General features: G+C 71.1%; 54 protein-coding genes (2 of these 54 only partly in view). 27 read left to right on the plus strand and 27 right to left on the minus strand.

The window, feature by feature from the left end; all coding sequences use genetic code 11:
* Window positions 1–1,197, plus strand: the 3' portion of a protein-coding gene (locus AB0J66_RS22195; protein ID WP_364663514.1) for an NADP-dependent isocitrate dehydrogenase. It extends 18 nt beyond the left edge of the window; the window shows 1,197 of its 1,215 coding nt (coding positions 19–1,215); the start codon falls outside the window, past its left edge; its stop codon occupies window positions 1,195–1,197.
* Window positions 1,198–1,553: 356 nt separating this feature from the next.
* Here the strand turns inward: AB0J66_RS22195 and galT are convergent, their stop codons facing one another.
* The 4 genes from galT to AB0J66_RS22215 all read right to left on the minus strand — a co-directional run bounded on the left by galT (window position 1,554) and on the right by AB0J66_RS22215 (window position 5,377).
* Window positions 1,554–2,645, minus strand: a complete 1,092-nt coding sequence (gene galT, locus AB0J66_RS22200) for a galactose-1-phosphate uridylyltransferase (protein ID WP_364663517.1) — start codon at window positions 2,643–2,645, stop codon at window positions 1,554–1,556.
* A complete protein-coding gene (locus AB0J66_RS22205; RefSeq protein WP_364663520.1) occupies window positions 2,642–3,418 on the minus strand; it encodes a DeoR/GlpR family DNA-binding transcription regulator in 777 nt (258 codons plus the stop codon). The genes galT and AB0J66_RS22205 overlap by 4 nt, the downstream gene beginning before the upstream one ends.
* Before the next feature lie 115 nt (window positions 3,419–3,533).
* Window positions 3,534–4,448 (minus strand): glycosyltransferase family A protein, encoded by a 915-nt coding sequence (locus AB0J66_RS22210; RefSeq protein ID WP_364663523.1) that lies wholly within the window; start codon window positions 4,446–4,448, stop codon window positions 3,534–3,536.
* Entirely contained in the window at window positions 4,445–5,377 is a 933-nt protein-coding gene (locus tag AB0J66_RS22215) for a sulfotransferase (RefSeq protein WP_364663525.1), read from the minus strand. Before AB0J66_RS22215 ends, AB0J66_RS22210 begins: the two co-directional genes overlap by 4 nt.
* A 62-nt stretch (window positions 5,378–5,439) precedes the next feature.
* On the opposite strand from AB0J66_RS22215, the gene AB0J66_RS22220 reads away from it, so the two are divergent.
* A complete protein-coding gene (locus AB0J66_RS22220) occupies window positions 5,440–6,297 on the plus strand; it encodes a WecB/TagA/CpsF family glycosyltransferase (protein ID WP_364663528.1) in 858 nt (285 codons plus the stop codon).
* A gap of 29 nt (window positions 6,298–6,326) precedes the next feature.
* The gene (locus AB0J66_RS22225) at window positions 6,327–6,692 is read left to right on the plus strand and encodes a glyoxalase (protein WP_364663530.1); all 366 of its coding nucleotides are present in this window, start codon (window positions 6,327–6,329) and stop codon (window positions 6,690–6,692) included.
* On the opposite strand, the gene AB0J66_RS22230 is transcribed toward AB0J66_RS22225, so the two are convergent.
* The 8 genes from AB0J66_RS22230 to cysC form a co-directional block, all read right to left on the minus strand.
* Window positions 6,682–7,599, minus strand: a complete 918-nt coding sequence (locus tag AB0J66_RS22230; protein ID WP_364663533.1) for a glycosyl hydrolase — start codon at window positions 7,597–7,599, stop codon at window positions 6,682–6,684. The genes AB0J66_RS22225 and AB0J66_RS22230 overlap by 11 nt on opposite strands.
* A 97-nt stretch (window positions 7,600–7,696) precedes the next feature.
* Entirely contained in the window at window positions 7,697–8,431 is a 735-nt protein-coding gene (locus AB0J66_RS22235; protein ID WP_364663536.1) for a methyltransferase domain-containing protein, read from the minus strand.
* Complete coding sequence (locus tag AB0J66_RS22240) at window positions 8,428–10,008, minus strand: MATE family efflux transporter (RefSeq protein WP_364663538.1); 1,581 nt, start codon at window positions 10,006–10,008, stop codon at window positions 8,428–8,430. The genes AB0J66_RS22235 and AB0J66_RS22240 overlap by 4 nt, the downstream gene beginning before the upstream one ends.
* Window positions 9,969–10,850: a sulfotransferase gene (locus AB0J66_RS22245; protein WP_364663541.1), complete on the minus strand. Its 882-nt coding sequence runs from the start codon at window positions 10,848–10,850 to the stop codon at window positions 9,969–9,971. The genes AB0J66_RS22240 and AB0J66_RS22245 overlap by 40 nt, the downstream gene beginning before the upstream one ends.
* A 1-nt stretch (window position 10,851) precedes the next feature.
* Window positions 10,852–12,081, minus strand: a complete 1,230-nt coding sequence (locus AB0J66_RS22250; protein ID WP_364663544.1) for a hypothetical protein — start codon at window positions 12,079–12,081, stop codon at window positions 10,852–10,854.
* Window positions 12,078–13,454 (minus strand): hypothetical protein, encoded by a 1,377-nt coding sequence (locus tag AB0J66_RS22255; protein WP_364663546.1) that lies wholly within the window; start codon window positions 13,452–13,454, stop codon window positions 12,078–12,080. The genes AB0J66_RS22250 and AB0J66_RS22255 overlap by 4 nt, the downstream gene beginning before the upstream one ends.
* A complete protein-coding gene (locus tag AB0J66_RS22260; RefSeq protein WP_364663549.1) occupies window positions 13,451–15,196 on the minus strand; it encodes a GNVR domain-containing protein in 1,746 nt (581 codons plus the stop codon). Before AB0J66_RS22260 ends, AB0J66_RS22255 begins: the two co-directional genes overlap by 4 nt.
* A 102-nt stretch (window positions 15,197–15,298) precedes the next feature.
* Window positions 15,299–16,804 carry an adenylyl-sulfate kinase gene (cysC, locus tag AB0J66_RS22265; protein ID WP_364663940.1) on the minus strand — a complete coding sequence of 502 codons (1,506 nt, stop codon included), beginning with the start codon at window positions 16,802–16,804 and terminating at the stop codon, window positions 15,299–15,301.
* A gap of 146 nt (window positions 16,805–16,950) precedes the next feature.
* Here cysC and AB0J66_RS22270 point away from each other — a divergent pair, with 146 nt between their 5' ends.
* The 11 genes from AB0J66_RS22270 to AB0J66_RS22320 all read left to right on the plus strand — a co-directional run bounded on the left by AB0J66_RS22270 (window position 16,951) and on the right by AB0J66_RS22320 (window position 25,824).
* On the plus strand, window positions 16,951–18,279 hold the full coding sequence (locus AB0J66_RS22270) for a glycosyl hydrolase (RefSeq protein ID WP_364663551.1): 1,329 nt from the start codon (window positions 16,951–16,953) through the stop codon (window positions 18,277–18,279).
* A 10-nt stretch (window positions 18,280–18,289) separates the two neighbouring features.
* Entirely contained in the window at window positions 18,290–19,147 is an 858-nt protein-coding gene (locus AB0J66_RS22275) for a hypothetical protein (protein ID WP_364663553.1), read from the plus strand.
* Window positions 19,148–19,223: 76 nt separating this feature from the next.
* A complete protein-coding gene (locus tag AB0J66_RS22280; RefSeq protein WP_364663556.1) occupies window positions 19,224–19,547 on the plus strand; it encodes a YciI family protein in 324 nt (107 codons plus the stop codon).
* A gap of 5 nt (window positions 19,548–19,552) precedes the next feature.
* Window positions 19,553–20,815, plus strand: coding sequence for an RNA polymerase sigma factor (locus AB0J66_RS22285; RefSeq protein ID WP_364663943.1), 1,263 nt, complete (start codon window positions 19,553–19,555; stop codon window positions 20,813–20,815).
* Between the two features lie 35 nt (window positions 20,816–20,850).
* Window positions 20,851–21,450 carry a winged helix-turn-helix domain-containing protein gene (locus AB0J66_RS22290; protein ID WP_364663559.1) on the plus strand — a complete coding sequence of 200 codons (600 nt, stop codon included), beginning with the start codon at window positions 20,851–20,853 and terminating at the stop codon, window positions 21,448–21,450.
* A gap of 35 nt (window positions 21,451–21,485) precedes the next feature.
* A complete protein-coding gene (locus tag AB0J66_RS22295) occupies window positions 21,486–21,698 on the plus strand; it encodes a hypothetical protein (protein ID WP_364663561.1) in 213 nt (70 codons plus the stop codon).
* 80 nt (window positions 21,699–21,778) lie between these two features.
* Entirely contained in the window at window positions 21,779–22,693 is a 915-nt protein-coding gene (locus tag AB0J66_RS22300; RefSeq protein WP_364663564.1) for an ABC transporter ATP-binding protein, read from the plus strand.
* Window positions 22,686–23,552 (plus strand): ABC transporter permease, encoded by an 867-nt coding sequence (locus tag AB0J66_RS22305; protein ID WP_364663566.1) that lies wholly within the window; start codon window positions 22,686–22,688, stop codon window positions 23,550–23,552. The genes AB0J66_RS22300 and AB0J66_RS22305 overlap by 8 nt, the downstream gene beginning before the upstream one ends.
* On the plus strand, window positions 23,549–24,460 hold the full coding sequence (locus AB0J66_RS22310; protein ID WP_364663569.1) for an ABC transporter ATP-binding protein: 912 nt from the start codon (window positions 23,549–23,551) through the stop codon (window positions 24,458–24,460). Before AB0J66_RS22305 ends, AB0J66_RS22310 begins: the two co-directional genes overlap by 4 nt.
* A complete protein-coding gene (locus AB0J66_RS22315; RefSeq protein WP_364663571.1) occupies window positions 24,460–25,170 on the plus strand; it encodes an ABC transporter permease in 711 nt (236 codons plus the stop codon). Before AB0J66_RS22310 ends, AB0J66_RS22315 begins: the two co-directional genes overlap by 1 nt.
* A 111-nt stretch (window positions 25,171–25,281) precedes the next feature.
* The gene (locus AB0J66_RS22320) at window positions 25,282–25,824 is read left to right on the plus strand and encodes a DUF4352 domain-containing protein (protein WP_364663574.1); all 543 of its coding nucleotides are present in this window, start codon (window positions 25,282–25,284) and stop codon (window positions 25,822–25,824) included.
* Here AB0J66_RS22320 and AB0J66_RS22325 read toward each other — a convergent pair.
* Complete coding sequence (locus AB0J66_RS22325; RefSeq protein WP_364663577.1) at window positions 25,817–27,997, minus strand: MMPL family transporter; 2,181 nt, start codon at window positions 27,995–27,997, stop codon at window positions 25,817–25,819. The two genes, AB0J66_RS22320 and AB0J66_RS22325, sit on opposite strands and share 8 nt — an antisense overlap.
* 178 nt (window positions 27,998–28,175) lie before the next feature.
* Here AB0J66_RS22325 and AB0J66_RS22330 point away from each other — a divergent pair, with 178 nt between their 5' ends.
* Window positions 28,176–29,339 (plus strand): histidine kinase, encoded by a 1,164-nt coding sequence (locus AB0J66_RS22330; RefSeq protein WP_364663580.1) that lies wholly within the window; start codon window positions 28,176–28,178, stop codon window positions 29,337–29,339.
* Window positions 29,314–29,991 (plus strand): response regulator transcription factor, encoded by a 678-nt coding sequence (locus AB0J66_RS22335; protein WP_364663583.1) that lies wholly within the window; start codon window positions 29,314–29,316, stop codon window positions 29,989–29,991. The genes AB0J66_RS22330 and AB0J66_RS22335 overlap by 26 nt, the downstream gene beginning before the upstream one ends.
* Here AB0J66_RS22335 and AB0J66_RS22340 read toward each other — a convergent pair.
* A complete protein-coding gene (locus tag AB0J66_RS22340; protein ID WP_364663585.1) occupies window positions 29,988–31,670 on the minus strand; it encodes an MOSC and FAD-binding oxidoreductase domain-containing protein in 1,683 nt (560 codons plus the stop codon). The genes AB0J66_RS22335 and AB0J66_RS22340 overlap by 4 nt on opposite strands.
* Window positions 31,671–31,998: 328 nt before the next feature.
* Here AB0J66_RS22340 and AB0J66_RS22345 point away from each other — a divergent pair, with 328 nt between their 5' ends.
* Together AB0J66_RS22345 and AB0J66_RS22350 are read left to right on the plus strand one after the other, a co-directional pair.
* On the plus strand, window positions 31,999–32,514 hold the full coding sequence (locus tag AB0J66_RS22345) for a sigma-70 family RNA polymerase sigma factor (protein ID WP_364663588.1): 516 nt from the start codon (window positions 31,999–32,001) through the stop codon (window positions 32,512–32,514).
* Window positions 32,511–32,708, plus strand: a complete 198-nt coding sequence (locus AB0J66_RS22350) for a hypothetical protein (RefSeq protein ID WP_364663591.1) — start codon at window positions 32,511–32,513, stop codon at window positions 32,706–32,708. Before AB0J66_RS22345 ends, AB0J66_RS22350 begins: the two co-directional genes overlap by 4 nt.
* Before the next feature lie 474 nt (window positions 32,709–33,182).
* Here AB0J66_RS22350 and AB0J66_RS22355 read toward each other — a convergent pair whose 3' ends face one another.
* The 4 genes from AB0J66_RS22355 to AB0J66_RS22370 all read right to left on the minus strand — a co-directional run bounded on the left by AB0J66_RS22355 (window position 33,183) and on the right by AB0J66_RS22370 (window position 34,752).
* Entirely contained in the window at window positions 33,183–33,332 is a 150-nt protein-coding gene (locus AB0J66_RS22355) for a hypothetical protein (protein WP_364663593.1), read from the minus strand.
* Window positions 33,333–33,652: 320 nt separating this feature from the next.
* Window positions 33,653–33,859, minus strand: a complete 207-nt coding sequence (locus AB0J66_RS22360; RefSeq protein ID WP_364663596.1) for a hypothetical protein — start codon at window positions 33,857–33,859, stop codon at window positions 33,653–33,655.
* A 78-nt stretch (window positions 33,860–33,937) separates the two neighbouring features.
* The gene (locus AB0J66_RS22365; RefSeq protein WP_364663599.1) at window positions 33,938–34,333 is read right to left on the minus strand and encodes a hypothetical protein; all 396 of its coding nucleotides are present in this window, start codon (window positions 34,331–34,333) and stop codon (window positions 33,938–33,940) included.
* Between the two features lie 77 nt (window positions 34,334–34,410).
* The gene (locus AB0J66_RS22370; protein ID WP_364663601.1) at window positions 34,411–34,752 is read right to left on the minus strand and encodes a hypothetical protein; all 342 of its coding nucleotides are present in this window, start codon (window positions 34,750–34,752) and stop codon (window positions 34,411–34,413) included.
* Between the two features lie 72 nt (window positions 34,753–34,824).
* Here AB0J66_RS22370 and AB0J66_RS22375 point away from each other — a divergent pair, with 72 nt between their 5' ends.
* A complete protein-coding gene (locus tag AB0J66_RS22375) occupies window positions 34,825–34,995 on the plus strand; it encodes a hypothetical protein (protein WP_364663603.1) in 171 nt (56 codons plus the stop codon).
* 93 nt (window positions 34,996–35,088) lie between these two features.
* Here the strand turns inward: AB0J66_RS22375 and AB0J66_RS22380 are convergent, their stop codons facing one another.
* The 6 genes from AB0J66_RS22380 to AB0J66_RS22405 all read right to left on the minus strand — a co-directional run bounded on the left by AB0J66_RS22380 (window position 35,089) and on the right by AB0J66_RS22405 (window position 43,555).
* Complete coding sequence (locus AB0J66_RS22380; RefSeq protein WP_364663605.1) at window positions 35,089–35,454, minus strand: hypothetical protein; 366 nt, start codon at window positions 35,452–35,454, stop codon at window positions 35,089–35,091.
* 4 nt (window positions 35,455–35,458) lie between these two features.
* A complete protein-coding gene (locus AB0J66_RS22385; RefSeq protein WP_364663607.1) occupies window positions 35,459–36,196 on the minus strand; it encodes a GntR family transcriptional regulator in 738 nt (245 codons plus the stop codon).
* Window positions 36,193–37,374 carry an MFS transporter gene (locus AB0J66_RS22390; RefSeq protein WP_364663609.1) on the minus strand — a complete coding sequence of 394 codons (1,182 nt, stop codon included), beginning with the start codon at window positions 37,372–37,374 and terminating at the stop codon, window positions 36,193–36,195. The genes AB0J66_RS22385 and AB0J66_RS22390 overlap by 4 nt, the downstream gene beginning before the upstream one ends.
* Window positions 37,375–37,451: 77 nt before the next feature.
* Window positions 37,452–38,789 carry a cellulase family glycosylhydrolase gene (locus AB0J66_RS22395; protein WP_364663611.1) on the minus strand — a complete coding sequence of 446 codons (1,338 nt, stop codon included), beginning with the start codon at window positions 38,787–38,789 and terminating at the stop codon, window positions 37,452–37,454.
* A gap of 117 nt (window positions 38,790–38,906) precedes the next feature.
* Entirely contained in the window at window positions 38,907–41,702 is a 2,796-nt protein-coding gene (gene ppc, locus AB0J66_RS22400) for a phosphoenolpyruvate carboxylase (protein ID WP_364663613.1), read from the minus strand.
* A gap of 113 nt (window positions 41,703–41,815) precedes the next feature.
* Window positions 41,816–43,555: an enoyl-CoA hydratase-related protein gene (locus tag AB0J66_RS22405; RefSeq protein WP_364663616.1), complete on the minus strand. Its 1,740-nt coding sequence runs from the start codon at window positions 43,553–43,555 to the stop codon at window positions 41,816–41,818.
* A gap of 164 nt (window positions 43,556–43,719) precedes the next feature.
* On the opposite strand from AB0J66_RS22405, the gene mfd reads away from it, so the two are divergent.
* From mfd to AB0J66_RS22435, 6 genes are all read left to right on the plus strand, one after another.
* Entirely contained in the window at window positions 43,720–47,319 is a 3,600-nt protein-coding gene (mfd, locus tag AB0J66_RS22410) for a transcription-repair coupling factor (RefSeq protein WP_364663619.1), read from the plus strand.
* Window positions 47,320–47,399: 80 nt separating this feature from the next.
* The gene (locus tag AB0J66_RS22415) at window positions 47,400–48,098 is read left to right on the plus strand and encodes a hypothetical protein (protein WP_364663621.1); all 699 of its coding nucleotides are present in this window, start codon (window positions 47,400–47,402) and stop codon (window positions 48,096–48,098) included.
* A gap of 20 nt (window positions 48,099–48,118) precedes the next feature.
* Window positions 48,119–49,264 (plus strand): MazG family protein, encoded by a 1,146-nt coding sequence (locus AB0J66_RS22420; RefSeq protein ID WP_364663624.1) that lies wholly within the window; start codon window positions 48,119–48,121, stop codon window positions 49,262–49,264.
* A 36-nt stretch (window positions 49,265–49,300) separates the two neighbouring features.
* Window positions 49,301–50,917 (plus strand): DUF885 domain-containing protein, encoded by a 1,617-nt coding sequence (locus tag AB0J66_RS22425; protein ID WP_364663626.1) that lies wholly within the window; start codon window positions 49,301–49,303, stop codon window positions 50,915–50,917.
* A 153-nt stretch (window positions 50,918–51,070) separates the two neighbouring features.
* Window positions 51,071–52,339, plus strand: coding sequence for an RICIN domain-containing protein (locus tag AB0J66_RS22430; RefSeq protein WP_364663629.1), 1,269 nt, complete (start codon window positions 51,071–51,073; stop codon window positions 52,337–52,339).
* Window positions 52,340–52,443: 104 nt separating this feature from the next.
* Window positions 52,444–53,598 (plus strand): serine hydrolase domain-containing protein, encoded by a 1,155-nt coding sequence (locus tag AB0J66_RS22435; RefSeq protein ID WP_364663631.1) that lies wholly within the window; start codon window positions 52,444–52,446, stop codon window positions 53,596–53,598.
* Between the two features lie 68 nt (window positions 53,599–53,666).
* Here the strand turns inward: AB0J66_RS22435 and AB0J66_RS22440 are convergent, their stop codons facing one another.
* The 3 genes from AB0J66_RS22440 to AB0J66_RS22450 all read right to left on the minus strand — a co-directional run bounded on the left by AB0J66_RS22440 (window position 53,667) and on the right by AB0J66_RS22450 (window position 55,325).
* Entirely contained in the window at window positions 53,667–53,849 is a 183-nt protein-coding gene (locus tag AB0J66_RS22440) for a hypothetical protein (RefSeq protein WP_364663634.1), read from the minus strand.
* A 163-nt stretch (window positions 53,850–54,012) separates the two neighbouring features.
* Window positions 54,013–54,660 (minus strand): hypothetical protein, encoded by a 648-nt coding sequence (locus AB0J66_RS22445; protein WP_364663636.1) that lies wholly within the window; start codon window positions 54,658–54,660, stop codon window positions 54,013–54,015.
* A gap of 38 nt (window positions 54,661–54,698) precedes the next feature.
* Window positions 54,699–55,325 (minus strand): PilZ domain-containing protein, encoded by a 627-nt coding sequence (locus AB0J66_RS22450; protein ID WP_364663639.1) that lies wholly within the window; start codon window positions 55,323–55,325, stop codon window positions 54,699–54,701.
* Window positions 55,326–55,480: 155 nt separating this feature from the next.
* Here AB0J66_RS22450 and eno point away from each other — a divergent pair, with 155 nt between their 5' ends.
* Together eno and AB0J66_RS22460 are read left to right on the plus strand one after the other, a co-directional pair.
* Entirely contained in the window at window positions 55,481–56,764 is a 1,284-nt protein-coding gene (eno, locus tag AB0J66_RS22455; protein ID WP_364663641.1) for a phosphopyruvate hydratase, read from the plus strand.
* Between the two features lie 147 nt (window positions 56,765–56,911).
* Window positions 56,912–56,987 carry the 5' end (the start) of a septum formation initiator family protein gene (locus AB0J66_RS22460; protein ID WP_364663644.1) on the plus strand. 410 nt of this gene lie beyond the right edge of the window, so only the first 76 of its 486 coding nucleotides appear in the window; the start codon lies at window positions 56,912–56,914; the stop codon falls past the right edge of the window.

A 56,987-nucleotide genomic window follows, 5' to 3' on the forward strand; every position in this document is an offset into this window, starting at 1 on the left:
ACAAACCCGGTGGTGGAGCTCGACGGCGACGAGATGACCCGGATCATCTGGAAGCAGATTCGTGAGCAGCTGATCCTGCCCTACCTCGATGTCCCCCTCGAGTACTACGACCTGTCGATCCAGTACCGCGACGAGACCGACGACCAGGTGACCATCGACGCGGCCAACGCCATCAAGCAGCACGGCGTCGGCGTCAAGTGCGCGACGATCACCCCGGACGAGGCCCGCGTCGAGGAGTTCGGCCTCAAGAAGATGTGGCGGTCGCCGAACGGCACCATCCGCAACATCCTCGGTGGCGTCGTCTTCCGCGAGCCCATCATCATGCAGAACGTGCCGCGGCTGGTGCCGGGCTGGACCAAGCCGATCATCATCGGCCGGCACGCCCACGGCGACCAGTACAAGGCGACCGACTTCGTGGTGCCCAGCGCCGGCAAGCTGACCGTCACGTTCACCCCCGAGGACGGCTCGGCGCCGATGGAGTTCCACGTCGCCGACTACCCCGGTGGCGGCGTCGCGATGGCGATGTACAACTACGACGAGTCGATCCGCGACTTCGCGCGCGCCTCGTTCCGCTATGGCCTGGCCCGCAACTACCCGGTCTACCTGTCGACCAAGAACACGATCCTCAAGGCGTACGACGGCCGTTTCAAGGACCTCTTCGCGGAGATCTTCGAGACCGAGTTCGCCGACCAGTTCAAGGCGGCCGGGCTGACCTACGAGCACCGGCTGATCGACGACATGGTCGCGGCCGCGCTCAAGTGGGAGGGCGGCTACGTCTGGGCCTGCAAGAACTACGACGGTGACGTGCAGTCGGACACGGTGGCCCAGGGCTTCGGCTCGCTCGGCCTGATGACCTCCGTGCTGATGACCCCGGACGGCAAGACCGTCGAGGCCGAGGCCGCCCACGGCACGGTCACCCGGCACTACCGTCAGTGGCAGAAGGGCGAGAAGACCTCGACCAACCCGATCGCCTCGATCTTCGCCTGGACCGGCGGCCTCAAGCACCGCGGCCTGCTGGACGGGACCCCGGCGGTCACCGAGTTCGCCCAGACGCTCGAGAAGGTCTGCGTCGAGACCGTCGAGGGTGGACAGATGACGAAGGACCTGGCGCTGCTCATCTCGAAGGACGCGCCGTGGCTCTCGACCGACGAGTTCATGAACGCGCTCGACGAGAACCTGGCTCGTAAGCTCGCCTGATCCCCGCACCTCACAAGGCCGCCGGCACGAGCCGGCGGCCTTGTGACGTATTGCATGTTCAGGTCCGTAACTCGTGGTTACGGACCTCGTTTTTCATGCAGAACGGATGGGCCACGCGACGTCGAGGGGTCGCCCACCGATCCGGCTGCCTTGTCCCGGGCGCCGATCGGTTCTCTCGCAGCTGTCGTGGCCGAGTAGGCGCGGCCTGCCGTCCCTTCCCAGCGGGGGCCTCTCTGTCCCGGGGCCCCCGCCCTCTGCTTCATGGCCTCGCTCCGCTCGGCGGGCGTTGCGCCCCAAGAGGTCGGCGTCCTCGACACCGACGGGCGCACCGCGACTTGGGTTGCGCTCAAGAAGAGTCAGGCGGCGTCGCGGAGCAGCCGGGCGGCTTTCTCGGGGACGATGTCGTTGACGAAGTAGCCCATGGCCGACTCGGAGCCGGCCAGGAACTTCAGCTTGTCGGCGGCGCGCCGGATGCTGAACAGCTGCAGGTGCAGATAACCCAGCTCGCGGCCCTCACCCACGACGGCCTGGTGCCAGGCCGAGATGTACGGCATCGGCTTGGCGAACAAACCGTCGAAGCGCTTCAGCATGTCCAGGTAGAGCGGGCCGAACGCGTCCCGCTCGGCGTCGGACAGGGCCGGGATGTCGGCGACCTTGCGGTGCGGAGCGATCTGCACCTCGAACGGCCAGCGGGCCGCGGCCGGCACGAAAGCGGTCCAGTGCTCGTTGGCCCCGACCACCCGGGTGCCCTGCGCCCGCTCGGCGGCGAGCACGTCGCTGTAGAGATCGTTTCCCGTGCGGGAGAGATGCCGGGCGGCGGCCGCCAGCATCAGCTTCGTGCGCGGCGGCACCGTCGGGTACGCGTAGATCTGCCCGTGCGGGTGGTGCAGCGTCACGCCGATCTCGACGCCGCGGTTCTCGAACGGGAAGACCTGGGCCACGCCCGGCATCGCCGAGATCTCGGCCGTGCGGTCGGCCAGCACGTCGACCACCGTGCGGACCCGGGCCGGGCTGAGCGAGCCGAAGTAGCTGTTGTGGTCGCTGGTGAAGCACACGACCTCACAGCGGCCGACCCCCGGGCGTACCGGCACCATGGGGTTGATCTCGGAGACCTCGTCCGGCGTGACCCGGTCGCTGAACGACGGGAACTGGTTCTCGAAGGTGACGACGTCGTAGTCGGGGGCCGGGATCTCGCTGGCGAAGCTCGGGTTGGTCGGGCACAGCGGGCACGCGTCGCTCGGCGGCAGGAAGGTGCGGGTCTGGCGGTGGGCGGCGACCGCGACCCACTCGTCGATCAGCGGGTCGTAGCGCAGCTGCGAGGTGGGCGGCGGCGGGGGAAGGGTGCGGGTGTCCTCGTGCTCGGCCCGGTGCGACCCGTCCTGCTCGTTGAAGTAGATCAGCTCACGGCCGTCGGAGAGACGGATCGCCGTGCGGGTCTTCAAGGTCACTGACCACTCACCACCACAAGTTCTTCAACTGTCTCGCTCAGCAATGCCCGGGCCTGCTCGTCCAGCCCGTCGTCGGTGATCAGCACGTCGGCCCGCTCCAGGGGGACGATCGAGCTGATGCCGACCGTGCCCCACTTGGTGTGGTCGGCCAGCACGACGAGCCGCTCGGCCGCCTCGACCAGGGCCCGGTTGACGTCGGCCTCCATCAGGTTCGGCGTCGTGTAACCGGCCCGCTCGCTCATCCCGTGCACGCCCAGGAAGAGCATGTCGAGGTGGAGGGTGCCGATGGCGGCGACCGCGACCGGGCCGACGAGGGCGTCCGACGGGGTGCGGGTGCCGCCGGTCAGGACGACCGTCTGGTCGGGGCGGCCGGCCCGGTAGAAGACGTCGGCGACCGGGATCGAATTGGTGACGACGGTCAGCGAGGGCACGTCGACGAGGCGCTGGGCCAGCTCGGCGGTGGTGGTGCCGGCCGAGAGGGCGATGGCGTCGCCGGGGGAGACCATCGAGGCGGCGCGCATGGCCATGGCCGACTTCTCGGCGCGCTGGCGGACGCTCTTGGCGGCGAAACCGGGCTCGTGCGCGGAGCCCGGGCTGACCGTGGTCGCGCCGCCGTGTACCTTCGCCAGCAGGCCGCGATCGGCCAGCGACTCCAGGTCACGACGGATCGTCATGTCGGAGACGCCGTACTCGGCGGCGAGCTCGCTGACCCGTACGCCGCCGGCGGCGCGGACCCGGTCGAGGATCGCGGCCTGGCGTTGCTGGGCCAGCATCAGAGGATCCGAACTAATTCGAACACGCCCGAACACTACCTTGTGAGCGGGCGTGGCCGAAAGAGGCCGCCTTCAGTTCGTCCGAGGGCGGCGGTGGGGTGGTTGGACGGGGAGACTAGATACCTCGGCCGCGCTTATGCAGAGCGCTGAGAACGTTCTCAACCTTGACCGCTCCGGTCATCGCCGCCAAGGCGATCGCGGTGCGCGGTTCCCGCCAGTTGGCCCGCACCGCCTCCTTGCTGAACTGCCAGGCCTGGCTGCGGTTGCCGGTCGCGGCCGACCAGCACGCCAGCTGGCCGTAGACCCGGGCCGCGCCGGGCCGGCAGCCGCTGATCTCCGGGTGCCGTTGCATCATCCAGCGCAGCGAGCTGATCTTCGTCGCGTACTCGTACGCGTAGTGCGAGCTCCGCCCCCACAGCACCCGGACCAGCGGCTCGTCCAGGTGCACGATCGGCGCCCGCCGGGCCGCCCGCAGCAGCATGTCCCAGTCCTCGTTCTGGCTGCCCGGCGCGTCCTCGGCGACCAGCCCGATGGCGTCCTCGGCGAGCGCCGTGCGGCGGATCAGGAACGACGACGAGTGCAGCATGGCCATCCGCGAGCGGGCCAGCTCGTCGACCGTGACCCGGCTCCGGCCGGCCAGGCGGGCGGTGGTCTTTCCCTCGTACTCGACCTCGATCGCACATGTCGCGAACTCGGCGTCCGGGTCGGCCAGCAGCGCCGCGACCTGACGGCGCAGCTTGTCCGGCTGCCACTGGTCGTCGTCGTCGCAGAAGGCCACGTACTCGGTGTCCAGGGCCAGGATGCCGGTGTTGCGGGCGCCGGCCAGCCCGGAGGTACGCCAGTTGGTCAGCACCAGCACCTGGACGCCCTCGGTGGCCGCGAGCAGGTAGTCGGGCTCGGTCTGGTCGTAGACCACCAGCACCTTGATCTCGCCCGGGTAGCGCTGGTCGCGCACCGAGGCGATCGCCTTGCGAACCAGCTCGGGCCGGTTCCGGGTCGGGATGACGACGCCGACGGACGGCCAGTTCATCGCGTTTCCTCCATGAAGACGGGATATCCGTAGGCCCGCAGCATCGGACCGCAGACCGCGCCGACCAGGCGCCGATGGTTGCGGGGCAGCGAGCCGACCCACGCGTCGTCGCGGCGCAGCGGCAGCCGCCCGACGGTGAAGCGCATCGGGTTGCCGGCCGCGCTGTGCCCGACGCCCAGGTCGGCGTAGCCGTCGCCGAGGAAGTCGAGGTCGGACGGCATCAGCCGCAGCCCGGCGAAGTCGCCGATCTTGAGCAGCTCGGAGCGCGGGCCGGCCAGGAACTCCTCGTAGCGCAGCCGGTGCACGGCCACGCCGCGCTTGCCCAGCAGGCCGAAGGCGGCGTTGTGCGCGTTCCACAGCATCGCCGACCGGCCGGGGGAGTAGCGCGTCATCTCCTCGGCCCCGTCGGTCTCGGGCCGGGCGACGCGCTTGGTCCAGCTGTACGCGACGCCGCGCGCGTCCCGCACCACGTGCACCACCCGCAGGTCGATGTCGGCGGCCCAGCGCAGGACGTGGGCCAGTGCCGAGTGCTTGGACGAGTCCACCACGACCTCGGCCCCGGACACCTCGGCCGCGGCCGCGTAGACCCGGGCGTAGAAGTCCGCGTACTCGTACACCTCGTCCGGGGCCTCGACCGCGGTGGCCAGCCGGGGGATGTGCCGGGTGCGCTCGACGGCGTCGCGCAGCTTGTGCACCCGGTCGACGTCGACGTTGTGCCACCCGCCGAAGGCCTGCTGCCCGACCTGGCGCCAGAACGCGCACCCCGAGAAGCGGGCGCCGCAGCCGCAGCGCTCGTCGTCCCGCAGGTCGCGCTGCCAGAGGTGGACGACCTCGCCGAGCGTGCACACCCCGGGCAGCTGGCCGAGCAGACGCTCGACGAGCGTTGTCCCACTTCGCCCTAATCCACCCAGAAATATCACGCGTGCCACTCTTGCCCACCTTCGCTCGTTTCGCTCCTATAACGAGCGAACAAGCGCGAAGGAGGCGTTGCGTGTCAATCGAGGCTTTCGACCGCGTCCATCTGGACGGGACGGGCATCGACCCCATCACCGAGGCCGAGGTCGTGGCCGTGGTGCGCGACTCCCTGGCCCGCGGCCGCGGCGGCCGGATCATCACGCCGAACGTCGACATCCTGCGCCGGGCCCAGGGCGACGCCGAGTGCCGCCGCCACCTCGACGACGCCGATCTGATCGTGGCCGACGGCATGCCGCTGGTCTGGGCGAGCCGCCTCGGCGGCCGGCCGCTGCCCGAGCGGGTGGCCGGCAGCAGCCTGATCTGGTCCCTGTCCCGCGGCCTGGCCCGCGACGGCCGCTCGATCTTCGTGGTCGGTGGCGCCCCGGCCGCGCGGATCGACAGGAGCGGTGGCGCCCCGGCCGCGCGGATCGACACGAGCGGCGGTGCCCCGGCCGAGGACAGGGAGGGGGCTGGCAAGGACGGCGCGACCCGGGCGGCCGACCGGCTCGAGGCGGAGTGCCCGGGGCTTCGGGTGGCCGGCACCCTCTGCCCGCCCTTCGGCTTCGATCGGGACCCCCTGCTGTACGAGGACTTCTGCGCCAAGATCGCCGGCGCCGAGCCGGATCTGGTCTTCGTCGGGCTCGGCTATCCCAAGCAGGAGCGCATGATCACGCGGCTGCGGGCGCTGCTGCCGCAGGCCTGGTTCATCGGCTGCGGCGCCGCGGTGAACTTCGTGGCCGGCGACATCGACCGGGCCCCGCGCTGGATGCAGCGCACCGGTCTCGAGTGGGCGCACCGCCTCGGCACCGAGCCCCGCCGTCTCGCGAGCCGCTATCTGCGCCACGACGCGCCCTACGCCCTCCGTCTGCTGGCCAAGGGCGCACGGGGTCGCTAGCAAGACGTACGTACGGTTTAATAAGGGTCATGTTCGAGCGCCTGCACCACGTCCAGGTCCTCTGCCCACCCGGCGGCGAGGACGTCGCCCGCGAGTTCTATGCCGGCGTGCTCGGCATGACCGAACTGGCCAAGCCGGCTGTTCTCCAAGCGCGCGGCGGGTGCTGGTTCCGGAGCGGGGGCTGGGAGATCCATGTCAGCCCCGTCCCCGGGTTCACCGCCGCGACGAGAGCGCATCCGGGCGTACTGGTCACTGATCTTGATGCTCTGGACCGGAAATTGAGAACCGCCGGTCGCCCGGTCGAGTGGGATCCCCACTTCCCGGGCCACCGGCGGTTCTACTCGCAGGACGATCACGGCAACCGGCTGGAGTTCCTGGAGGCGATCAAGGATTGAAGTACGGGTCCTTGACCAGCCGGTGGAACGCCTTGAAGGCGGCCTTGTCCCCGGTCAGCTGGAACTGCTTGGTCGGCCCGTTGCCCTCGGGGTCGGACTCGAAGTAGGCGATCGCCTTGATCTGCGGGTTGGCCTTGAAGGTGCGGCCCGCGTCCTGGAGCCACTCGGCCCGCCCGGCCGAGCCCCACGCCTTGGCCACGCCGAACTCGCCGATCACGATGGGCTTGGGCCGCTGCGACGCCCATTGCAGAAACGGGCCCATGAGCTCGCCGATCGGCTGGAACTTCTCCCCGGCGTAGACGTCCACGCAGGTCCAGTCGACCTGGTCGTCGCCCGGGTAGAAGTCCGGGGCGTCGCCGCGTATGAAGCCCTCGGCGGTCGGGCACCACACCCAGGAGACGTTCGTGGCCCGTTCCTGTTCGAAGATCTCCCGGACGTACTTCCAGGCGGCGATGTAGTCGGCGCCGGACCACATGGTCGCCCGCAGGTTGGGCCGGTCCATCTCCCAGCGCATCCGCAGCAGCACCGGCGCCTTGATCCTGCGGACGGCCTTGGCCTGTTTGCGGATCAGGTCGTCGTGCTCACCGTCCAGGATGGACCGGTTGTCGCCGGTGGCCCAGCTGACCATCAGCGTCGCCCCCCGGGCCAGGAACTCCTTGTCGGACGGGGTGCCGACCATCTGCTCGAAGCGGCGGTACGTGTTGACGATGCTCAGCGGCCGGCCCAGGTCGGCCTGCAGGCTGTCGACCGCGGCGAGCCGGCCGACGTGGGTGAGCGCGTCCGGCTTGATCCACGCCCCGACCAGCGCGCCCCGCTGCGGCGGCTTCACCGGACCGGCCTTGAACGGCCCCTGCTGGATCGCCACCGCGGCCGGTCGCGCCGACAAATCGGGAGGTGCTGGGGGCATTTCCTGCTTTTTGTCCGCCCCGAAGGAGCAGCTGGAAATGGCAAAAAGGACAAAAACCAAGATTGCCGGCAGGAGGCGGGGCGGGGGTGGCACGAGCTTACGCATGGATTCGGCGCGCGGTGTAGAGGACGTTCACGGCGTAGGTGTCACTACCCGGCAACCGCCGGGCAGCGGCGTCGGCCACCCGGGCCACCGGGTTCCCGTGCAGCGACGGCGTGATCATCGAGAAGCCGCGCCGCTCGACGATCTCGAAGCCGTGCCGCTCGAACAGCGAGGCCACCTGCTCGTGTGACAGCTCGGCGAACCACCGCTGCCCCTGGTGCCGGCGCGCCCGCAGATGCCGTACCGAGTCCGCGTTCCCGTGGTTCTCCACCACCAGCACGCCCGAGTCCCGGGTCGGCAGCGCCTTGGCCGCGAAGGCCAGCGCCCGGTCCCGGATCGCGTCGTCCACATTGAGCAGCAGCCGGAACATCGTCACGATGGCCGGGAAGCCGGCCGGCTCCGGGTGCGGCACCGGCCCGTCCGCCGCCACCTGGTGCCAGACGGCGCGGGAGCCGACCTCGGCCGCCTTCGCCATCATCTCGGCCGACGTGTCGTAGCCGTGCGCCTCGCGCACCAGCCCGTGCAGGATCCGGATGGCCCGCCCGGTGCCGCAGGCGAAGTCGTGCTGCACCGGGGCCACCGGCCCGAACTCGCGCCGCACCAGCGTGCGCAGGTAGTCCTGCTGCCGCTCGTTGATCTGCGAGGCGTAGCTGTCCGGCGCGTAGGTGATGTTCTCGTACTTCTCGACCGCGTCGGTGTCCTGGAACACCTTGGTGTAGTCGGTGGTCAACTCGTCCTCCTCGAAGGTTTGAAGGCGTCGAGAGCAAGATGGGCGCGCAGCAGCCAGGCGCCGCCGGCGTAGGCGGGAACGGCGGCCAGCGCCGCCAGGGTCAGTCCGAGGGCGCCGGTCCCGGCCGTCGCCGTCACGGCCCAGGGGAGTACGCCGAAACAGCCGACCGCGAGCAGGGCCGCCGACCGGGTCCCGCGGCCGAACGGGTGCAGCCCGGCCGCCCGGCCGACCTGGATCAGCGGCAGCAGATTGTTGGCGACCATCGCGCAGGCCAGCCCGATCGCCGCGCCGAGGGCGCCGTGCCGGGGGATGAGCAGCACGTCGAGCCCGATCGTGACGCCCAGCGCGACGAGCACGTTGGCCAGGTTCCACGAGGTGCGCCCGGCCATCGCGAGGACCATGTCGACCATGCCGCAGCCCGTGGCGACCAGCATCGCGCCGGCCAGCACCACGACCACGGCCCGGCCCTCGGCGGCGTAATGGTCACCGAACAGCCGCAGCCACAACGGCGCGAACAGGATCACCAGCAGGATGACGGGCCAGGTGACGAACACCAGCCAGCCGGTCGCGGTCTGGTAGAGGTGGTTGGCGCCGCGCCGGTCGCCGGTGGCCAGCGCCTCGGCCAGCCGCGGCTGCACCGACTGCGAGATGCCCTGGTTGGCGAACTGGATCAGGATGACGAAGCGCCCGGCCACCGCGTAGACGGCGGCCGGGGCCAGACCGGCCAGCGCCGCCACCAGCAGCACGTCCACCCGTTGCAGGGCCAGCTGGGCCACGCTGGCCAGCGCCCGCGGCCCGGTGAACCGCCAGAAGTCGCGGCGGACGCCGCTCCGCTCGGCCCGGTGGGTGGTCACCCCGGGCGGCTTGCCCGCGCGATAGACCTTCCGGAGGCTGTACGCGGCGAGCACCGCCACCGGCAGATAGGGCGCGGCCCAGGCCAGCGCGAACTCCGGCAGCGACCCGGCGCTCCACAGTGTCGCCACCCCGGCCACACCGACGAGCACCAGCTGCAGCGCGCTGCGCAGCACCCGATCGAGCAGCACGGTCGGCCGCATCGCCCGGTAGCCGCGGGTCGCCGTGAGCAGCGCGTCGGTCAGCGCCTGCAACGGCAGGAACGCGGCCAGCACCCGCAGCCCGGCCGTGTGGGCGTCGATGACCGGCCCGGCGTCGTGCGCGGTGACCCGGGCGATGGCCGGCGCGGTCAGCCACATCGCCGCCGCCAGCAGCACCGAGACCACCGCGACGGGCAGCAGCCCGGCCCGCAGGCAGGCGCCGAGCAGATGGTCGCGCCCGGTGGCCCGCAGCCGGGCCGGCCAGTAGACCAGCCCGGTCTGGGTGCCGAGCTTGGCCAGCCCGCCGGCCAGCACGAACGCGGCCGTGGCGGCGAAGAACGCCCCCGCCTGCTCGGCCCCGAGCGACCGGGCCACCACCCAGGTGACCGCCACGCCGGTGCCACCGGCCAGCGCCGACCCCACCATGTTGGCCAGCCCGCCCCGCGCCGCCGCTTTCGTCGAACGAGAGCGGTCGAGGATCGCGGTCATGTCGTGCGGCGCCAGATCGGCATCCGCCCCAGCCACCGGGCCAGGGCCTCGTCATGAGGCAGGTAGTAGTCGGTCAGCTCGCGCCGGAGGGCCGGATCCATGTCGGCCTGGCGCGGGCGGGCGTTGTGCCGCTCGAAGGCCGGCCGCTCCAGATAGCTGGGCAGGCCGAGGAAGTCGCAGACCTCGTCGTAGACCGGCTCCGGCTCGGCGAAGAAGCGCTCGCTCTCCACCACGTGGATCCGTTCGCGCCCCACGTGCTGGGCCATCACGCTCAGGTAGCGGGCGTACTCGCCGCGGCCCCGGTAGGCGTGGTGCTGGTGGCTGAAGCTGTAGTACTCCGCGTCCTCGGCCAGCTTCTCCTCCTGCTTGTGCAGGCGGGCCGGCTCGAGCGCGAGCGCCGCGCCGAAGTCGCGCTCCGACTCGAAGCCGCGGGCCACCTCGTGGTGGTGCTGCGAGTAAGCCCGCTCGACCGGGTCGCGGACCAGCACGATCAGCTTCGTGCCGGGCAGGTCGCGGGCGATCCGGGCCGCCGCCTGCGGGTGGTACATGTAGTAGGGGCTCGACTCGAACGTCTGCGCGTCCACCCCGTACCGCTCGGAGATCTTGTCGCCGGTCCGCGTCAGCGGGAAATGCGCCTTGTACCAGCCCATCCCGCGGTCGTAGGAAGTGTCGAAGTAGTGCACGCCCTTGTGCAGCACCGCCTTGAGCACGACCGGGTGCCCGGCCAGCGCCCGGTAAAGCGATGTCGTGCCGCAGCGCTGCCCGCCGCAGATGAGGAAGGACGGGGTCATCCGGCCCGGCGCGGTCAGCCGGCCGTAGGAGCGGGAGCCCAGGTGCACCACGCGCTTCATCGGCGCCGGCATGTTGCGTACGTCCATGTCAGAGCTCCTCGACCCGGCGGATGAGCACCGGGAGCAGCCAGGTGCCGAGCACGCCCAGGCGGGCGCCGGCCTCGGCCTGGCGGTCGGTCAGGTATCGGGTGGCCAGGTCGACCAGGTAGAGCAGCGCGGTGACCTCGCGACCCTCGGGTACGACCCCGAACGGCGCGAGCAGCTCACCGGCCCGCTGGACGGTGGCCTCGACGGCCTCGCGGGCGTCGTCGGTCGACTGGACGCGCTTCTGCAGCTCGTGGTGGATCGCGTCGAAGCCCAGCGGCACCCCGGTCGCGAACCGTTCCCAGTCCCAGACCAGCAGCGTGTCGGCCAGATTGGCCATGTTCCAGGGTGCCCAGTCGCCGTGCCAGGCGCCGTAGCGGTAGGTCAGCTCGCCGCCCCGGCGGACCAGCAGCTCGGCCGCCGAGGCGAGGTTGACGCCCTCGGGCCGGTCGCTCACCGCGGCCAGCCGCTCGCGCAGCTGCCGCCAGTACGGGCTGCTCGTCAGCGTCCCGGTCGTGTACCCGCAGCAGCCGGCGATGTCGAGCATCGCGGCCACCAGCCGGCGCTGGGTCAGCGGCGCCCGCGGCAGCCACACCGGCAGCGCCGACTGCACCAGCACCTGCAGCCCGCGCCACTCGCCCGCGTGCAGCACCCGGGGCACGGTCAGCTTGGTCAGGCCGCTGCCGCCGAGCGCGGTCAGCGCGGCCGACTCGGCCCGCACCAGCTGCTGGGTGAGCGGGCCGGTGCCGAGCTTGCCGAAGCCGAACGTGTCGCCGTCCGGGCTGAGCAGTTGCAGCACCGGCTTGCGGTTGGCCCGGGCCGGCCCGATGTGGACGCTGACCGCCAGCTCCCGGCCCAGCGCCTCGCTCAGGTAGCCGTCGATGCACTGCGAATACGGGCCGGTGACCCGGATCCGGTCGCGCAGCAGCACGCTTGAGGCGCCCGTGCGGACCGCGGCCACCACGGCCTCGCGTTTGAGGCGGGCCGCGCGCGACTGCGGCTCGGCGTAACGCCGGACCGCGGCCGCCGCCACCCGGCGGGACATGGCGGGCACGAGCAGGCGCGGGCGGCGCGCGTCGGGAACCACGAGGTACTCGGCGATCGGGGTGCCCGGCGAGCCGTCGGTGCGGCACGGCTGCGGGTAGAGAAGGTCGAGCACCTCGGTCAGGTACCGCGTGCGCAGCTCCGCGTCGCCCGCGGTCAGCTCGGCCGGCGCCGTCTTGACCGGACTCATGTCGTTGTCTCCCCCTCGGATGAATTGCGCCAGAGCAGCGCGAACGCCAGAACGGTGAAGGCCAGGGGGGTGACCAGCGAGTTGTACCAGAGCATGGCGGAGAGCGACGTGACGATCGCGGCGCTGCCAGCCACCCCGATCGCGCTGCGGTCGCGGCGGAACCGCCACAGGCCGTACGCGAAGAAGCCGAGATATCCCACGGTGCCGACCGCCCCGTGCGCGTAGAGCAACTGCCACAGCTGACCGTTGCCGCCGACGGTGAAGTTGCCGCAGCGCTCGCAGCCGGCGCTCTCGCCCACGGTGATCGAGTTGCGGCCGCCCAGGGTGTTGCGGGTGCCGCCGTAGCCGATCACCGGCGAGCCGGTGAACCCGTCCAGGGCGCGGTCGATGAGGAACGAGCGCACGCCGTTGGACTTGCCGTTGTCCATCCGGGCCCCGACCACGTCGCCGAGGGGGGTGGCGACGAGCGTGACCGCGAGCATCGCGCCGGCCAGGGCGACCGCGCCGATGATCCAGAGCTTTCCGGCCAGCACGTAGCGGACGGCGACGTAGACGACCAGCACGCCGATGCCGATCCACAGGCCCCGGTTGAGCGACACGACCGCCGGCACGACCGAGACCGCGAGGCAGACGACCGCCCAGAAGCGGGCGCGGCCGGTTCCGTACCGCCAAGCCGTCACGATCAGCCAGCCGGCCAGCAGGCAGAAGTTGTTGCCCCAGGTGTTGGTGTAACCCCACGGCGCGGCCGGGCGCGGCTGGCCCTCGCCCACGATGTCCATGATCTGGGCCGCGTACGGGTGTACCAGCGACTGCACGAAGCCCTTGTTGCGGACATGACCCGGCAGCAGCCACTCGACCGGTGAGGTGAACTCGAAATTGCCGGCCACCATGCCGAGCAGCCCGCCGAGCACGGTCACCACGAACAGCCAGCCGAGAAGCTTCGCCAGGCGGCGCTGCGGGAGTTCCTTCTCGGTCAGGTTGCCCGCGTAGACCAGGAGCACGGTCAGCGCGACGTACATGACGGCCTTGTAGCCGACCGCGGGCAGCCGGCCCGTCGCGTGCTCGGCCACCGTCCCGGCCGGGTCCGCCCCGAGCGCGCCGATGCTGACCACCACGGCCGCCAGGAAGATCGCCCACCAGGCGAAGCCGGGCGGCAGCCGCAGCGGCCGGCCCGCGGTCCGGCGCCGGATCAGCAGGAAGAGCATCGGCCCGGCCATCAGGGCGAAGATCAGCACGCCGAGGCCGAGCGCCCACCAGATCGGGTAGAAGGCCAGGATGCTCGCCACCGGCCAGGCCGGCAGGTCCCTCCGCTTCGGCGCGCCGTGAGCCGCCCCGCCCGCTACACGCGCCGGGGTGGGGGCCGTCTGGGTCACTTCTTGTCGCCGTCCTTGGCGATGTCCTTGACCTGCCCCGACATGTCGATCACGGCGGTGATCTCGTCCGCGTGATTGGCGTCGCGCTGGCGCAGGGCGGCCTTCTCGGCCGACGACACGGTGTTGGTCGGGAAGCGCTGGGGCGCGGTCAGCACGGCCGTCTCGTCGGGCCGGGGGCCCTCCGACTTGGCCGGCGGCGGGGTCAGGGTCACCACGGGGGCGGCGGCCTCGGCCGTACGCAGGTTCGTCAGATGCGGGAGCACGACGGCCCCCAGCAGCGGAGTGCCCACGCGCTGCAGCTGCTCGGCCGCGTCGACCAGGGCGGGGCGGCGGGCCCGGCGCAGCTCGACGGCGAGGATCGCGGCGTCGGCCAGGCTGGCCAGGCTCTGCGCGTCGGCGCTGCTGGCCGTCGACGGCGCCTCGATCACGATGTACCCGCCCTGGGCCCGCAGCGTGCCCAGCGTGTCCTTGAGCCGCTGCGACTGCATCAGCCCGGCCGCGGTGGCGGCGCCCCCGGTGGTGATCACCCGCAGCGACGGGATGCGCGGGGTGCGCTGCAGCGCCCGGTTCAGGCCGACCCGGCCCGCCAGCAGGTCGGACAGGCCCGGCACGGCCGAGACGCCGAGCATCCGGGCCAGCGGGGCGGCGTCCACGACGCTGTCCGGCAGGTGGGCCCCGATCAGCACCACGTCGCTGCCGGTGCGGGCGAGCGCGGCGGCCAGGTTGGCGGCCACCAGCGTGCTCGCCGAGCCGCGGCTGGCCCCGGTCACCACGATGATCCGGGCGTCGGCGGGCAGGGTGGCCAGCACCTCGTTGCGCAGCCGGTTGAAGACCCGGCCGCCCGCCCCGTACGGCTGCAGGACGTCGTCGAAGTGCGGGGTGGTGCGCTCGTCGAGCGCGGCCAGCACGTTCATCCGGCCGCGGTCGCGCACGTCGGCGGCCGAGCGCAACCGGCCGTCGTACCGCTCCCGGACGAACGCGAGGGCGCAGCCGAGCAGCAGGCCGAGCATGCCGCCGGTGGCGATGTTGATCATCGGCTTGGGGCTGACCGGCGTCTCCGGCAGGCGGGCGTCGCTGATGATGCTGCCCGCGCCGACCGTGGTCGTGGTGAGCTCGTTGAGCTTGCCGGTCATGCCGTTGAGCTGGTTCTGCGAGTTCTGCCGCAGGCTCTGCAGGTTGCTCTCGTCCGAGCTGCCGCGGGTGGCCCGGGCCAGCCGGGCGTTGATCCCGGTCAGCGTCGTCGTGAGCTGCTTGATCTTCGCGCTGAGCGTCTTGATCTGCTGGTCCAGGCCGCTCTGGGCGGTCTCCTCGCGGTTGCGCAGGTACGCCTCGGCGAACGCGTGCGAGCCCGACTGGGCGCCCTCCGGCGTGTCCGCCTGGAACGTGACCATCAGAACGGTGGTGTTGGCCGGCACCTCGACCGAGACGTCCTTGGCCAGCTCGATCGGCGAACGGTCACTGCGCAGCAGCGCCGCCGCCTTGGTCGCGACCGCGCCCGAGCCGACCAGCTGGGCCTCGGTGTCGAGGTTGACCGAGCCCTTGGTGCGGCCGCCCTGCGCGTTGGTGTCCTGGTCGACAGCCTGCACGAGCACGGCCGTGGACGACTGGTAGACCTTGGGCATCGCCGAGGTCAGGCCCGCACCGGCGCCGAGACCGGCGCCCGTCGCGATCAGCGCGATCCACCAGTGCCGGCGGAAGACACCGAGGTAGTGCGAGACATCCGCAGGGCGTGACGCTTCCATCGGTTGGCGGCCCTTTCGGGGGTGGAGTGAGAGAGGTGATTCAATCGGGCGTTTCGCCCCCAGAGGGGTAAACGGCTCACTCCCGCCGACGTGATGGGTGCTTTAGATTTTGGGCTCCACCCAGCCGCTCTCCACGAGATAGGCGATCACGATCTCGATCGCCTCGGCCACCGACATGGTCGTCGTGTCGATGGTCAGCTCGGCGTCGGCCGGCTCCTCGTACGGGTCGTCGATGCCGGTCATGCCGCGCAGCTGACCGGCCCGGGCCCGCGCGTAGAGGCCCTTGCGGTCACGCTGCTCGCAGACCTCCAGCGGCGTGTTGACGTGCACCAGCACGAAGCCGGCGCCGGCCTCCACGGCCATCGCCCGCACGGCCGCCCGGGCGTTCTCGTACGGCGCGATCGGGCACGCCACGGCCATCCCGCGATGACGGCCCACCTCGGCCGCGACCCAGCCGATGCGGCGCACGTTGCGGTCCCGGTCGGCCTTGCTGAAGCCCAGCCCGGCCGAGAGCTCGCGGCGCACCACGTCCCCGTCGAGCAGGGTGATCGTGCGGTCGCCGCCCTCGCGCAGCGAGTCGGCCAGGCCGCGCGCGATCGTCGACTTGCCCGAGCCGGAGAAGCCGGTGAAGAAGACCACCAGGCCCCGGTGCCGGCGCGGCGGCCGGGCCTTGACCAACTCCTTGGCCACCGCCGGGGGAGTGTGCCACTCGGGCAGCGGGAAGCCGCGGTCGAGCAGGTCGTCGATCTCGGCCGGGGTCATGGCCAGGCGGCGGTTGCGCGGTGGGATGTCGTCGCGCCAGCGCCACTGACCGTCCCGGTTGTCGTAGGCCAGCTCGCGCGGCACGAGCACGCGCAGATTGCCGCCGGAGAGCATGTCGCCGGTGGAGAGCACGTGGGTCACCCCGTACGACCCGGCGACCCGGGCCCGCAGCATGGCGTCGCGCATCTCGTCGCCGCGCGGCAGCAACGGCACGGCCACGATGGTGGCCGGGGGCATCCGGTCGCGGGCCGCGAAGACCGTGCGGACCAGCGCCTCGGGTGGCAGCCCGTCCGGGCCGGGCCCGATCACCGGGATCAGGATCAGCAGGTGGGCGCCGAGCGTGCGGGCGGCGTGGGCGATCTGGGCCAGCTGCGGCCGGTGCAGCGGCCGGTCGGCGATCACGCCGAGCACCCGGCCCGGTGGCAGCAGGGCGCGGACTTCCTCGGGCGTACGCCGCAGGCGCTGGAACGGGCCGTGGCCGCCGTCGCCCATGCGGGTCACCCGGCCGCCGACGCCCCACTCCCGCTCGCGCGAGCGCCACACGTCGCTGACCTCGAGCGCGGCCACCGGGGCGCCCTCGGGGTCGGTCAGGATGACCGTGCGGCGCAGCGGGTCCTCGAGGTCGAGCCGGCTCGCGATCTCCTCCGGCACGTCCAAAGTGACCGGCACCGGCCACGGCGTGCCGTCGGCCAGCCGGCCCCGGCGGCGCAGCGCGGTCAGATCGGCCCGGCCCAGGAAGCCGGTCAGCGGCGCATAGGCGCCGGACAGTAGAAGTTCGAGGTCCGCCAGCTCGTGCGGGTGCGGCGTGTACGACGGGGCGTCGCGCAGCACGTCCTCGGGCAGCATCGAACCATTCACTTCCGTATCCCCCTGCGGGCCGACTAAGGGGACAGTTTGGCAGCCCGCGTGATCGCGGTCGAGACGGGTGTCCACTCCACTATTTCCCGTCGGGTATTAGACAAAACGGACTTAAGCCTCAATACTGGCTGATCGTGAGTCGACGTAGGCTGGTTAAGTACGCCGCGATACCAACGGCATTCGCTCTTTCGGTCGCCACCACGCTCGCCTGGGCGTGGACCGGCGGGGTCGACCAGATCGGACTTTCGCTCAGCGACCCGACTGTGTCCGTGCCGGTCACCGACCCTCCGGCGTTCGTGCCGCCGGCCCCGGCCGAACCACTGGCGACCGGGTCCTCGGCGGCCGTGCCGTCCTCAGCCACGCCGTCGGCCGCGGCCACCTCGGCGACCAGCGCCGCGGCCTCGGTCCTGGCCCCCGCGCCGGCCCCGCGGATCGCCAACATCGCCGCGCCCGGCTTCGCCGCGACGATCGCCCGGCCGCAGCAGCAACCGCAGCCGAGCCGCGGGGGAGGCTGCTACACCGGCCACAACCTCGTACCGACCTGTGGCGTCCTCTGGGGTGTGGCCCCCGGGGCCCACACCGAGAGCCGCGGCGCCTCCGCGCTCTCCCGCTTCGAGCGCAAGACCGGCCGCCACCAGGCCATCTACCACGCGTACCACGGCGGCACCCGGCAGCTCTTCCCGACCGAGCAGGAGATCGAGATCGCGCACCAGCCGGGGCGCAAGCGCATCCTGTTCCTCAACTGGAAGCCCGAGTCCGCGTCCTGGGCCAAGATCGCCAAGGGCGACCGGCGCACCGACGCGTTCCTCGACCGGCTCGCCGTGCACATCAAGAAGAACTTCCCCGAACAATTCTTCTTCGCCGTGCACCACGAGGGCGAGAACGACGTCCGCGAGAAGGCCGGCTCCGGCTACACCGCGCGCGACTACGCCGCGATGTACCGCCACGTGGTCAAGCGGCTGCGGGCCAAGGGCGCCGACAACATCGTCACCGTGCTCGTCCACATGGCGTACGTCCCGCACGCCACCAAGAGCTGGTTCAACCAGATGTACCCGGGCGACGACTACGTCGACTGGATCGGCTTCGACACGTACGCCTACAGCGACCCCGGCTACGGCCACGGCGACTTCGCCGAGATCCTCAACCGCCGGCTCGAGGGCAAGCGGGCCTGGCCCGGCTTCTACAGCTGGGCGGTCAGCCGGCACCCGAACAAGCCGCTCATGCTGGCCGAATGGGGCGTCTGGTCGTCCAAGCGGAACACCCGCTACAAGGCCGACTTCTACCGCCGCATGGGCCACGACATCCGCAAGTTCCCGCGGATCAAGGCGATGGTGCAGTTCGAGACCCCGAGCAACCAGAAGGGCCAGGACTCGTCGGTGGACAGCACGCCGGCCGCCCTGAACGCCTACCGGCAGCTCGGCCGTTTGCCCATCTTTCAAGTTGCCGTCACCCCGCGCCGCTAGCCTCTGACGCGTGCTCATCGTCCGGCACCGCCGTGCCACCCTGCTGGGTGGCGCGGCGGTTCTCATTGCCGCCGCCCTGGCCGGCCGCGGCGCCGCCCTCATCGGCGCCGCCGTCGTCCTCGCGCTGCTCTCCTGGTTCACCGCCGAGCGCCCCCGCACCGCTGCCATGCCCGGCTTTGCGACGCCGCGGGGGCCGGCGATCATCCTGGCCGGTCTGGCGCACCTCGCGCTGGTCGCCGCCTGCCTCTCGCTCGGTCTCTCCGAGACCGATCGGGCCGCGTGGGTGGTCCTTCTGCTCGCCACCCTCGCGCCGCTGCCGTTCTACGCGTACGGGTTGTGGCACGGCGCCGGCGTGGCTCTCACCCCTGCGGGCGTACGCGCCGACAAGCTCGCCGGATCGCTCTTCATCCCCTGGAGCGCGCTGGCCGGGACCCAGCCCCGGGCCGACCTCGACGGTGAGGTGACGGTGAGGGTCGACCACCCGGCCGAGGTCACCGTCATCGGCCGCCCGGCCCAGCCCGACGTGCTGATCTTCGACGGCACGTCCGCCGCTTTCGTGGCCGCCGCCCTCCGCTACTACCTGGCTGACCCGTCCGCGCGCGGGGAGATCGGCTCGGCCGGGGCGTACCGCCGGCTGCTGGCCGGAATCGCCGTGGAACCGGAGTCCGCCCTGCCCGCGGCCCGGCCCCGCCCGGCCGCCCGCGACACCTCGATCGGGGTCGCCATCGTGGTGGCAGCGGCCCTGGTCGGCCTCTGGACCGCCTGGCGGCTGACCGGCCACGGCCTGATCGCGCTGCTCCCGCAGGTGATGCTGCTGCCCGCGCTGTTCGGCGTCGGCCTGATCATCCGTGCCCGCGCGGTCGCCTGAAGATTTCCTTCACTTGTCGGCTCACGGCAGCGGCGTTCGTAGTAGAGGTGGACGCACCCTCTCCTAGGAGCTGACCATGCAGTACTTCGTTTCCGTGATCGACGACAAGTCCAACTCCGCCACCGACGACGAGATGGCCGCCATCCACAAGTTCAACGAGGGCCTGATCGCCGACGGTCACTGGGTCTTCGCTGCCGGCCTGGCCCACCCCGCCACCGCCACAGTGATCGACAACCGGGGCGACGAGCCGCTGATCACCGACGGCCCGTTCGTCGAGTCGAAGGAGTTCCTGGCCGGCTTCTGGGTCATGGAAGCCCCCGACCTCGACGTCGCCCTCAAACTGGCCGCCGCCGGTTCGAGGGCCTGCAACCGCCGGGTCGAGGTCCGGCCCTTCCTGTGACTCCCATCAGCGACGCCCCCACCCCACCTCACTCGGCTGCCCCCACCCCAGCCGGCCACGCCGCCGTCACTCAGGCCCACCGCACCGAGTGGGCCCGGGTGGTGGCGGCCTTGGCCCGTCGCTTCGGGGATCTGGACATCGCCGAGGAGGCCGCGGCCGAGGCCTTCGCGACGGCCGTCGAACGCTGGCCCGCCGACGGCGTCCCGCCCAACCCCGGCGCCTGGCTGACCACCACCGCCACCCGCAAGGCCATCGACCGGATCCGCCGCGAGGCCAAGCGCGACGACAAACACCAGGAGGCCCTGATGCTCTCCGCCCACGCGCCCGGCCCCACCGGCCCGATCGACGACGAACGCCTCCGCCTGATCTTCACCTGCTGCCATCCCGCCCTGGCCCTGGAGACCCGCGTCGCCCTGACCCTGCGCCTGGTCGGCGGCCTGACCGTGGCCGAGATCGCCCGCGCCTTCCTGGTCCAGGAAACCGCCATGTCCCAGCGCATCACCCGCGCCAAGGCCAAAATCAAGGCGGCCCGCATCCCGTACCGCATCCCCGCCGCCGACGACCTCCCCACCCGCCTCCGCGGCGTCCTGGCCGTCCTCTACCTGATCTTCAACGAGGGCTACCTGGCCACCGGCCCCGGCACCGACCCCGTACGCGGCGACCTGACCACCGAGGCCATCCGCCTGACCCGCCTGATCCGCTCCCTGCTGCCCACCGACGGCGAGACCACCGGCCTGCTGGCCCTGATGCTGCTCACCGACGCCCGCCGCCCCGCCCGCCTCTCCCCGTCCGGCGAGCTGATCCCCCTGTCCGAACAGGACCGCAGCGCCTGGAACCGGACCCTCATCGCCGAGGGCCACCGTCTGGTCCGTTCCCTGCTGGCCCTCGGCCCCGCCCCCGGCCGCTACGCGATCCTCGCCGCCATCAACGCCGTACACACCTCGGCCCCCGACATCCGCGACACCGACTGGTCCCAGGTGGTAGCCCTCTACGACCAGCTCACCCACCTGGACCGCTCCCCGGTCATCGCCCTCAACCGAGCCATCGCCCTGGCCGAACTGGACGGCCCCGCCCCCGCCCTCACCCTCGTCGACCGCCTCGAGCCGACCCTGTCCACCTACCACGCCTTCCACGCCACCCGAGCCGACCTGCTCCGTCGCCTGGGCCGCAGCCCCGAGTCCCGCACCGCTTACGACCAGGCCATCGCCCTGTCCGGCAACACCGCCGAACGCGCCTACCTGACCCGCCGCCGCGACCAGCTCCGGTAACCTCGGGGGGCTTGCTTAGTAACAAAGAAGCGGACATGAGCAAACCCCCTGCGCCCCCGCTTATGGCCATCTTTCGCAGCCAGGTCCAAGCGGAGATTCTGGCCGCCGTCATGCTCTCTCCCGGGCAACGCTCGATCAGCGACCTGGCGGCGAAGCTCAACGCTCCCTACGGCACCGTTCATCGAGAAGTGGAGCGCCTCCTGGAGGCCGGCCTGCTCAAGGACAGTCGCGTCGGGCGCACTCGGCTACTCGGCCCCAACACGGCCGGCCCCGCCTATCGCCCCTTGCGCGACTTGGTGCTCATCGCGTTCGGCCCGCGCGAAGTGATCATGCAGGAGTTCAGCGCGCTGGACGGCTTGGAGGGTCTGCTGATCTATGGCTCTTGGGCCGCCCGCTACAGCGGTGAAGTGGGCCCGGAGCCCGGCGATATCGACGTCCTCGTCATAGGCGATATAGATCGTGACGACGCCTTCGAGGCTGCCGAGCGCGCACAGCACCGCCTGGATCGCGAGGTGAACCCCCAACTCATCAAGACTTCTCGATGGCATGACGGCGACACGCCGTTCCTCGTCGAGGTGAAGCAGCGCCCGTTGGTCGCTCTTGTCGTTCCGCCTACGCCCCCGTCCCGGGCGTAAATCCAAGAACGGCTATCAAGGTCAGGAGACAATCAGTGAGCTGGCCGAAGGGCGCTGAGGTCATTCAGCAACTCCTCGATCGTGGGTACCTCGAACAAGTGCCGGCCAATCCGGACGAGGCGGCGTACCCGCTCGACAAAGCCCGTCTTCACCTGCGGACCGCGCACCGCCTCGCCGAGGCTGACCCCGAGATCGCCTACGACGCCCTTTACGGCGCCGCGCGCAAGGCGCTGACCGGGCGAAGCTGAGAGCAAGCTGAGAGACCCTGTAGGGGCTCTCAGGGTTCTACCGGATCCGCATGGGTGCGAGGGCTTCCTAGGCTGAGCGCGTGACCATCATCGCGACACAGTCATTGACGAAGACGTACGGGGGCGGGGTGACCGCGCTCAGCGATCTCACCGTCGACGTGGAGGCGGGCGTCATCGGGCTGGTGGGCGCCAACGGCGCCGGGAAGAGCACGTTTATCAAGATCATGCTGGGGTTGATCGCTCCGTCCAGTGGGAGCGTGAAGGTCTTCGACATCGATCCGGTTGTGGAGACGGACAAGGTGCGGGCGCGGGTCGGCTACATGCCGGAGAACGACTGCCTGCCGCCGGACGTGTCGGCGGCGGAGTTCGTCACGCATCTCGGGCGGCTCAGCGGGCTGCCGAAGACGGCGGCGCGGGAGCGGGCCTCGGAGGCCTTGCGCCACGTCGGGCTCTACGAGGAGCGGTACCGGCAGATCGGCGGCTACTCCACCGGCATGAAGCAGCGGGTCAAGCTGGCCCAGGCGCTCGTGCACGACCCCGACCTTCTTCTGCTCGACGAGCCGACCAACGGTCTCGACCCGGCCGGCCGGGACGCCATGCTGGCGCTGGTGCACCGCATCGGCACCGAGTTCGGCATCTCGGTCGTCGTCTGTTCCCACCTGCTCGGCGAGGTGGAGCGGATCTGCGACTCGCTCATCGCGATCGAGGGCGGCAAGCTGCTGCGGGCCGACCGGATCTCGGCCATGACGGCGGCCTCCGACGTGCTCGCGGTGGAGGTCTCCGAGGGTATCGACGAGCTGTTCGAGTCGTTGACCCAGCTCCGGTTCACCGTCACCCGGGAGGGCCGGCAGTTGCTGGTGCCGCTCGAGTCGGAGAGCTCGTACGACGAGATCCTGCGCGCCGTGGCCGAGCTCGATCTGCCGCTGCACCGCCTCGACCAGCGACGCCACCGGGTGGCCGAGCTCTTCACGACCAAGGAGAAGGCCGATGTCTGACGCCGGCGTCATCCATGACATCGGATACCAGCGGTACGAAGGCCCCCGTCTGGGCCGGGCCGCGGTGTTCGGCGCGCTCTACCAGCACGGGTTGCGAGCCTCGTTCGGGCTGGGCCGCTCGATCAAAGCCAAGATCTTCCCGTGGCTGGTGGTCGGCATCGTGCTGCTGGTGGCCGTGATCAACGCGGCCGCGCGGGCGCAGTTCGACGTGATCCTGTTCGACTACTTCGAGTTCGACGACACGCTGACCTGGCTGATCATCTTCTTCGTGGCGATCGTCGCGCCGGAGCTGATGTCGCGGGACATGCGAGCGGGGGTGCTGCCGCTGTACTTCAGCCGGCCGCTGCGGGCCGCCGATTATGTGGGGGCCAAGGTCGCGGCGCTCATCACCGCGGTGTTCCTGCTGCTCGGCGTGCCGCAGTTCATCATGTTCCTGACCGCCGCGTTCACCATCGAGGGCGGGATCAGCAAGGTGTGGGAGGAGTTCTACGGGGCGCTGCTGCCGGGCTGGGCCTACAGCCTGCTGTGGGCGGTCCTGTTCGCCTCGATCAGCCTGCTCATCGCGTCGCTGACCGGCAAGCGGGCGTTCGCCGCCGGTGGCATCGTCGCCTTCTTCCTGATGACCACCCCGGTGGTCGGGGTGCTCACCATCCTGCCGTCGGAGACCGCGCACGACCTGGCCGGGCTGGCCAGCCCGATGTCGCTGATCACCGGCGTGCAGATCTGGCTGCGGGACGGCGTGGACCTCGGCCTGGACGTCGGCCGGTTCGGCCCGATCTACGGCATCGAGGCGTTCTGCCTGGTCGCCGCTGCTCTCCTGTTGTTGCTGGCTCGCTACCGGAAGGTGGCTGCGCTGTGAGCGTCGTCGAGCTTCAGAACGTCTCCCGCTGGTACGGCAACGTGGTCGCGGTCAACGACGTCAGCATGACCCTGGAGCCGGGGGTCACCGGCCTGCTCGGCCCGAACGGGGCCGGCAAGACCACGGTGCTGCACATGATGGCCGGCTTCCTGGCCCCGTCCAAGGGCGCCGTCACGATCGACGCCAAGCCGACCTGGCGCAACCCGGCGATCTACCGCGAGCTGGGTCTGGTCGCCGAGCGGGAGGCCGTGCACGGCTTCCTGACCGCCCGCGAGTTCGTCGAGGCCTGCGCCCGGATGCAGAAGCTGAACGACCCGGTCGCCGCGGCCAAGCGGGCGCTGGAGCTGGTCGAGATGACCGGCGCCCAGGATCGGCGGATCGACACGTTCTCCAAGGGCATGCGCCAGCGCACCCGGGTCGCGGCCGCTCTCGTGCACGAGCCGCGGGTGCTGCTGCTGGACGAGCCGTTCAACGGCATGGACCCGCGGCAGCGCATGCACATGATGGAGTTGCTGCACAAACTCGGCGACGAGGGCCACACGATCCTGTTCAGCTCGCACATCCTGGAGGAGGTCGAGCAGCTCTCCGGCCTGGTCCAGGTGATCGTGGCCGGCCGGCTGGCCGCCTCGGGCGACTACCGGCGGATCCGCCGGCTGATGACCAACCGTCCGCATGTGTTCGCCGTGCAGAGCTCGGACGACCGCAAGCTGGCGGTCGCCCTGATCGGTGAGAAGTCGGTCAGCGGGGTGGAGATCGAGGCGGGCGGGCTGACCGTGCGCGCCTCCGACTACGGCAGCTTCACCCGCGCGCTGCCGCGCATCGCCCTCGGTGAGGGCATCCGGCTGCGCAAGCTGCTGCCGTCCGACGAGTCGCTGGAGAGCGTCTTCTCCTACCTGCTGGAGGCATGATGTCCACGGTCGCCTACATCACCGCCCGCGGCCTGTTCGGCCGGCGCCGGGCGCTGCTCCTGCTGCCGCTTCCGCTGCTGCTCGTCGGTCTGGCGCTCATCTGCAAGGCGTACGACGTGAGCCCGTCCGACTGGGGTCAACCGGTCGTGGTCGGTCTCGGCCTGGCCGTCGTGCTGCCGGTGACGGCCCTGATCGTCGGCACCGGTGTGCTCGGGTCCGAGGTCGACGACGGCACGATCATCCACATCCTGACCAAGCCGCTGCCGCGCCGGGACATCATCCTGGCCAAGCTGCTGGTGGCGGCCGGGGTGACCGCGCTGACGGCGGCGGTTCCGCTGTTCGTGGTGGGCGCGCTGGCCGAGTCGGTGAAGTTCGGGGTGGCGCTGGCCGTCGGGGCGGTCGCCGGCGCGCTCGCGTACAGCGCCCTGTTCCTGCTTCTCAGCCTGTTGACCCGGCGCCCGGTGCTGGTCGGGCTGGCCTACATCCTGGTGTGGGAGGGGCTGCTGGGCCGCTTCATCAGCGGGACCCGGGTGCTGTCGATCGAGCAGTACGTCATCGGGATCGCCGACAAGATCGCGCCGACCGGGCTGCTCGACGGGAAGGTGTCGCTGCCAGTCTCGGTCATCATGAGCGTGATCTTCCTGGTCGGCGGCACGGTCTACGCGATCAACCGGCTGGGTTCGTTCAGCATGGCCGGCGAGACGAGCTGACCCGCGAGCGGTAGGCCGGGTTGAGGAACTCGGCCTACCGCCGTAATGGGTTGGAAACATCAACTGAACGGGCCACTGCGGACGCTGACCGTCATGGTTTGGATGTGGTGCGTGACCGCTCCCGCGTTAGCACCCGCCAAGTCGCGATGGCCGCGGATCCTCGGACTAGTCATCGCATTCGCCCTCCTCGCCGCCGCCGGCCTGCTCGGTTTCGACAAATGGCGCAACCGCGACGGCGGGGAGGTCCTCGTGACCTCGGGCGGCCAGCTCGGCGCGGCGGTCAAGGACGGCAAGTTCGTCTTCACCGTCACGGCCGTACGCTGCCGGGTGGCCAAGGTCAGCGACGGCTCGGTCGACGTCGAGCCGAAAGGCTCGTTCTGCCTGGCCGACGTCATCGTCCGCAACGCGTCGTCGCGCGCCGCCCCGTTCGACAGCGCGGCCCAGGTCGCCTATGACGACAAGGGCGCCGAGTTCGCCACCGACATGCAGGCCGGGGTCGTGGTCAACCCCGACCGCAACTTCATCTACCCGATCAACCCGGGGTCACAGGCCCGCGGCACGCTGATCTTCGACGTGCCCAAGGGCGGGACCCTGACGTCGCTGGTGCTGCACGAGTCGTTCGACACCGGCGGCGCCAAGATCGCCGTCAGTTAGCCGCGCCGACGAGTTCCTCGCGCGGGGGCGCCGGCGTGAGGCGGGAACCCTCGATGTCGACGTCGGGCAGGGCCCGGTCGAGCCAGCGCGGCAGCCACCAGGCCGACCGGCCCAGCAGGGACAGCACGGCCGGCACGATCGTCATCCGGACTCCGAAGGCGTCGACCGCGACGCCGAAGGCGAGCGCGAAACCGAGCGACTTGATGATCGCGTCGTCGGCCAGGATGAAGCCGGCGAACACGCTGATCATGATGAGGGCGGCCGCCGTCACCACCCGCGCCCCGTGCCGGACGCCGCTGATCACGGCCTCGTCCGGCGACGCCCCGTGCACGAACTCCTCGCGGGCCCGGGTCACCAGGAACACCTCGTAGTCCATGGCCAGGCCGAACAGCACGCCGATGAGGAAGATCGGCATGATGCTGACGATCGGCCCGGTGCTGTCCAGCCCCAGCAGCCCCGAGAGCCAGCCCCACTGGAAGACCGCGACCACCGCGCCGAACGTGGCGGCCACCGAGAGCAGGAAGCCCAGCGTCGCCTTGACCGGCACGGCGATGCTCCGGAAGACCAGCATCAAAAGCAGGATCGCCAGACCCACGACCACCGCGAGGTACGGAATCAGCGCGTCGTTCAATTTCTCGGAGACGTCGATGTTGACGGCCGTGGTGCCGGTGACCGCCAGCGTCGCCCCGGCCACCGAGTGGGCCCGGATGGCGGTGACCAGGTCCTGGGTCGCCTCGCTGCTCGGCCCGCTGCCCGGGACCACAGTCAGCAGCGCGGTGTCGCCCGCCTGGTTGACCGTCGGCGGGGCGACCATGACGACGTCGTCCAGCCCGGCGATGACCTTCGAGGCGTCCTGGGCCGCCGCCTTGACCTGCCCCGCCGGGGCCTCCACGACCACGATCAGCGGCCCGTTGAAGCCGGCCCCGAAGCCCTCGGCCAGCTGGTCGTACGCCTTGCGCTGAGTCGAGTCGACGGCGGCCGTGCTGTCGTCGGGCAGGGCCAGCCGCAGGTTCACAGCCGGGATGGCGATCACCGCGAGCACGCCCGCGGCCATCAGCAGGGCGGGCACCCGGCGGCGCACCACGAGCCGGGCCCAGCGCTCGCCGAACGTCATGCCGGTCCGGGCCCGCCGCGGCTTCTTGGGCAGGATCCGATCGCCGGCGAAACCGAGCAGGGCCGGCAGCAACGAGAGCGTGATGAGCACGGCCACTGCGACGGTGAACGCGGCGGCCAGGCCCATGCTGGTGAGGAAGCCGATACCGACCACCGAGAGCGCGGACAGCGCGATGATCACGGTGAGGCCGGCGAAGACCACCGCGGAGCCGGCGGTGCCGATGGCCCGGCCCACGGCCTCTTCTTGAAGTGATCTGGCATCGGTTTTCCGCTGCGGGACAGCAGAGCCGCGGCCCTCGGCCAGCTCGTGCCGGTAGCGGGAGACCACGAACAGCGCGTAGTCGATGCCGACGGCCAGGCCGAGCATGGTGGCCAGAGCCGAGGTGGAGCCGCTGAGGTCGAAGAAGCCGGTCGCGATCTGGATGCCGAGCATGCCCACGCCCACGCTGAGCAGGGCGGTGAGCAGCGGCAGGCCGGCCGCGACGAGCGCGCCGAACGTGATGACCAGGACCACCGCGGCCACGACGACCCCGATCGCCTCGGTCGCCCCGCCGGCCTCGGCGGCCTGGGTGGCGGTGCCGCCGAACTCGACCTCGACGCCGGCCGACTCGGCGGTGCGCCCGGCCGCGTACAGCGCCTCGCGGTCCTCCTCGGTGACGTCGCCGGCCGCGACCTTGTAGGTGACGCCGGCGTACGCAGTCTGCTTGTCGGCCGACATCGTCGGCTCCGAGACCGCGGCCACCTCGGGCGCGCCCTTCAGCGCGGTCACCGCCCGCTTCAGCGCGGCCTGCTGGTCGGTGTCGGTCAGCTGGGCGCTGCCGCCGACCGTGAAGACCACTTGGGCCGACGCGGTGTCGCCGCCGCCCCCGCCCATCTTCTCGGCGATCACCTCCATGGCCCGCGACGACTCCGTGCCGGGAATGGAGAAGGCGCTGCTCGTCGGGCCGGAGAGGGTGGCCGCGCCGACCCCGAGGATCGCGAACAACAGCAGCCACATGACGGTCACCCGGCCGCGCCGCCGGAACGAGAACCGGCCGAGCCGGTAGAGGAGAGTCGCCACCTGAGTTGCCCTCCGAGAGGTCGAGAAGAAGTGACCTCACAACGGTCCCGGGATCGGGTGGAAAGGGCGTCGTCCCAGCGCGGTCGGCTGCTACTGCGCCGGCGGTATTCCTCCGGCCGGGCGGCTACTGCGCCGAGACGACGCCGGGCCGCGACGGCTGCGCCTACCGTCGGGGGTGATGATGACGAAGGTCGAGGCGTGGGCTCTCCGGCGCCAGTCCCTGCTGTGGGATCTGCTCATCGCCGTTCTCCTCGGATGGGCCACGATCAAGCTCGAGGAGACGACGGGCGAGCGGCGGTACGTCCTGCTCACCACGATCGCGGTCCTGGCCGTCTTCACCCGCCGCCGGTTCCCGCTGCCCACCCTCGCCGTCGTCACGGTGGCCACGCTGGTGACCATCGCCATCAAGGCGCCGGGCGGCGGGCTGCTGCTGGCGCTCGGCGTGGTGATGTACGCGGTGCCGTACCGGCCGCGCGAGGTGGCGTGCGCGGTGTCGGCCGCGATCTTCGTGACCGGGTTGATCGCCGACACCCACAGCTGGTGGAACATCCAGTCGCTGGCCGCCTTCTCCTGGATCTTCGGCGGGGCCGGCCTGGGACTCGGCGTGCGCTCGCGCCGGGCGTACATCCTGGAAGTGACCGAGAGGGCCCGCCAAGCGGAACAGACCCGCGAAGAGGAAGCCCGGCGCCGGGTGATGGATGAACGTCTGCGCATCGCGCGGGAACTGCATGACGTGGTCGCGCACCACATCGCGGTGATCAGCGTGCAGGCCGGCGCCGCCGGGCACGTGCTGCAGAAACACCCGGAGCAGGTCTGGCCGGTGCTCGGGCACATCCGCGAGGCGGCCGACACCGTGCTGCACGAGATCCAGTCGGTCATCGGCGTCCTGCGCGACCCCGACGAGGTGGACAGCACCGAGCCCACCTCCGGCCTCGACCGCCTGCCGGAGCTGCTCAGCGGTCTCGGCGCGGCGGGCTTCCGGGTCGACGTTGACAAAAGGGGCGAACCGCGCGCGTTGCCGGCCGTGACCGATCTCGCCGCGTACCGGATCGTGCAGGAGGCCCTGACCAACGCCCACCGCTACGGGGACGGCTCGGCTCACCTGCGGATGTCGTTCGAGCCGGACGAGATCACCATCGACGTCACCAACACGATCGTCCCGTTCCGGGTGGCCACGAAGTCCGGCTCCGGCTTCGGCCTGATCGGCATGCGCGAACGGGCCGCCGCCGCCCACGGAACCCTGACCACCGGGCCGGACGACGCCGGCCACTACCGCGTGCACGCCGTTCTGCCGGCAGCGCTGAAGGGAGCCACCGATGACGATCCGCGTGCTGCTGGCTGACGATCAGGCGCTGATCCGGGCCGGCTTCAAGATGATCCTCGACGCCGAGGACGGTTTGGAGGTGGCGGGCGAGGCGTCCGACGGGAAGGAGGCGGTCGAGCTGGCCCGCTCGGCCCGGGTCGACGTGGTGCTGATGGACATCCGCATGCCCCACATGGACGGGCTCGAGGCGACGCGGCGCATCTGCGCCGACGACCACCTGGCGGGCGTACGGGTCCTCGTGCTCACCACGTTCGAGAACGACGACAACGTGGTGCTGGCCCTGCAAGCCGGCGCGAGCGGCTTCCTCGGCAAGAACGTCGCCCCGGCCGACCTGGTCACCGCGATCCGCGTCGTGGCCGGCGGCGAGGCCCTGCTCTCCCCGCGGGCCACCCAGGGCCTGGTCGGCCGCTTCCTCGACCAGCTGCGCCCACCGCCGGCCCAGGCCCTGGCCGCCCTCGACGTGCTCACCGACCGCGAACGCGAGATCCTCGTGCTGGTCGCCCACGGCCTGTCCAACGAGGACATCGCCACCAAGCTCTACGTCTCCCCGCTGACCGCCAAGACCCACGTCAACCGGGCCATGGCCAAACTCAACGCCCGCGACCGCGCCCAGCTGGTCGTCCTGTCCTACCAGAGCGGCCTGGTCCGCCCGGGCGACCCGCTGCCTTAGAGATCCAGGACGACGTCGCCGCGGGGCTGGGCGGAACAGATCAGCACGTTGCCCTCGGCCGGCGGGTCGACCGGGTCGGTGGTGTAGGTGACCTCGCCCGAGAGCAGGCCGGACTCGCAGTTGTGGCAGACGCCGACGCGGCACGACCAGCGGACCGGGACGTCGCACGCCTCGGCCAGGTCGAGCAGGCTGCCGGCGCCGTCCGGCCAGGGGACGGTCAGGTCGCTGCGGACGAACGACACAGCCGGGCCGGTGCCCGGCTCACCCTCCGGCGGATGCGGAGGGCGGGTTGATCTCGCGCTGATGCCGGGGGTCAGGGCGGCGTGGGCCCCGAAGGCCTCGACGTGGGCGGCCGGTGCGGCTTTCTCGAGGCCGGCCGGGCCGCACAGGTAGATGTCGGCGCCGGCGGGCAGATCGAGCGTCCCGAGCAGATCGGCCGACAGGCGGCCGGTGAAGTCGTAGTCGCGGTCCTCGGGGCGGGGATGGCTGTAGCAGACATACGAATGGGCCCGGGGCAGGCGAGCCAGCAGGGCGGCCGCCTCGGCCGCGAACGGGCGCTCGGCGCCGTTGCGGGCGGCCTGAATCCACCACACTTCTCGTTTCGTCTCGGCCAGCGCGTACAGCATGGCCAGGACGGGGGTCGCCCCGACACCGCCGCTGATCAGCACGACCGGCCCGTCGCCCGGTTGAAGGACGAACGAGCCGCGGGGCGCGGCGACGTCGAGCAGATCGCCGGAGCGGACGTGCGCGTGCAGGTACTCGCTGCCCACGCCGTGCGGCTCCCGCTTGACGCTGATCCGGTACTCGGCGTCACCCGGCCGGCTGGAGAGCGAATAGCTGCGGACGAGAGCGGCTTTCATCCGTACTGTCAGAAATTGACCTGGAAGTGCCGCCGGCAGCGGGGCGCCGTCCGGATCGGCCAGCCGGACCGAAGTGATCGTGCTGCTCTCCGGCTCGACCGCGGTCACCCGCAGCGCCCGGAACCCGGGCCACGCCGGCGGCGGCGCCGTGGCGACCAGACCGGCGTTCCCACGCGCCGCCGCCGGCTGATCGAGCATCGCCCGGAACGACCCCTGCCAGCCCGGGCTGAGCGCCGGAATGCGCAACGCCCGCTCGATCCGCTCCCGCGAATGCCCCGGCAGGTAGAGCAGCGCGTCCATTTCGGACACGGTCATTGCCTCCGGCCCGTCGGCGACTTTGACGATGTCGTCACCGGACCGGACCTCGCCCTCCTCAAGCACCCGGAAGTAGAAGCCGGGCCGGTGATGCTGCACGAGAAGCGCCGGCATCCGCGGGTCGTCCATCCGGATCCCGACCCGATAGCAGGTCACCCGCGGCTGCGTCACCTCGAACAGCGCCGAGCCGATCCGGTAGCGATCGCCGATGTGCACCTCGTCGTCGGCCAGCCCCTCGACCGTGAAGTTCTCACCGAACTGCCCGAACCCGAAATCGTCCCGCCCCAGGAACTTCTGCCAGTAGCGGTACGAATCGAGCTGGTACACGAACACGGCCCGCATCTCCCCGCCGTGCCCGCCGAGATCCCCCTGCCCGTCCCCGTCGATGTTGAGCCGCCGCACCACAGCCGGCCCGTCGACCGGCGACTTCCAGATGCCCGTGTAGACGGACCGCCCACGCCACAGCACCTCTTTGGGCAGACCAACGTTGACTGACCGCAACATCGCCACCCTGACATCTTGGCCTCAGGCCGGCCCGTCTGCCCACCCTTCACGCGGGTCGACCAGATCGGCGACGCGGCGCCGGCAAAAAGCTGCCCGCCGAGGCGTTGAATGAAGTAGGAGGGCTACGCCCACTCAGCTCCAGTCGCTGGAGCTGGAGCGTGCACTGTGAGAGGTGCCCATCGGAATGGGTAGTTTCTTACCTGCCCCGGGAACGGACGACACCACCGGAGTCGCCAACGAGAGCGATCTCACCGGCGGCCCAGGCGGGGATCCTGGGACTCCTGCGTCTGGTCGTTGCTTCGCGCAGCGGCGCACCGCGGACGACGCGGTGCCGGAAACACAACTCAACGACGACTTCGCCGCGTGGTTCTCCGACGGCGGATCCGATCTGCTGCTCAGGTCGGCCCACGGCATTTGTGGGCGTCACCTCTACGAGGACATCGCCTTCGAGGCCGCCGGCGCGATCTACCGGCAGTGGGGCGATGCGCGCAAGCGACACCTGTTCAAGACCCAGACCGGTTACGTCTTCCAGGTCGTCCGGAACACGTTCCTGAGCTGTCTCCGGAAAGCGGCCAACCGCCCGGAGCTGCACCAGGAACTTCCCGGCGAGGAGGACCGAACTTTCTGGAAGAAGGTGTCCGAGGACCCGGGCTACGAGGTACGGCAGGCGATCCTTCTGCTCGACGCGGACGAGGCCGAACTCGTTTTCATCCGGTACTTCCTCAACCTGACGTTGAGTGCGACGGCCCGTGCCATGGGCCTCAAACGAAGCGAGGCGGAGAAACTCCACACCAAGGCCCTGGACGAGCTTCGAGAGATTCTGGGGCCGGAGGGGGCGGGTTGAGCATCGAGAAGCGATTGCTCGAGCTTGCCGCTTCCTTCGCGGACGAGATCTCCCGTGGTGATGAGGAGCGCTTCAAGGATCGTGTCATGACGTCCTTGGAGCTCTCACCGCCGCTCAAGAGTCCGCGAGCCGCTGAGGGGGCCGGCCTCCACGCCGGCCCCCGCGGCGAGGAAGAGGTAGCAGAGCGCCCGTGACAAAAGTGGTCCGATGCGGCGGGTCGTGGCGGCATCGGATGACTCCGGCCCGGGATTCGTCCAGCGAGAACCCGGTAAGTCCGGAGGGCGAGATCGGAGGGGTACAAAAACGGCACCCGGCGGCAACCGGGTGCCGTTCTCTTCCTCATCTCCAGGAGGATCAGTGAGCACTGCACCGTGGCGTGGCGTCGGCGTTGTCGCGGGCGCCATTGCAACGATCTTCGTGGCCGCCGGCCGATCGGGAACCGAACCGGGCGCCCTGCTCTGGGGCCTCGTTACCTTCGGCGTTCTCGCGTTGGTTCTGCTGGCGGTCAACACCCGCGCCGACCGGTGCCGCCAAGATGAGCGCGACTCAGGCCGCGAGCACGGAGCGGGCCCCCGCCCAGCCGTCGGTCACCGGAAGCATGCGGCCGATTCAGATGGCGTGGTCCAGGCCGGACGCTTCGATGATGCAGCCGGCCAAAGACTGAGTCATCAGATGGAGAGATCCGCCCAGAGGGATTCCGAGGGCCAGCCGTCGCGGCGGTCCAGGTCGGTCAAGGGGCGGTAGAAGGCTGTTGCCCGCAGGGTGCCGTCGTCGGCGAAGCCGTTGAAGGTGGCTGTGTCGGACGGGGAGCGGATCACGCCCGGGAGGGTGAGCAGGCCGCTCGGCGGGACGGGGACGGTGATCGAGCTGCCGCCGTAGTTGACCTCGACGCCGGCTCAGCACCCACTCGGGCCAGCCGGAGCCGGAGCAGGCGTCCGGGGCCTGCCAGCGGCCGTCGGGGGAGCGGGCGAGCAGGTGAACGCCGTTGGTCAGGGTCTGATCGTCATCGTCGTCGCGCCACAGCGTCACGACCGACCCGTAGGCGCCCCAGGCGCCGGCGGCCGCGACCACCTCGAGGCCTGGCGGCAGCGTCGCGGGCAGGGGTGGAGCGCCCCGGTCCAGGGCGGCCAACAACGGGTCATCCATGGCCCAGTCCTCGGGCTTCGATTTCCGCCTCGACCGCTTCCCGGCGGCGGCGCCAGTCGCGGCGGGCCTTCGGGGCGCGGGGTGGTCTCATGGACGACTGCTCGTACTCCCGCGCCAGCCGGAGCCGGTCGAGCAGCTGTTCATCGGTGAGGCCGGGGAGGTCGCGGTCCCACGTGTCCAGCATCGCCCATCGCGACATGACCAGCCTCCCCGTCCGGAGACGGCATCATCGCAGGCCCGGAGCCCGGCCGGCACCCAAATTCGCGCAACCGCCCGATCAGCCCGGGTCGGCGACGCATTGCGGGTCTGGGGCGTTCCAGTGCACGAGCGGGTCCGGTTCGCCGGTGACGAGGATCTGCCGGACGGTGCCGTCGTCGCGGAATTCGTCGATCAGCATGTCGCACAAGCGGAGCCGGCTGTCGGTGGTCAGCCGGTCGGCGCGGACGCCGACCTGGACGACGCCGTCGTTGAAGGCGTGGGAGGTGACGGCGGCCGCGTCGCCCGAGCCGGCGATGACCCCGGCGGTACGAACGTCGACGCTCCGGTCGTCGGGGATGACCTCGATGGCGCGGTAGGGCGAGGTGGTCGGCGCGGACTCGGGCGTGTCAGGACCAGAGGTGCAGCCGGCCACGACTGCCAGGCACAAGCCCAGCCAAACCGGGATGAAGGCCATCCACCGAGGATCCCGCAGGCCGGGCTACGCCGACCCGGAGATCGAGAAAGCGGCCTGAACAGTCAGCAGAAAGCGACCTAAACAGTCAGCAGGGGGCGAACCTCGACCCAGCCGTCGGTGACGGGGATCAGGCGGGCGATCCAGACGGCGTGGTCGAGGTCGGAGGCTTCGACGATGAAGTAGCCGGCGAAGGTTTGCGGGCTTTCGACGAGGGTGCCCGCGGAGCGGGTGTTGTCGCGGATCGAGACTGCCGTCGCGGCCGGGCGTAGGGCGTGGCCGGAGATGATGCGGCCGCCGATCTCGGCGATCTGGCCGGGGAGGTGCATGTGGGCCTCGAGCACCGTGGGTGGCGCGGCCGTCGAGCTTTCCGGCACCTCACGTTCGTAGACCATGATCATGAATTGCGGGAGGGGTGCCACGGCGCTGACGGTACAGCGTTTCTGAGTACGGCGACTCAGGTGGAGGCGCGCGCCGGTCAATAGTTTGGCTGGGTGATGCGGGTCTTGCGGTGGTTTCTCGTGGTGGCGCACGCCGTTCTGGTGCTGCCGGTGGTCTGGTTGTGGGTGGCTGTGGCGGCGCCGGCCCTGCACGGTCCGGACGCCAATATCGGGGCGGGGCTGGTCGGGCTCTATCTGCAGGCGTTCGGCTGCCCTGGACCTTGATCGAGTTCTGGGTCGAGCCCAACGTCGTCATCACCGCCGTCTTTCCGCTGCTCACTTTTGCGCTGCATGCCGGCCTGACCACGCGGTGGCAGCTCAGGCGTGGAACGAGCAGTGTCTGATCTCGGCGTCGCCGGACTGGTTGATGATGTCGAGGGTGAGGGCGACCGGGTGGAAGCGCCACTCGACCGGGCCCCGGACGTACCACGGCAGGCGCAGGCCGTCCTGGCCTTGGAACTGCATGGTCAGCGTGCTGTCGCCGCCGGCCGGGTTGGGGCCGTAGTGCCAGGTGCCCTCGCCGTCGGGGATGTCGGTGACCTGCCTGACGTCGTTGGTGGCGGGGTCGACCAGGCCGAGCGGGCCGATGCAGCCGGTGAGGCCGCCGGCGACGAAGCCCCCGTCGTGGCTGAGGCTGATGAAGCTGCGGCCGTCGTCGGCCAGCGCGGGCAGGAGGCGGCGCACGAGGCTATGCACCGGGTTGCCGGACCGTGAGCTGGCCGGCGCCGGCCAGCAGCATGTGCTTGGCCAGGTAGATCGGGCGGCCGTCGAGTCTCGCGGTCTGGGTGACGATCAGGACGGGCTCGCCGGGGTCGGCGCCGAGCGGTGCCGCCCGGGACTCGCCGAGCAGGCCGGCGCTGAAGCGGACGACGCCGGACGCCGGCCGGTCCAGGAGCGCGGCCAGCAGTGTCTGGTCGGCGGCCACGGGTGGCAGCTCACGGTCACCCGGGAAGTGCTCCTGGCTCAGAGCGATGGGCTGGCCGTCACGGCGTACGACCGTCTCGAGGAACCAGGCCGCCGAGCCGGCGGCGATCTCCAGCTCTTCCGCGACGTAAGTCGAGGTGTTGCCTTGCCGCTCGGCCTGGGTGCGGCGCAGTTCCAGCTTGCTGCCGGGCATGCTCAGCAGGTCCTCGATCGCGCGGAGGCGTTCGAGCCCGGCCTGCGGCACGGCGTCGGCCACGAAACGGCCGACGCCGCGGCGGGAGACGATGAAGCCGTCCTCGTCGAGCAGCATCAGGGCTTCGCGGACGACCGTGCGGCTCACCCCCAGCAGGCGGCCGATCTCGTTCTCGGTCGGGATCATCGAGCCGGGGGTGAGGACGCCGGTGCGGATGCCGTCGAGGATGCGGCTGTGCACCTGGACGCGCAGGGGCACGGCCGCGTCGCGGGCGAGCGGCGTCGACAGGAACGAGAGACGGTCGGTCACGCGCTGATGGTAAGCAACCGCGCGGTCAGCGCCGCGAGGGCCGAGGCGGCGAGTACGGCCAGGGTGCTGCCACCGGCTCCCCAGTGGTCGGTCAACAGCCCGGCGACGTACGTCCCGGCGCCGATCCCGACGCTGAAGGCGCTCACCACCCACGCGTTGGCCTCGGTGGCCAGGGCCGGCGGCGCGCTCGCCTCGGTCGCCCGGAAGACCAGGGTGAGGTACGGGGCCAGGAAGATGCCGCTGACGAAGGCGGCGATCAGCCAGTACGCCGGGGAGGCCTGCACCCAGGCCGTCGGCGCGTAGAAGAGCGCGACGAGCACGAGCGCCGGGCGTACGAGACGTTCCGGGGCGGCCCGGAAGGGGTGGCGGCTCACGTAGACGGCGCCGGCGAACGCCCCGATGCCGTTGAGGGCCAGCGCCCAGCCGGACAGCGCGGCGACGCCGGCCCCGGTGGCGTGGGCGGTCGCGCTGATGGCGAGCACGCCGACCGGGACGCCGGCCGCGACCTGGGCCAGGACCAGGCTGCGGATCGCGCCGATCCGTAGCGGCGAGCCCCGCCGGCCGGTGGCGGCGACCGGGGTGGTGCGCTCGAGCAGGCCGTGCGAGCAGAACATCACGGTGCCGGCCAGGCCGATCACGCCCATCACGGCGACCGCGCCGGGCGCGCCCAGCAGGGCGATGGTGATCGCGCTGACCAGGGGGCCCAGGACGAAGATCAGTTCCTGGACGGCCGCGTCCGCGCTGAACGCCTTGGTGAGCTGCGCGCCGGGGCGCATGATGTGGGGCCACAGACTGCGCAGGACCGGCTCCAGCGGCGGGGCCGCGAGCCCGGCGATCAACGTGAGGATCAGGGCCGCGACCGGTTGGCCGGGGGCGGTCAGGGCGACGCCGGCGAAGGCGGCCCCGGAGAGGGCGGCCGCGGCCAGCAGGGTCGGCCGGGCCCGCCCGGTGCGGTCGATCGTGCGGCTGATCAGCGGCGCGCCGACCGTCCCGGACAGGATGTAGATGGAGGTCAGAGCGCCGGCGAACGCGTACGAGCCGCCCGCGTCGAGCACGACCCGCAGCAGGGCCAGCGAGGACATCGCCTGCGGCAGCCGCCCGACCAGTGACGACCCCAGCAGCGAGGCCGAGAGCCGCACTTGCGCGGGGCTCATCGCCTCGCGTTCGAGCACCGTCATGCCTGTCCTCCGCCATAATCATCACTTGTTATACAAGCAAAGGATACATGTGCGTCGGACAGGCGCCACGGGGTTGGTCAGGAGCGGATGCGGTTGCGCAGGTAGATGCCCGACTCGGTCAGCACGCCGGTGCCCGCGTAGGTCGGCCCGCCGCAGGTGCCGGGCTTGAAGGCGGCGCTGGACTCGTCGGCGTCCGAGTACGTCCAGTTGGCGTAGCTGATCTGCAGCCGGTCCAGCAGGTCGAGCCAGGTCGCCGTGCTGGCCAGGTCGATCTGGCCGCCGCCGGTGGCCGACACGGTGCCGAACTCGGTGACGAACAGCGGCAGCGAGGCGGCCGCACGCTGCACCTCGGCCCGGTAGTTGTCCTTGTGCGAGGCCGCGTAGAAGTGGAACGCGTACATGATGTTGGACGCGTTGACCGGGTTGGCGATGATCTCCGACGAGCTCGAGCCGTCCGAGACGCCCAGCGACGACCAGCCGCGGGTGCCGACGATGATCACGGCGTCCGGGTCGTTGGCCCGGATGACCGGGATGACCTGCTCGGCGTACGACTTGATGCCGGCCCAGCTGACCCCGTTCGGCTCGTTGGTGATCTCGTAGATGACGTTGGGCTTGGCCGCGTTGCGGGCCGAGACGTTGGCGAAGAACGTCTTGGCGTTGGCCAGGTTGTAGTTCGGGTCGCCCGGGGTCAGCGTGTGGAAGTCGATGATGGCGTAGAGCCCGCGCTCGGAGGCCTCGTCGACCAGGCTGTTGACCCGCGAGGTGAAGCCGGCCGGATTGGTCTCGTAGCCCTGCTCCTGCACGTACATCGAGATCCGCAGCAGGTTGGCCTGCCAGTCGGTGGCCAGCGCGTCGAGCGAGGCGTCGTTGTAGCAGTCGGCGAACCACTGGAGGCCGTGGGTGCTCATGCCCTTAAGCTGGACCGACTGCCCGGACGAGTTGCACAGGTGGACGCCGCAGACCCGCAGCTGCCCGTTGATCGCCACCGGGGTGGTCCCGGTCGGCGGCCGGGTGGTGGCCGGGGGAGTGGTGGGCGGTGGCGTCGAACCGTCACACGACACGCCGTTGATCCGGCACGAGGTGGGCCGGCCGGAGCCGTTGGCGATGAAGCCGAAACTGGTGGCCGCGCCGGGGGCCAGCGTGCCGTTCCACCCGGCGGGCGTGAAGACCGTGCCCGACTGCGTGGCGTTCCAGGTCTGCGAGACGGTCGTCCCGGCGGGGAAGGTCAGCTCGACCCGCCAGGTGGTGATCGTCGACGAGGTGTTGTTGGTGACCGCGACCTGACCCTGGTAGCCGTTGCTCCAGGAGCTGACCACGGTGAACGCCGCGGTCTCGGCGCTGGCGGGCTGGGCCACCACGATCGCCGTCGCGACCGTGGCGAGGACGGCCGCCCCGGTCAAGAGGAGTTTGCGCATGGGGGATCCGCTTCCATGAGGGGGAGTGGGAGCGCTCCCACGATGACACGGAAAGTTACCCATGTAAATATGGCCGGGCTCCCCGCGCGGGGAGCCCGGCCATCGATCGACAGAAGATCAGCCGGTGTTGCGCATGCCCGCGGCGATGCCGTTGACCGAGGTCAGCAGCGCCCGCTCCAGGGCCGTGGAGTCGGACGGCGCGCGGCGCGCCCCCGGGCCCACCTGGAGCTGACGGTCGGCCTCGTTCAGGTCGCGGTACTGGCGCAGCAGGGCCACCTGCAGGTGGTGCAGCGGCTCCAGGTACGTGTCACGGACGCCCAGCGTGCGCTTGAGCTCGGGCTGGCTCTCCAGCAGCTCGGACGTGCCGGTGATGGCGAGGACCTCGCGCACCGTCAGCTCGTACTCCTGCCGGATCGTGTCGAAGATCGGGTGCAGGTGCTCGGGCACCAGCGTCTCGACGTAGCGCTTGGCGATCGACAGGTCGGTCTTGAACAGCATCATCTCGACGTTGGACAGGAACGTCTTGAAGAACTGCCAGTTTCCGTACATCTCCTGGAGCACCTCGGTCTTGCCCGCCTCGCGGGCCGCCTTGAGGCCGGAGCCGACGCCGAACCAGCCGGGCACGATCTGCCGGGTCTGGGTCCAGCCGAAGACCCACGGGATGGCCCGCAGACCGCCTAGGCCGGCGTCCGCGTTGGGGCGCTTCGAGGGGCGGGAGCCGATGTTGAGCTGGCCCAGCAGCTCGGTCGGGGTGGCCGCCCAGAAGTAGGCCGGCAGGTCCGGGTTCTCCACCAGGCGGCGGTACGTGCCGAAGGCCGCCTCCGAGGCGGTGTCCATGGTCGCGTCCCAGCGGGCGAGCCGCTCCTGGTCGACCGACGGCTCGGTGTGCAGCAGCGTCGCCTGCAGCACCGCGGCCACCGTGAGCTCGAGGTTCTCGCGGGCCAGGGCCGGGAGGGTGTACTTGTCGCTGATCACCTCACCCTGCTCGGTCACCTTGATCGCGCCGTCCAGCGTGCCGTACGGCTGGGCCAGGATCGCCTCGTGGGTGGGGCCGCCGCCCCGGCCGACCGTGCCGCCCCGGCCGTGGAAGAGCCGCAGCCGCACGCCGTGCCGGGCCGCCACGTCACGCAGGTTGCGCTGCGCCTTGTGGATGCCCCACTGGCTGGTGGTGATGCCGCCCTCCTTGTTCGAGTCGGAGTAGCCGAGCATGACCTCCTGCACGTCGCCGCGGGCCCGCACGATCTCGCGGTAGGCCGGCAGCGACAGCATCTCGTCGAGCAGTTCGCCACCGGCGTCCAGCTCGGCGGGGGTCTCCAGCAGGGGCACGATGTTGACCCGGGCCCGCCCGGTGTGGATGTCGACCAGGCCGGCCTCGCGGGCCAGCACGGCCGCCGCCAGCACGTCGTCGACGCCCAGGGTCATCGAGATGATGTACGTCTCGACGACGTCCTGCCCGAAGCTGTCCTGGGCCTCACGGATCGTGTTGAACACGTCGAAGGTCTTGCGGGCCGAGTCGGTCAGCGGGGTGTCGGCGCTGGAGAGCGGCCGCCGCCCGGTGAGCTCGGTCGCGAGCAGCTTGGTGCGCTCCGGACGGTCCAGCGCGGCGTAGTCGTCCACCTCGCCGACCTGCGCGTACATCTGCTGCAGGACCTCGTGGTGCTTCTCCGCGTGCTCCCGGACGTCGAGCGTGGCCAGCTGCAGGCCGAAGGCCGACACGGTGCGGATGGTCGTGGCGACCACGCCGACCGCGGTCAGCTGACCCGAGTTGCGGGCCAGCGAGGCCCGCATCAGCTCGAGGTCGCTGATCAGCTCGTCGCTGCCCAGGTAGTCGCGGCCGGGCACGTGGGCGGTGCCGTTGCGCAGCCGCTCGCGGGTGTTGGCCAGCTTCGCCTTGATCGCGCGGACCTTGAGCCGGTACGGCTCCTCGGCGTTCGTGCGGCGGAAGCGGGGCGCCACCTCGGGCAGGTTGTCCAGGTCCTTGGCCAGCGAGGCGGACAGGTCGAGGGAGACCCCGCGCAGCCGCCGGGAGACCGACAGCACGTCGATGAGCTGGTCCATGGCCGCCTCGGCGGCCTGGATGCCGTGCTCGTGCTGGATCATCAGCACGTCGCGGGTGACGGCCGGGGTGACGAACGGGTTGCCGTCCCGGTCGCCGCCGATCCACGAGCCGAAGGTCAGCGGCCGGGCCGTCGGGGCGGTCTCCACCCCGAGCTGGCGCAGCGTCTCGGCCAGGTCGGAGAGCACCTGGGGGGCCGCCTCGGCGTACAGGTCGCGCAGGTAGTAGACCGCGTTGCGGGCCTCGTCGGTCGGCTCGGGCCGGTCCAGGCGCAGCTCGTCGGTCTGCCACAGCAGGTCGATGACCTCGGCGAACTTGCGCGTCGAGGCGGTGGTGTCGGACTGGCCGTAGAGGATCGCGGCCGCCGCCTCGGCGTCCAGGGCGTCGGCCAGCTGGCGCAGCTTCGACAGGATCGACCGGCGGGACGCCTCGGTCGGGTGAGCGGTGAAGACCGGGCGCACGGCGAGCCGGCGGGCCGCCGCGGCGACCTCGTCCGACGGCACGCCCTTCTCGGCGATCAGCTTGGCCGCCTGGTCGAGCCAGCCGCCGTCGCGGGCGCGCCGGCGCCGCAGGTCACGGGCCCGGTGCACCTGCTCGGTGATGTTGGCCAGGTGGAAGTAGGTGGAGAAGGCGCGGGCCAGCTTGGTGCCGGTGGTGATGTCCATGGCGGCGAGCCGGTCGGCCGCGGCCTGCGCGTCCTGCCGGACCAGGGCGCGGACCTCCTCGACCAGGTCGAGCAGGGGCCGGCCCTCCTGGCGGGCCAGGGTCTGGCCCAACAGCGTGCCGATCCGGCGAATGTCCGCTCGCAGGGCTGCGTCGGGCCCCTCAGGGTCGAGGTGGCCTTGCTGGTCTGTCATCGGGGGGCGCTCCTTCGCCTCAAGGTGCTCCAGGACAGCGCTGTCCCGACTTCGCCGATCGTATCGGCGCGACCCGGACACCGGGCAAACTGAGGGAAGTCTCACGCCCCGATTCAGGCGCTGACGGGAATGGCCGGCCGCAGCTTGGCCCGCCGGGCCGGGGCCGGGACGGTCTGCCGCCAGGTGGGCAGCAGCCGCTGCGGGGTCTCGATCGCGCGCTCCTTGAGGACGAACGAGCGCCGCGCGGCCGCGAAACCGGACCGGTCGGCGTACATGTCACGGCTCATCTCGGCCAGCTCCCGGGCCTCGTAGACCTCCAGCGGGACGCGTTCGGCGGCCAGCCGCCGGGCCTTCGCCTGCCGGCGCCGGCGGGCCAGTCGCGGGTCACTCTCGCGCTCGGCCAGGGCGGTCAGCCATTCGCCGTACGCGTCGGGGTGCCGCGGGCCGACCTCGTCGACCAGCCCGAGAGTGGCCGCCCGGGCCGCGCTGACCGGCAGCTTGCCGTCGACCAGCTCCTGGGCCTGGTCGGCCCCGACCCGGCGGGGCAACGTGAAGGTGTGCAGCTCGGAGCCGTACAGCCCCATCTCGTAGTAGGGGTTGAGCACGATCCCGTCCCGCGCCGCCACCACGTCCGCGCCCAGGCCGAGCATCACGCCGCCGGCCCCCGCGCTCCCCGCGTAGGCGGCCACGACGACCTGCCGCGTACAGGTGATGATCTCCCGGCAGACCTCGTTGATGGCCCGGATGTTGACCCAGGCCGTGCCGGCCGGGTCGGGAGCGGCCTCGATCACGTTGAGGTGGATGCCGTTGCTGAAGGCGTCCGTCCCGCCCCGCAGCACCAGGACGTCGGTGTCCTGGGCGGCGGCGTGCCGCAGCCCGGCCAGCAGCCGACGGCAGTGCCCGGGCGCCATCGCCCCGTTGTAGAAGTCGAAACTCAGCCAGCCGATCCGCCCGGTCCGGCGGTAGCGCACCTGCCGATAGGCCGCGGGGGACTCGGGCTCGCTGCCCACCGGCAGGGGCGAGTGCGGTACGCCTCGCAGCCGCGCCCCGAGCAGCGTGGTGGCCGGCAGCTTGATCCGGGCCCGCGGGTGCTCGGCGTCGGCGGCGCGCAGGTGACCGAGCCAGAGGCTGCCGTCGCCGGTGCCGACCAGCACCGCGCCCTGGCGGCGGCTGAGCAGCTGGCCGGGGCGCACCTGGCGGGCCAGGCCGGGCGTGGCGTCGTAGGCGAAGACCGGCAGCCCACCGATCTCGGTGCGCACCCCCGGGGCGCCGTCGGCGGCGCGGATCGAGCGGAGGATGCGCTCGGTCGGGTCGGACCAGTCGAAGGCGCGGTCGTCCTGCCGCATCAGCGGCCGCGGATCGGCCCGGCCGGCCGGCGCCGGGGTGAAGGACGGATCGGCCGCCTTGGCCACCACCTCGAAGACGCACTCCAGGGCGGCGTCGGCCACCGGCCCGTTGTAGAGCGACGACTTGCGCGGCGGGGCCGCCGGGAGGGCGAACCGGCGGGTGGCCCAGATGGGCCCGGCGTCCATCTCCTCGACGGCCTGCAGCGCGGTGACGCCCCAGGCCCGCGCGCCCTCGGTGATCGCCCAGTCCAGCGAGGACGGGCCGCGGTCGCCGACCGGCCCGGGATGGATGATCACGGTGCGCCGGTCCCGCCAGATCTCCTCGGGCACCCGGTCCTTGAGGAACGGGCAGACGATCAGCTCCGGGTCGGCCCGCCGGACCCCCTCGATCATGTCGGCCGCGCTGGTCGCGAGCTGCACCCCGACGTCGTGCCCGGCCTCGCCCAGGGCACACCAGACCCGCTGGCTGAGGCCGTTGAACGCCGTAACGAGCAGCAGGATTCGCACGTTGGCCCCCCTGAAGAGATGTACCCACGCACTCTTGACCGGGTATAGAAGGTTATGTCGGACATGGTGTGCGTCCATCGAATGTCGGACCCCCGGACTAGACTTGGTCGGGTACCCCCGCCCCTCCCGGGCGTTGGGGTTTTTCGACGTGGGGAACTACCGTCATGCAGCTTTCCGGTCTGATCCCGGCCGCTCTTCGCGATCGTGGTCTCGCGCGCGCCCGTGACCTGGCGCGCAAGGGCTTCGTCGACTCCGACTCACTTGATCTGACCGCGCCCGCCTCGCTGCGGCCCTTCCTGGTCGCCACCGTGGCCGACAGCGCGTCGCGGCCCGTCCTGGCCGTCACGGCCACCAGCCGCGAGGCCGACGACCTGGCCGACGCGCTGGGCTGCCTGCTCCCGGCCGACCGGGTCGTGGTCTACCCCTCGTGGGAGACGCTGCCGCACGAGCGGCTCTCGCCGCGCTCCGACACGGTCGGCCGCCGCCTGGCCGTGCTGCGCCGCCTCGCCCACCCCGCGCCCGGCGAGGAGATCCAGGTCGTCGTGGCGCCCGTCCGCTCGGTGCTGCAGCCGCAGCTCAAGGGTCTCGGCGACCTCGAGCCGGTCGAGCTCACCACCGGCGGCGAGGCCGAGCTGGAGCAGGTCGCGCGCCGGCTGACCGACATGGCGTACGCCCGGGTCGATCTCGTGACCAAGCGCGGCGAGTTCGCCGTGCGCGGCGGCATCCTCGACGTCTTCCCGCCGACCGACGAGCACCCGTCCCGGGTCGAGTTCTGGGGCGACGAGGTCGAGGAGATCCGCACCTTCGCCGTGGCCGACCAGCGCACCATCGAGGAGGTCCAGCGTCTGTGGGCGCCGCCGTGCCGCGAGCTGCTGCTGACCCCTGACGTGCGTTCACGTGCTGCCGACCTGGCCGCTGAACACCCCGAGCTCGGGGAGATTCTCGACAAACTGGCCGAGGGGATCCCGGTCGAGGGCATGGAGTCGCTCGCGCCGGCGCTGCTCGACGGCACCGACAGCATGGAGCTGCTCCTCGACTGCCTGCCGGCCGACACGCACGTGTTGCTCTGCGACCCCGAGCGCATCCGGACCCGGGCGCACGACCTCACCCGTACGTCCGCTGAGTTCCTCGAGGCCTCCTGGGCCGCCGCGGCCGTGGGTGGCCAGGCGCCGATCGATGTCGGCGCGGCCGCCTTCCACACGCTGGCCGACGTCCGGGCCCACGCCGCCACCCTGCGCCAGCCCTGGTGGACGGTGTCGCCGTTCGGCCTCGCCGAAGAATCATCCTCAGCTGAGGATGATCAGCCCTGGCTGGAGACCCCGGCCGTCGAGGTGTTGCCCGATTCCGGGGACGCGATCGCACTGGCCGCGCAGCCCGTGCCGCTCTATCACGGCGACACCGCCAAGCTCGCTGCCGACCTGCACGACTGGGCCGCCGCGGGCTGGGCCATCGCGCTGGTCTTCGAGGGCCACGGCACCGCCCAGCGGGCCACCGAGGTGCTGCGCGACGCGGGCCTGGGCGTCACCCCGGTCGACTCGCTGGAGGAGCCGATCGAGCCGGGCCAGCTGATCGTCACCTGCGGCGGGCTCAACCACGGCTTCGTCGACGCCGCCTCGCAGCTCGCGGTGATCACGGGCAACGACATCACCGGCGGCCGCGGCGCGTCCACGAAGGACATGCGCAAGATGCCGTCCCGGCGGCGCAACACCATCGACCCGCTCGAGCTCAAGCCGGGCGACCACGTGGTGCACGAGCAGCACGGCATCGGCCGCTACGTGGAGCTCGTGCAGCGCACCGTCAACGGCGCCGACCGCGAGTACATGGTCCTGGAGTACGCGGCGTCGAAGCGCGGCCAGCCCGGCGACCGCCTCTACGTGCCCACCGACCAGCTCGACCAGCTCTCCCGCTACGTCGGTGGCGAGTCGCCCGCGCTGCACAAGATGGGCGGCGCCGACTGGCAGAAGAGCAAGGCCCGGGCCCGCAAGGCGGTCCGCGAGATCGCCGCCCAGCTGGTCCAGCTCTACGCGGCCCGGCAGGCCTCCCAGGGCCACGCGTTCGGCCCGGACACCCCGTGGCAGCGCGAGCTGGAGGACGCGTTCCCGTTCCAGGAGACGCCCGACCAGCTCGCCGCGATCTCCGAGGTCAAGCACGACATGGAGCTGGCCGTCCCGATGGACCGGCTGATCTGCGGCGACGTCGGCTACGGCAAGACCGAGATCGCGGTCCGGGCCGCGTTCAAGGCGGTGCAGGACGGCAAGCAGGTCGCCGTGCTGGTGCCGACCACGCTGCTCGCCCAGCAGCACTACAACACGTTCACCGAGCGCATGTCCCAGTTCCCGCTCACCATCAAGCAGCTGTCCCGGTTCCAGACGCCGAAGGAGTCCCAGCTGACCCTGGAGGAGGCCGCCAACGGCACGGCCGACATCGTGATCGGCACCCACCGGCTGCTGGCCAACTCGACCAAGTTCAAGAACCTCGGCCTGATCATCGTGGACGAGGAGCAGCGCTTCGGCGTCGAGCACAAGGAGCAGCTCAAGGCCCTGCGCGCCTCGGTCGACGTGCTGACCATGTCGGCCACCCCGATCCCGCGCACCCTGGAGATGGCGATCACCGGCATCCGTGAGATGTCGACCATCGCCACCCCGCCCGAGGAGCGTCACCCGGTGCTCACCTTCGTCGGCGCCCACGACGAGAAGCAGGTGGCGGCGGCCGTGCACCGCGAGCTGCTCCGCGACGGCCAGGTCTTCTACCTGCACAACCGGGTCGAGTCGATCGACAAGGCGGCCCGCAAGCTGCGCGAGCTGGTCCCCGAGGCCCGGGTCGCGGTGGCCCACGGCCAGATGAGCGAGGAGCAGCTCGAGAAGGTCATGGTCGGCTTCTGGGAGAAGGAGTTCGACGTCCTGGTCTGCACCACGATCGTCGAGTCCGGCATCGACATCCCGAACGCCAACACGCTGATCGTCGAGCGGGCCGACCTGCTCGGCCTGGCCCAGCTCCACCAGATCCGGGGCCGGGTCGGCCGGGGGCGCGAGCGGGCGTACGCCTACTTCCTCTACCCGCGGGAGAAGCCGCTCACCGAGCAGGCCCACGAGCGGCTGGCCACCATCGCCCAGCACACCGAGCTCGGCGCCGGCATGTACGTCGCCATGAAGGACCTGGAGATCCGCGGCGCCGGCAACCTGCTCGGCGGCGAGCAGTCCGGTCACATCGAGGGCGTCGGCTTCGACCTGTACGTCCGGATGGTCGGCGAGGCCGTCCAGGCGTTCAAGGGCGACCGCCCCGAGGAGGAGCCCGAAGTCAAGATCGACCTCCCGGTCGACGCGCATCTGCCGGTCGAGTACATCTCGGTCGAACGGCTCCGCCTGGAGATGTACCGCAAGCTGGCCGAGGCCCGCGACGAGGAGAAACTGCGCGAGGTCGTGGCCGAGATGACCGACCGCTACGGCGAGCCGCCGGCCCAGGTGGCCAACCTGATCGCGGTGGCCCGGTTCCGCCAGCGGGCCCGGCAGTACGGCCTGACCGACGTCTCCATGCAGGGCAAGCACCTCCGGTTCTCGCCGCTGCCGCTGCCCGACTCCAAGCAGATGCGGCTCAAGCGATACCACCCCGACTCGGTCTACAAATCGGCCAACGACCAGGTCAGTGTGCCGCGCCCGAGCACCCGCCGCCTGGGTGGCGAACCGCTGCGTGACCAGGCCCTGCTGGAGTGGTGCGCCCAGCTGCTGACCGACGTGCTGGGGGAGCCGGCGCCGGCCAAGGTGTGATGTTCGGCGGGGCGGGTGACGTGGGTCATACGGGGCGTGAGAGAGTCTTGACCATGCAGCGTGCCCGCCGACTCGCATCCATGGTTGTCGTCGCGTCCCTGACCGCGGCCGGCCTCTCCGCCTGCCGTTCGGAACCGTCCGTGGCCGCCTATGTGGGCGACTCCGGGCGGGTCACCGAGAAGCGCGTCCAGCAGGTCTGGGACGACGCCCAGGCCGCCCTCACCGAGGCCGGGGCCAAGGGTGGCGTGCCCATCTCCCGTGGCGACATCGTCAAGACGCTGGTCAGCGCCGACGTGATGACCGAGGTGGCCAAGCGGGAGAACGTGGCGCTGCCGGCCAACCTGCCCCTCGGCGACTACGCGACGCAGCTCAAGCTGCCCGAGAGCGCCGAGTACGTGCGGCTCTACGCCGAGAGCGACGCGCTGATCCGCCTGCTCCGCGAGCGGGCCGGCTCGTCGACGGCCAAGCCCACCGACGAGGACCTGAAATCGGTCTACGACAAGCTCGCGGCGGCCGGCGAGGTCGACCCGGCCATGTCGTTCGACCAGTTCAAGACCCAGCTGCCGGCCGACAACCAGCAGCTGGTCTCGACGTCGGCCGCGGTCCGCGACGAGGTGGCCTCGGCCGCCGGCGAGCTGCGCATCAAGGTCAACCCGCGCTACCAGCCGCTGCAGATCTCGGTCCTCGACTTCCAGACCCAGAACGGCGAGCTCCGGCCCCTGGTCACCGTCCCGCTGGGCACGGCCGACGCCGGTGCCCCCGTGCTCGACGTGTCCTGACGGCTGGCACAGTTGGCCCCATGACCGCTCGGATCGTCCTGCTCGTCACGTCGCCCCGCCTGCCCGCAGGCTTGCTGACGGCCGCCGCGTGGGACGTCGTCCGCGCCCACCCGGTCCTCACCGCCGCCGACTCTCCCCAGGCCGCCGCCCTGCGCGCCAGCGGCATCCCGGTCACCGTCATCGACCCCGACCCGGAGCGCGTGCTGGCCATCCTCTCCACCGAGGGCGACCCCACTTCGGCCGCGACCGCTCCTGCGACCGCCCCTACTCCCGCGACCGCCCCTACTCCCGCGGGCGGCCCTACTCCCTCGGGCGGCGTCACCCCCGCGGGCGCCTCCACTCCGGCGGGCGGCGTCACCCCCACCCCGGCCCCCACTTCGGACATTTCCGGAATTGCCGGCTCGGGGCGGGCGGTGGTGTGGCTGGCCGGGCCCGATGGGGACGAGAGCTTTGCACGGTCGCTGGGGTTGCGGCTCGCGCGGGAGCCGGGGCTGGCTGAGCTGGAGCTGATGTACGGCTCGTGGGATCCGCCGGGGGCGCGGCTGCTCGACGCCGTCGCGGTGATGGACCGGCTCGTCTCGCCCGGTGGCGATCCCTGGAAGCGGCAGCAGAACCACCAGAGCCTGGCCCAGTACCTGCTCGAGGAGAGCTACGAGGCGTACGACACGATCGAGGCGGGTGACACCGACGCGCTGCGGGAGGAGCTCGGTGACGTACTGCTCCAGATCCTGCTCCATGCCCGGCTGGCCGAGGAGCATCCCGAGGACGAGCGCTGGACCATCGACGACGTCGCGGCGGGCTTCGTCGACAAGATGATCCGCCGCAATCCGCACGTCTTCGCCGGTGAGGCGGTGGCCGACATCGAGGAGATCACGGCCAACTGGGAGCGCATCAAGAAAGCCGAGAAGTCCCGCGAATCCGTACTGGACGGCATTGCCCTCTCGCAGCCGGCCCTGGCCCTCGCCGCCAAGATCCTGGCCCGTACGCAGCGAGCCGGCCTCCACGTCCCGCTGCCCACCGGCGACGACGTCGGATCCCGCCTGTTGCGCCTGGTCGCCGACGCCCCCGACGCCGAACATCTGCTGCGCCAGGCCGCCCTCGCCTACGCCGAAGCGGTGCGCTCACGCGAAACTGTCCCGTCCGACCACCCCGCCGGCCGCCCTTAACCGGACTGAAGGCTGCGCCCGAGTAAGTTTCAGGGCATGCCGGAGTTCGTACCGCTCGCCGAGCGCATTGTCGACGCCATCCTCGAGGCCGATCCCGGGCTCGCCACCGAGACGGGCGACCACCGCTTCGACGACCGCATGCCCGACCTCTCGCCGGGCGCCGTGGCGGCCGACGTCGCCATGCTGCGCGACGCCGCCGACGCCCTGTCCGGCATCGACGCCGACGGCCTCGACCCCGAGGAGCAGGTCGATCACGCTATCCTCTCGGCCATCGTCGAGCGCGGCTTGTTCGAGGCCACCGACGTGCGTGAGCACGAGTGGAACCCGCTGCATCACAACCCCGGCCCGCTGCTGCACGCGCTTCTCTCGCGGCAGTTCGCCCCGGCCGAGGAGCGCCTGACCAGCCTGGCCGGCCGACTGGCGGCGATCCCCGACGCCCTGGCCACCGCCCGCGCCGTGCTGCGTGACGTCCCCCGCATCCACGCCGAGACCGCGATCGGCCAGTTCGCCGGCACGGCCGGCCTGATCCGCGACGAGCTGCCCCTGCTGCTCGAGCAGGAGCCGGGCCTGCGGGCCACGGTCGAGCCGGCGGCGGCCACCGCCGTCGCCTCGCTGGCCGAGTTCGACGGCTGGCTGCGCCGCTCGCTCGACAGCAGCGAGCCCGGCCGCGACCCCCGCCTGGGCCGCCGCCTGTGGGAGGCCCGTCTCTGGCACACCCTCGACACCGAGCTGCCCGCGGCCGAGGTCCTCTCCCGGGCCCGCGCCAACCTGGAGCGGGTCGGCGAGGAGCTCCGCCAGGCCGCGGCCGAGCTGGTCGGCGGTCCCGCCACCGACGACACCGTCCGCAAGGCCCTGGACAGCCTCGCCGCCCAGCGCCCGGCCGACGACACGATCGTCGGCCTGGCCCGCGTGACCATGGAGGAGGCGACCGAGTTCGTCCGCAAGCACGACGTCCTCACCCTGATCGACGACCCGCTGGTCATCGAGGAGATGCCCGAGTTCGCCCGGGGTGTCGCCGTCGCCTACTGCGACCCGCCCGGCCCGCTGGAGACCGCCGAGGTCCCCACCTTCTACTGCATCTCGCCGACTCCGTCCGACTGGTCCCCGGAGCGCGTCGAGTCGTTCTACCGCGAGTACAACGACCACATGATCCGGGACCTGACCGTCCACGAGGCCATGCCCGGCCACTTCCTGCAGCTGGCCCACGCCCGCCGCTTCCGCGCCGCCACCCGGGTGCGCTCGATGGGCTGGTCCGGCCCGTTCGTCGAGGGCTGGGCGGTCTATGCCGAGGAGCTGATGTCCGGCCTGGGTTTCGGCGGTCTTCCCGTACGGCTGCAGCAGCTCAAGATGCAGCTGCGCATGAGCCTGAACGCCATCATCGACCAGCTGGTCCACTGCGAGGACCTCCCGCAGTCCGAGGCCATGGCCTTGATGACCGGCCCCGGCTTCCAGGAGGAGGGCGAGGCCACCGGCAAGTGGCGCCGCGCCCTGCTCACCTCGACCCAGCTCTCCACCTACTTCGTCGGCTACACCGAGGTCGCCGCCCTGGCCGCCGCCCGCCCCTTCGGCGCCACCCCCAAGGCCTGGCACGACGCCATGCTGGCCCACGGCTCCCCACCTCCACGCCACCTACGTACCCTCCTCGGCGTCTGACCCGGCGACGCGGGCAGGGTCGGCCGCTGGTGTGGGCTTCGTGAAGACTTCTGGAAATTAGATTAACTATTCCTTGAATCAACCTCTGTCGATGGCTCAGGATGGTGCCAGCGGCCGCGTCCCCACTCGCCCTCATCCCCAGAGGTACCTGCCATGAGTCTGCTCAGACGTGCCCTCATCGCCCTGCTGGCGGCGGCCGCCGTGCTTGTCGTGCCAGCGGCGGCGACAGCGGTCAAAGCCGCCGCCCCCTTCAAAGTGCTCGCCTTCTACAACGGAACGTGGGATGCCGCGCACATCGACTTCGACAAGGAGGCGCGGGAGTGGTTCCCGCAGGCCGGCGCCCAGAACGGTTTCACCTGGGAGGCCACCACGGATTGGAGCCGGCTCAGCGCCACCGGTCTGGCCGGCTACAAGGTGATCATGTTCTTGGACGACGCGCCGCCGGCTGATCGGCGGGCCGCGTTCCAGCAGTACATGCAGAACGGCGGTGCCTGGCTGGGCTTCCACGTCAGCGCGTTCACCACCGACGCCAGCGAGTGGAGCTGGTACTACAACACGTTCCTCGGTTCGGGGAACTTCGCCACCAACACGTGGGGCCCGACCGCCGAGACGTTGCGCATCGACGACCGTACGCATCCGACCACCGCCGCCCTGCCCGCGACGATCCCGTCGGCCGTCAGCGAGTGGTATTCGTGGAGCCGCGACCTGCGCCAGAATCCCGACATCGACATCCTGGCCTCGGTCGACGCGTCGAGTTTCCCGGTCGGCTCCGATCCCAGTCAGCAGTGGCGCAGCGGCTACTACCCGCTGATCTGGTCGAACCGGAACTACAAGATGATCTACACGAATTTCGGCCACAACGCGATGAACTACGAGACCAACACGCGTACGTCCTCGACCTTTGCCAGTCCGCAGCAGAACCAATGGCTGATCAACAGCATCCTGTGGCTGGGTGACGGCAGCGTCGGTGAGCCTCCCGCCGAGCAGCCGATCGACCCCGCCGCCTGGTATCCCGTCGTCAACAAGGCCAGCGCCAAGTGCGTCGACGCCCGCTCGGCCGGCACGGTCAACGGCACCCCCATCCAGCAGTACGCGTGCAACGCCAGCACCGCCCAGCAGTACCAGTTCACCCCGACCGACAGCGGTTACGTACGGATCGCGAACCGCGGCAATTCCGCCCAGGTCCTCGACGTCACCAACGTGTCCACAGCCGACAACGCCAAGATCCAGACCTGGTTGTACGGAGGGGGAGCGAACCAGCAGTGGAAGCCGATCACTGAGGGCGGCGGTTACTACCACTTCGTCAATCGCAACAGCGGCAAGTGCCTCGACGTGCCTGCCGCCTCCACAGCCGACAATGTGCAGCTTGTCCAGTACGCCTGTAACGGCACCGCGGCACAGAATTTCCGCCTGACGCAGTAGTGCTAGGTCCCCTCTTGTTCCGGGGGACCACCGGCTGGGTCCGCATCGAGAATCTTCATACCGTCGAGTTCGTCCATGTCATGTCCCGACGGGGGAGTTCGAACATGCCAAAACGCCTGACCCAGTGGGGCGTCGCCACCGCCTTGGTGGCGACGCTCGTGGCCGGAGCGGCCGGCCCAGCCGCCGCCGCGGCGAGCCGGAACCACCGCTTGCAGGCCGCCGTCGACGATCTGCACACGCTCGGCATCACGGGGGTGCAGGGCCTGAGCCGTGTCGACGGCCGGACCGACCGGGCCCGGGCCGGCGTCGGCGACCTGGAGACCGGGGCGCCGGTGCCGGTCGACGGCTATTTCCGGATGGGCAGCACCACCAAGACATTCGTGGCCGTGGTCGTGCTGCAGCTGGCCGGTGAGCACCGGCTCTCGCTCGACGACACGGTCGATCACTGGTTGCCCGGCGTCGTCACCGGCAACGGCAACGACGGCCGGCAGATCACGATCCGCCAGCTGCTGCAGCACACCAGCGGGCTTTACAGCTACCAGAACGACCTGGCCATCCTGGGGTCGTACGAGGGCTATCTGGCGCACCGCCTTGACCATCACGAGCCGGCCGATCTGGTCGCCCTGGCGATGAGGCACAAGCCCGAGTTCGAGCCCGGCACGAGCTGGGACTACTCGAGCACTAACTACATCCTGGCCGGAATGATCATCGAGAAGGCCACCGGCCGTACGTGGTCGGCCGAGGTCACCGACCGGATCGTCCGCCCCCTCGGCCTGCGGCACACTTCCTACCCGGGTGACCGGGCCGCGCTGCCCACCCCGCACGCCAAGGCGTATCAGCAGTGGTCCCCGGGCGGCCCGCTGCGCGACACCACGATCCTCAACCCGACCGTCACCGGGGCGGCCGGCGGCCTGATCACCACGCCCAGCGACCTGGCCCGCTTCTGGCCGGCTTTGCAGCAGGGCCGCCTCCTGAAGCCGGCTCAGATGGCCGCGATGCATCGCACCGTCCCGGCCGTGACGTGGAACGACGGCACCCGCTACGGCCTGGGCATCCAGTTCATGCCGAACCGCTGCGGCGGTTACTGGTCCCACGGCGGCGACGTCCCCGGCTCCCGCACCGCCAACGCCGTCAGCCCGAACGGCCGCCGCGTGGTCGTCCTCTCCCTGACCACCCCGCCCCGCGGCGGCGAAGCCCCCAAAGCGATCAAAGACCGAACGAACCGCCTCCTGAACGAGACGATCTGCGCTGCTCGGTAGACCGCACCCAAACTGAGAGCGCCGATCCGAAATGGACAGGCGGCGTTCGCGCCACCCTGGCCGGCGGTTCAGCGGGCGGCGGCGAGAACGACGGTGATGAAGTGGCGGAAGACGGGCCACGGCAGGGTCGGCCGGCCGTGCAGGTGCAGGGTCGCCCGCTCGATCGGAGCCGGCCGGAACGGGCCCGACTCCGGCTGCAGGTCGGGCTGTCGTACCTCCCGGTGGCCGCCGCCCGGTGCGAACGGGATCAAGGCCGGCCACGGCAGGTCGCCGTCGTCGGTCTCGAGCCGGGCCTGGGCGGGGCTCTCGGAAGGACCGTCCGGGATCAGCAGGGCGAGGCCGCCACGGCCAACTCGTACGTCCAGGCCTCGTCGTGCAGTGAATACGTCGAGACGACCCGGAACGGCTCGCCCATCAGGGTTTGGCGGGCGCGAGGAAAGCGCCGGCCTCCGTGTCCTCGGTCAGGGAGGTCAGGGTGACGTCGGTCCGCTTGCCGGCGATGGTGGCGGCGAAACTGGCCAGCGCCCCCTCGTTGGTCACGCACACGTCGAAGGCGCTGGCGGGGGTGCCGGCCACCTCCTGGAGCGACAGGCACGTCGCGTGCCGCCCGGCGATCGTGGTGTCGCGCTGGGTGGAGACGACCTCCGGGTCGAGGGCGGCGGTGGTCAGCATCGACCGGGCCGCCTCGGGGGTGACCAGGGAGCCGGTCAGGGTGGCCGCCGCGGTCGGGTCGGGCGCCGATTTCGTACAGGCGTCGCCTTTGCACCGGATGGTGGCGGTGGGGGTGACGATCAGGCGGCCGCCCGGGTAGACGTACGCCGATCTCGCCGGCTTCTGGGCCTGGGTGATGGTCGCCGTGTCGCCGCCGGCCAGGTGGTAGGTGGCGGTGTAGGTGAGGGCGCCGCCGGCGGCGAGCTGGGCCGCCGTGTCGGAGATCAGGTCGTCCCGGGTGGGCCCGGCCGCGCTGGCCTCGTCGAGGCCGGTGCAGGCGGTCGTGCCGAGCAGCACCGCGCCCGCGGCGATCAGGCCGACGGCGGCGGTAAGGCGCGGAACACTAGGCACGACTGACACCATGGACTACGCCCGCAACCGGCCGCAAATCAGTATTGGCCGCGGGCCCGGGCCTGGAGCTGCGCGTGCATGATGTAGCGGCGGACGATTTTCGCCTGATGTTCCTCAATGTCGGGGAAAACGGCCACCAGCTCCACCAGGAGCGGCCCGCGGGCCGGAACCTGCTGGCGCATCGAGCTGACCTTGGTGGCCCGGGCGGGAAATTCCACGATTTCGTCGTCCAATTGGACACGCAGCGTGAGAGCGTCGCCGGGACGGACCGTGACGTCGGTGAAGCGGGCGCGCACCGAGTGCTCGCTCAAGTCGTGAATCTGACCCTGGGCGGGTGAGGCGCCGTCCAACAGCAGCACGATCGGCTCCCCGCCGCCGCCCCGGACGTAGTTGCGGCTCTGCTCGATGGCCGGTTCGCCCGAGAAGCGCACCTCGACCCGGTTCCCGTCGACCGCCGCCACCCGGCCGTCCAGCGCGTACCGGCCGCGCGGGGCGGCCGCCCAGCGCAGCGTGACCGCCGAATCGGCCGGTGGCACGTCGGCGGCGGCCAGCGACAGCGTGATCGCCGTGCCGGCGGCCTGCACGACGCGGACTTCGGGCATCGTCTCGCCGAAGGAGGTCATCTCCACGTACGACCCGTCGGCGGGCAGCATGGGTGCGCTCATAGTGCCGGTGTCATCGGCCGGCCGGGCCCCGACCTTAGAGTTTTCACCGACCGCGCGTACGCCCGCCACCCGGGCTCGATACGCTCATTGGCGTGGTCGGCCGCAGGGTCGCGGTCGGTGAACGGCAGCGTTACACAGAGGGAGCGACACGACACATGGCCACCATTGAAGCGATCGTCGCCCGCGAGATTCTCGACAGCCGGGGCAACCCGACCGTCGAGGTCGAGGTCGGGCTCGACGACGGCACGGTCGGCCGCGCCGCGGTCCCGTCGGGCGCCTCCACCGGCGCGTTCGAGGCGATCGAGCTGCGCGACGGCGACAAGGGCCGCTACCTCGGCAAGGGCGTCGAGAAGGCCGTCGCCAACGTCGAAGACAAGATCGCCGACGAGCTCCTCGGCTACGAGGCCAGCGAGCAGCGGCTGATCGACCAGAAGATGCTCGACCTGGACGGCACGGCCGACAAGTCCGAGCTGGGCGCGAACGCGATCCTCGGCGTGTCGCTGGCGGTGGCCAAGGCGGCCGCGCTGAGCGCCGAGCTCCCGCTGTTCCGCTACGTCGGCGGTCCCAACGCGGCCGTCCTGCCGGTGCCGATGATGAACATCCTCAACGGCGGCGCCCACGCCGACTCGAACGTCGACGTGCAGGAATTCATGATCGCGCCGATCGGCGCCCCCACGTTCCGTGAGGCGCTGCGCACCGGCGCCGAGGTCTACCACGCCCTCAAGTCGGTGCTGAAGAAGAAGGGCCTCTCGACCGGCCTGGGCGACGAGGGCGGCTTCGCCCCCAGCCTGCCGTCCAACGCGTCCGCGCTCGACCTGATCGCCGAGGCCGTGCAGGCCGCCGGGTTCACCCTGGGCACCGACATCGTGCTCGCCATGGACGTCGCGGCCACCGAGTTCCACAAGGACGGGGCGTACGTCTTCGAGGGCAACCCGAAGTCGACCGACGAGATGATCGCCTACTACGCGAAGCTCGCCGCCGACTACCCGATCGTCTCCATCGAGGACCCGCTGTCCGAGGAGGACTGGGCCGGCTGGAGCGCGATGACCGCCGAGCTCGGCAACAAGATCCAGATCGTCGGCGACGACCTGTTCGTGACCAACCCGACCCGCATCGGCCGGGGCATCGCGGAGAGCGCGGCCAACGCGGTCCTCGTCAAGGTCAACCAGATCGGCTCGCTCACCGAGACGCTCGACGCGGTCGACCTGGCCCACCGGGCCGGTTTCAAGACCATGATGAGCCACCGCTCGGGCGAGACCGAGGACACCACGATCGCCGACCTGGCCGTCGCGGTGGGCAGCGGCCAGATCAAGACCGGCGCCCCGGCCCGGTCCGACCGGGTCGCCAAGTACAACCAGCTCCTGCGCATCGAGGAGCAGCTCGAGGGCGCCGCCCGGTACGCCGGTGCGGGCGCGTTCCCGCGTTACCGCACGGCCTGACCCCGGTCGGCTAGATCATGAAGTTGTGGCGCCTGCTCGAGCGGGCATAAGTTCGCAAGCAGGCGCCACGAGCGGGGGAGCAGGGTGACGACACAGCGACGAGCACCGAGCGGTCAGGGCCCGGCCCGCCGCCCCGGTTCGGCGCGCGTGCGCACCACCGGTTCGACCCGCATCCAGCGCAACCGGCCGTCGGCCTCGCGGCGCACGGTCACGGTCAGCCGGG

It is taken from the genome of Actinoplanes sp. NPDC049598 (genome assembly GCF_040675435.1).
Classification (GTDB): domain Bacteria; phylum Actinomycetota; class Actinomycetes; order Mycobacteriales; family Micromonosporaceae; genus Actinoplanes.

Excerpts from the sequence above, each read along its gene's own strand:
- AB0J66_RS22430 (WP_364663629.1), top strand. The coding sequence starts at position 51,071 with ATGAGTCTGCTCAGACGTGCCCTCATCGCCCTGCTGGCGGCGGCCGCC.
- AB0J66_RS22365 (WP_364663599.1), bottom strand. The coding sequence starts at position 34,333 with ATGGCCTTCATCCCGGTTTGGCTGGGCTTGTGCCTGGCAGTCGTGGCC.
- AB0J66_RS22435 (WP_364663631.1), top strand. The coding sequence starts at position 52,444 with ATGCCAAAACGCCTGACCCAGTGGGGCGTCGCCACCGCCTTGGTGGCG.
- AB0J66_RS22335 (WP_364663583.1), top strand. The coding sequence starts at position 29,314 with ATGACGATCCGCGTGCTGCTGGCTGACGATCAGGCGCTGATCCGGGCC.
- AB0J66_RS22290 (WP_364663559.1), top strand. The coding sequence starts at position 20,851 with ATGAGCAAACCCCCTGCGCCCCCGCTTATGGCCATCTTTCGCAGCCAG.
- AB0J66_RS22205 (WP_364663520.1), bottom strand. The coding sequence starts at position 3,418 with ATGCTGGCCCAGCAACGCCAGGCCGCGATCCTCGACCGGGTCCGCGCC.
- AB0J66_RS22340 (WP_364663585.1), bottom strand. The coding sequence starts at position 31,670 with ATGTTGCGGTCAGTCAACGTTGGTCTGCCCAAAGAGGTGCTGTGGCGT.
- AB0J66_RS22315 (WP_364663571.1), top strand. The coding sequence starts at position 24,460 with ATGTCCACGGTCGCCTACATCACCGCCCGCGGCCTGTTCGGCCGGCGC.
- AB0J66_RS22330 (WP_364663580.1), top strand. The coding sequence starts at position 28,176 with ATGATGACGAAGGTCGAGGCGTGGGCTCTCCGGCGCCAGTCCCTGCTG.
- AB0J66_RS22395 (WP_364663611.1), bottom strand. The coding sequence starts at position 38,789 with ATGCGCAAACTCCTCTTGACCGGGGCGGCCGTCCTCGCCACGGTCGCG.
- AB0J66_RS22450 (WP_364663639.1), bottom strand. The coding sequence starts at position 55,325 with ATGAGCGCACCCATGCTGCCCGCCGACGGGTCGTACGTGGAGATGACC.
- AB0J66_RS22225 (WP_364663530.1), top strand. The coding sequence starts at position 6,327 with ATGTTCGAGCGCCTGCACCACGTCCAGGTCCTCTGCCCACCCGGCGGC.
- AB0J66_RS22210 (WP_364663523.1), bottom strand. The coding sequence starts at position 4,448 with ATGAACTGGCCGTCCGTCGGCGTCGTCATCCCGACCCGGAACCGGCCC.
- AB0J66_RS22250 (WP_364663544.1), bottom strand. The coding sequence starts at position 12,081 with ATGAGTCCGGTCAAGACGGCGCCGGCCGAGCTGACCGCGGGCGACGCG.
- eno (WP_364663641.1), top strand. The coding sequence starts at position 55,481 with ATGGCCACCATTGAAGCGATCGTCGCCCGCGAGATTCTCGACAGCCGG.
- AB0J66_RS22425 (WP_364663626.1), top strand. The coding sequence starts at position 49,301 with ATGCCGGAGTTCGTACCGCTCGCCGAGCGCATTGTCGACGCCATCCTC.
- AB0J66_RS22415 (WP_364663621.1), top strand. The coding sequence starts at position 47,400 with ATGGTTGTCGTCGCGTCCCTGACCGCGGCCGGCCTCTCCGCCTGCCGT.
- mfd (WP_364663619.1), top strand. The coding sequence starts at position 43,720 with ATGCAGCTTTCCGGTCTGATCCCGGCCGCTCTTCGCGATCGTGGTCTC.
- AB0J66_RS22420 (WP_364663624.1), top strand. The coding sequence starts at position 48,119 with ATGACCGCTCGGATCGTCCTGCTCGTCACGTCGCCCCGCCTGCCCGCA.
- AB0J66_RS22260 (WP_364663549.1), bottom strand. The coding sequence starts at position 15,196 with ATGGAAGCGTCACGCCCTGCGGATGTCTCGCACTACCTCGGTGTCTTC.
- AB0J66_RS22280 (WP_364663556.1), top strand. The coding sequence starts at position 19,224 with ATGCAGTACTTCGTTTCCGTGATCGACGACAAGTCCAACTCCGCCACC.
- AB0J66_RS22245 (WP_364663541.1), bottom strand. The coding sequence starts at position 10,850 with ATGGACGTACGCAACATGCCGGCGCCGATGAAGCGCGTGGTGCACCTG.
- AB0J66_RS22390 (WP_364663609.1), bottom strand. The coding sequence starts at position 37,374 with ATGACGGTGCTCGAACGCGAGGCGATGAGCCCCGCGCAAGTGCGGCTC.
- cysC (WP_364663940.1), bottom strand. The coding sequence starts at position 16,804 with ATGCTGCCCGAGGACGTGCTGCGCGACGCCCCGTCGTACACGCCGCAC.
- AB0J66_RS22305 (WP_364663566.1), top strand. The coding sequence starts at position 22,686 with ATGTCTGACGCCGGCGTCATCCATGACATCGGATACCAGCGGTACGAA.
- ppc (WP_364663613.1), bottom strand. The coding sequence starts at position 41,702 with ATGACAGACCAGCAAGGCCACCTCGACCCTGAGGGGCCCGACGCAGCC.
- AB0J66_RS22360 (WP_364663596.1), bottom strand. The coding sequence starts at position 33,859 with ATGTCGCGATGGGCGATGCTGGACACGTGGGACCGCGACCTCCCCGGC.
- AB0J66_RS22230 (WP_364663533.1), bottom strand. The coding sequence starts at position 7,599 with ATGCCCCCAGCACCTCCCGATTTGTCGGCGCGACCGGCCGCGGTGGCG.